Below are 55,700 nucleotides of genomic sequence, written 5' to 3'. Positions count from 1 at the left end.
TGGTCGGTGACCCGAAGCCCTCGCCCATGTCGGGCGCCGACGCACGGGCCGTGTCCCGGAGCTTGACCTGCTTGAGGAAGAGCGCCACGACGAAGCCGATCGCCGCGACCGGCACGGTCCAGAGGAAGACCGTGTGCAGGGTGTCCGCGTACGCCTGGACGATCGGCGCCGCCACGTCGTCCGGCAGCCCGTGCACCCCGTCCGGGCTCTGTGCGGCCGCCGCGATCGCTGACGGGTCCGTCGTCGGCCCGGCGATGGCCGCCGCCTCCTCCACCCCCCGGGCCAGGTTGGGTTTCAGGGAGTTGGCGTAGATCGTGCCGAAGACCGCCGTGCCGAACGAGCTGCCGAGCGTACGGAAGAAGGTGACGCCCGAGGTCGCGGTACCGAGGTCGGCGTACTCCACCGTGTTCTGCACGGCGATGGTCAGCACCTGCATGCACAGACCGATGCCGACGCCGAGCACGAACATGTACAGCGACTCCAGCCAGGCGCTCGTCCCCGTGTCCATCAGCGACAGGAGGAAGAGGCCGACGCCCATCACCAGACAGCCCACGATGGGGAAGATCCGGTACCTGCCGGTCTTGCTCACCACGTTGCCGCTGTAGATCGAGGCGATCAGCAGACCGAGGACCATCGGCAGCGTCCGGATGCCGGAGACGGTGGCCGAGTCCCCGTCGACGTACTGCAGATAGGACGGCAGGAAGGTCAGCGAACCGAGCATGGCGAAGCCGACGATGAAGCTCAGCACGGAGCAGACGGTGAACACCGGGTTGGCGAAGAGCCGCATGGGCAGCATCGGTTCGGCGGCCCGGGTCTCCACCCAGCAGAACAGGGCGAGCGCGATCAGACCGCCGGCGAAGAGTCCGATGATGACGCCGGAGCCCCAGGCGTACTCGTTCCCGCCCCAACTGGTCGCCAGGATCAGGGCGCTGGAGCCGGCCGCGACCAGCGCGATGCCCGCGTAGTCGATGATCGGCTTGCTCGCCGAGCGTACGGAGGGGATCGTGCGGGCTGCGGCGATCACGACCAGGATCGCGATCGGAACGTTGACGTAGAACGCCCAGCGCCAGGTCAGATGATCGGTGAAGAGCCCGCCGAGCAGCGGGCCGATCACGGTGGAGACACCGAACACGGCGCCGATCGCGCCCTGGTACTTCCCCCGGTCGCGCAGCGGGATCACATCGGCGATGAGCGCCATGGAGGTGACCATCAGACCGCCGGCGCCGATGCCCTGCAGTCCCCGCCAGACGATCAGCAGGGTCATGTTGGTGGCGAGGCCGCAGAGGAACGAACCGGTGATGAAGACGATCGCCGAGATCTGGAAGATCACCTTGCGGCCGAACAGGTCGCCGAACTTGCCGACCAGGACGGTGGCGACCGTCTCGGCCAGCAGATAGGACGTGACCACCCAGGACATGTGGGCGGCGCCCCCGAGGTCCGACACGATGGTCGGCAGGGCGGTGCCGACGATGGTCTGGTCCAGCGCGGCCAGCAGGACGCCGAGCATGATCGTGCCGAAGACGATGTTGCGGCGGCGGCTGTCGAGCACGGGCGGCTCGGCGGCCGGGGGCGCGGGTGCGGCTTCGCTGGTGATCGTCACCCTCGCAGCCTCACACCGGGTGGCGCGCCCCGCATGCGGGGAACGTCCGAACCGGTGCGGCACCGGGGCCGCGCCCCGAACGGACCAGCGCGCGCCCCGAACGGACGAGCGCGGGCGGGGGCGCGCGCCCCGAAAGGGCCGACGGACTACCGCGGGCGGACCGGGAGCAGCGGGTGGTGCTTGGCCAGGATCTTGTTCGCGCGCGCCAGCACGGACAGCGCGTGCTCGCGGTCCGCCCTGTCCTCCGCGCAGAGCGGACCCCGGAAGCGCAGTACCTCGCGCGCCGCGCAGTCGGCGTCGATCTCCGCCTGCAGGACGTGCAGCGGCAGACACGACCCGATCATGGCGGCCACACGGTCGGGGATCGGGACGGGTACGAGGGGCGAGGGCGAGGTGATCACGGGCCAGTCCTTGTGGGTACGGATGTCGGAGGCGGGGTCTCCCTCTCCATACGTACAGGATGGGCTTCCGGGTTCGTCGACGGGGATGTCTCCGCGAGGCAACGGCCCGCCCTCCCTTCGGCGGGGTGTACGGACGGTCGGGGCACGCCCTCGATCCTCGCCGCACGACGTCGCGCGGTGTTCCCGCAGGTGCGCGCCACGGGGGCCGATCTTCCTTCTGAAACGACCTTCCGTATCGCTCGCCCGTTCGCCGAACGTGGGCTCGTGACCCCGCGTGTGAGTGTGAAGCATCTCACTCCCGGCGGTGTCGCCCGTTCGGTGTGCGTCTCGTGTGGGGCGATCGTGTGCGGACCGTTGAAATCTGGTTACGGTCAAGTAAGTTGACTTGTCGGTAAGTCCGGAGGTCCCGCACACTTCCCGCCCGCTCGCCGCGAACAGGAGCCACCGTCATGGGCGTACGCAAGGACTTGAGGCAGGCAAGGAAGCGCCCCGATCTGCGCGACCGGTTCCCCGTCGAGCTCGTACGGGAGGGCGGTGTCGTACGCGAGGCGCGCACGCCTCTCCCCGCGGGGCCACCGCCCTCCGGAACCCCCGCGGACATCCCCTTCGCCCACGCGGCAGTGGACCCCGGTGCGATCGTCATGCGCCGTCAGGAGCACGGGAACTGGCGGCCCGTCACCGCCGCCGAGTTCGCCGGAGACGTCCTGGCCGTGGCGAAGGGGCTGATCGCCGCCGGAGTCGAGCCGGGCGGTCGCGTCGGGCTGATGGCGCGCACGAGCTACGCCTGGGCCGTGCTCGACTTCGCCATCTGGTCGGCCGGCGCGCAGACCGTCCCCGTCTATCCCACCTCCTCCGCCGACCAGATCACCTGGATCCTGGAGGACTCCGGCGCCCGTCACGTCGTCACCGAGAGCGCCGAGCACACCGCCACCGTCCGCGAAGCCGCCGCCGCGCTGCCCGCACCGCACGAGCCGGTCCGCACCTGGCAGACCGACTCCGGCGGCCTCGCCGAACTCGCCGCCCTCGGCGCCGTGATCGCGGACGAGGAGCCGGCCAAGCGCCGCGCCGGGCTCACGGCGGACACCGTCGCGACCCTCTGCTACACCTCCGGCACGACAGGCCGCCCCAAGGGCTGTGCCCTCACCCACGGCAACCTCCACGCCGAGGCCCGTGCCACCGTCGAGCTGCTGCACCCGGTGTTCAAGGCGGTCACCGGCGAGGCGGCCTCCACCCTCCTCTTCCTGCCGCTCGCCCACATCCTCGGACGTGTCATCCAGCTCGCCTGCCTGATGGCGCGCATCGAACTCGGCCACTTCTCCAGCATCAAGCCGGACGAACTCCGTCCCGAACTGCGCCGGTTCCGGCCGACCTTCGTCGTCGGCGTGCCCTATCTCTTCGAGAAGATCCACGACACCGGCCGTGCCACCGCCGAGAAGCTCGGCCGCGGCACCTCCTTCGACCGCGCCGACTCCATCGCCGTCCGCTACGGCGGGACGGCCCTGCGCCGTGCCCTCGGCGAGGGTCCCCGCCCCGGCCCCGGACTGACCGCCGCCTGGGCGCTCTACGACCTCCTCGTCTACCGGCGCATCCGCAAGGAGCTGGGCGGGAACCTGCGGTACGCCATCAGCGGCGGCTCCCCGCTCGACGCGCGCCTCAGCCAGTTCTTCTACGCCGCCGGCGTGCTCATATACGAGGGATACGGACTCACCGAGACGAGCGCGGCCGCCACCGTCACCCCACCCCTGCGTCCGCGCCCCGGCACCGTCGGCCGTCCCGTGCCCGGCATCGCCGTGCGGATCGCCGACGACGGCGAGGTGCTCATCAAGGGCCCCATCGTCTTCACCGCGTACTGGAACAACCCCGAGGCCACCGAGGAGGTGCTGCGGGACGGCTGGCTGGCCACCGGCGATCTCGGCGCACTCGACGACGACGGCTATCTCGTCATCACCGGCCGCAAGAAGGACATCCTGGTCACCTCCGGCGGCAAGAACGTCTCCCCTGCCGTCCTGGAGGACCGGCTGCGCAGCCGCCCGCCGGTCGGCCAGTGTCTCGTCGTCGGCGACAACCGTCCGTACATCGCGGCGCTGGTGACCCTCGACCCCGAGGCGATGCAGCACTGGCTGGCGGTACGCAAACGTCCGGCGGACACCCCCACGGGTGTACTCCGCGACGATCCCGAGCTGCTCGCCGACATCCAGAAGGCCGTCGACCACGCCAACCGGGCCGTCTCCCGGGCCGAGTCGATCCGCCGATTCCGGGTCGTGGAGGGGGAGTTCAGCGAGGAGAACGGGATGCTCACCCCGTCCCTCAAGGTGAAGCGGCACGCGGTCACGGCCGCGTACGCGGCGGAGATCGAGGCGCTGTACCGCTGACGGCTAGGCCAGCACCTCGGAGAGGTCGTACGAGACAGGCTCCTCCAGTTGCGCGTACCCGCAGGACTCCGGCGTGCGGTCCGGCCGCCACCGCTTGAACTGGGCCGTGTGCCGGAACCGGTCGCCCTCCATGTGGTCGTACCCCACCTCGCACACCCGCTCCGGGCGCAGGGCCACCCAGGAGAGGTCCTTCTTGCCCGACCAGCGGCTCGGCGCGCCCGGCAGCCGCGCCCCGGCGTGCGCGGCCTCCTCCGCCCAGGCCGCCCACGGGTGTCCGTCCGGCGGGTCCATCCGCAGCGGCTCCAGCTCGGTGATCAGCTCCTCGCGGCGCTTGGCGGTGAAGGCCGCGCAGACCCCGACGTGCTGGAGGGTGCCGCCGTCGTCGTACAGGCCGAGCAGCAGCGAGCCGACCACCGGCCCGCTCTTGTGGAAGCGGTAGCCGGCCACGACCACGTCGGCCGTGCGTTCGTGCTTGACCTTGTACATCAGCCGGGCGTCCGGCCGGTACGGCAGATCCAGCGGCTTGGCGATCACCCCGTCCAGGCCCGCCCCCTCGTACTGCTCGAACCAGCGCGCCGCGAGCTCCGGGTCCGTCGTCGCGGGCGCCAGATGGACCGGGGCGTCGACCGCGCGCAGCGACTCCTCCAGGGCCGCTCGCCGGTCGGTGAGGGGCGTGTCGAGCAGGGAGTCGTCGCCGAGGGCGAGCAGGTCGAAGGCGATGAACCGGGCGGGGGTCTTCTCCGCCAGCATCCGCACACGGGAGTCGGCGGGGTGGATGCGCTCGGTGAGCCGGTCGAAGTCGAGCCGCCCGTCGTGCTCGATCACGATCTCGCCGTCGACCACGCACCGCTGCGGGAGCCGGGGGAGGAGCGCCTCGACGAGCTCGGGGAAGTAGCGGGTCAGCGGCTTGCCCGTGCGGCTGCCGATGACCAGCTCCGGGCCGTCGCGGTGCACGATGGCGCGGAAGCCGTCCCACTTGGCCTCGTACTGCATGCCCGGCGGAATCTTCTTCACGGCCTTGGCGAGCATCGGCTTCACGGGCGGCATCACCGGCAGATCCATGGACCGATTGTCCGGTATGCGGGGAATGTCGGCGAGCTCTACGCTGACTCGCATGGCGACCAAGGCGGCAGCGGTGGAGCTGGAAGTCGGAGAGCGGACGGTACGCGTCTCCAATCCGGACAAGGTGTACTTCCCGGAACGCGGCTACACCAAGCTCGACATGGTCAGCTACTACCTGGCCGTCGGCGACGGCATCACCCGCGCGCTGCGGGACCGGCCCACCACCCTGGAGCGCTACCCCGACGGGGTGACCGGCGAGTCCTTCTTCCAGAAGCGCGCCCCCAAGTACCTCCCGGAGTGGATCCCCACCGCGCACATCACCTTCCCCAGCGGCAGGTCCGCCGACGAGATGTGCCCGACCGAACCCGCGGCCGTGCTCTGGGCCGCCAACCTCGGCGCCGTGACCTTCCACCCGTGGCCGGTACGGCGTGAGGACACCGACCACCCCGACGAGCTCCGCCTCGACCTCGACCCCCAGCCCGGGACCGACTACACCGACGCCGTACGCGCCGCCCACGAGCTGCGCGCCGTCCTGGACGAGCACGGGCTGCGCGGCTGGCCCAAGACCTCGGGCGGTCGCGGCCTGCACGTCTTCGTACCGATCGAGCCCCGCTGGACCTTCACCCAGGTCCGCCGCGCGGCCATCGCCTGCGGCCGTGAGCTGGAGCGCCGGATGCCGGAGCGGGTGACGATCAAATGGTGGAAGGAGGAGCGGGGCGAGAGGATCTTCGTCGACTACAACCAGACCGCCCGCGACCGTACGATCGCCTCCGCCTACTCCGTGCGCCCCCGCCCGCACGCCCCGGTCTCCGCGCCGCTGAGCTGGGACGAGATCGACGACGCGTCGCCGCTGGACTTCGACATCAAGTCGATGCCGGTCCGGTACGCGGAGGTGGGCGACGTCCACGCCGACATGGACGACCACCGGTTCAGCCTGGAGAGCCTCCTCGAACTGGCCCGCCGGGACGAGGCGGAGCACGGGCTCGGTGATCTGCCGTACCCGCCGGAGTACCCGAAGATGCCGGGCGAACCGAAGCGGGTCCAGCCCAGCCGGGCGAAGAAGGCCGACTGAGAAACCGGGCCGGGAGCGGCCGGGAAAGGCCGCCGGACGGCCCCCGGCGGGGGCGCGGGCTCGCGCGCGTGGGTGATCACGGGTGGGGGCCCGACCCTCGCGTCACCTCCCCGCCGGCGGCCGTACACAGCCGCGAGGACCGTCCGTGAAACACCCTCTGACCTGGGCTTCCTGGGTGAATCCCACTACCGTTCAGGTATCGGGAAAGGGGTGCCGGATGGACCGGAACATACGTGACGTCGACGATGTGCTGAAGCTTCTCGACGGGCTCTTCGCACCGGAGGCCGACCGCTGGACCGCCGACGCGGCCGGCTGGTGGAACGGCTTCTACGGCGACCGCACGAAGGCGGTGCCGTTCTTCGTCGCGAAGCCGGACGAGAGCCTCGTCTCCTACGTCGACCGTGGCTGGATCGCACCCGGCCGGGCCCTCGATCTGGGCTGCGGCCCGGGGCGCAACGCCCTGTATCTGGACTCCCTGGGGTTCGAGGTGGACGCCGTGGACCTCTCCGACGAGGCGGTCGCCTGGGCCGAACAGCGCGCCCAGGAGGCCGGTGCGCACGTGCGGTTCCACCGCGGGGACGCCTTCGCACTCGCCGGGAGCGTGCTCACCGGCCCGTACGACCTGATCTGCGACTCGGGGTGCTTCCACCATCTGCCGCCGCACCGCCGCGTCAGCTATCTCGCCCTCGTCGAGCGGCTGCTCGCGCCCGGCGGGCAGCTCGCCCTGACCTGTTTCGCGTCCGGAGCGATGGGCTCGGAGCTGCCGGACGCGGACTTCTACCGCGAGCCCGGCCTCCACGGCGGGCTCGCCTACACACCGGAGTCCCTGCGCTGGATCTTCTCCGATCTGACGGAGGTCGAACTGCGCCGCATGCGGGACGAGCCCCCCGAGTCTCCGTACTTCGGCGAGGACTTCCTGTGGACGGCCCTGTTCCGCCGGGGAGACGCGCCGAGCCCGCTCACCTGACCGCGCGGCGGCCTCCTGTCCGGGGCAGACTCGGAGACGTAACCCCACTGTCTGGGAGCTCCGAAGGAGCAGCGCCATGCTCACCTCGCGCTATGTCACCGGATCACCGAACTGGATCGACCTCGGTACTCCGGACATCGATCGGGCGGCCGCCTTCTACCAGGGCGTCTTCGGCTGGGACTTCGTCTCCGCCGGCCCCGAGGCAGGCGGGTACGGGATGTTCCGCTCCGACGGCAGCACGGTCGCCGCCGCCATGCAGGTCGAGCCCGGACAGGGCGGCCCGCCCTCCTGGACCGTGTACTTCCAGTCGGCGGACGCGGAAGCCACCGCCAAGGCGGTCCAGGCGGGCGGCGGCACGGTCCTGTTCGAGCCGATGGACGTCTTCGAACTCGGCCGCATGGCCGTCTTCACCGACCCCGCCGGCGCGGGCTTCGCCACCTGGCAGCCCGGTACGTACAAGGGCCTCGACCTCGTCGACGGGCCGAACTCCCTGACCTGGGCCGAGCTCCACACCCCGGACGTGCCCGCGGCCGTCGCGTTCTACCGCTCCGTCTTCGGCATGGACAGCGCCGCCATGCCGATGCCGGACGACGCCGGCTCGTACATCACGCTGTTTCCGGCGGGCCAGGGCGAGGAGGCGATGTTCGGTGGCGTCGTCCCGCTCGGCCTCGACCCCGTCGAGGCCGAGGGCGGTCCCTCCTGGCTGGCCTACTTCGAGGTCCCGGACACCGACGCGGCGGTGGCGGCGGCCGAGCGCCTCGGCGGTATGGTGCGGCTCGCCCCGATGGAGACGGACGGCGTCGGCCGCGTGGCGAAGCTCGCCGATCCGTTCGGCGCGCGCTTCGCGGTGATCGCGAGCGCCCCCCTCGAAGAGGCCGCGTGACACGGCGCGCGACGACGCCCGGCGCGCCGCATTGATCGAACGTTGATGGACCGTTTAAGGCCGAACGGCAGCGTATCGGCCATGCAGACCGACACCATCGTGATGACCGCCCCGGCCGCCCCCGACATGTCCTGGCAGGAGAACGCGCTGTGCGCCCAGGCCGGGCCCGAGTTCTTCTTCCCCGCGCCCGGCTCCTCGACCCGTGAGGCGAAGCAGCTGTGCGGGGCGTGCGAGGGCCGGGTGGCGTGCCTCCAGTACGCGCTGGAGCACGACGAACGGTTCGGCGTGTGGGGCGGTCTCTCGGAGAAGGAGCGGGGGCAGCTGAAGCGCGCGGAAGGCGCCCGCCGTCACCTGCGTCCGTGAACGGGACGCGGGCACCGGCGAGCGCCTCGGGTGCGGGGGCGGGTGGTCAGCCCGCCGCGCGGGCCGCCATGCGGGCCTTGCGGGCCGCCAGCTTCTCGTCGAACTTCGAGGCCTCGCTGTCCAGGCCGTTCATGTAGAGCCCCAGCTCCTCCTGGGCCTTCAGGCCCTCCGGGCCGAGACCGTCGATCTGGAGCACCTTGAGGAACCGCAGGACCGGCTGCAGCACGTCGTCGTGGTGGATGCGCATGTTGTAGATCTCGCCGATCGCCATCTGCGCCGCCGCCCGCTCGAACCCCGGCATGCCGTGTCCCGGCATCCGGAAGTTCACGACGACGTCCCGCACGGCCTGCATCGTCAGGTCCGGGGCGAGCTCGAAGGCCGCGCCCAGCAGGTTGCGGTAGAAGACCATGTGCAGGTTCTCGTCGGTGGCGATGCGCGCCAGCATCCGGTCGCAGACCGGGTCGCCCGACTGGTGGCCGGTGTTCCGGTGCGAGATACGGGTGGCGAGCTCCTGGAAGGCGACGTACGCGACGGAGTGCAGCATCGAGTGCCGGTTGTCGGACTCGAAGCCCTCGCTCATGTGCGCCATCCGGAACTGCTCCAGCTTGTCCGGGTCCACGGCGCGCGAGGCCAGCAGGTAGTCGCGCATCACGATGCCGTGACGGCCCTCCTCGGCGGTCCAGCGGTGCACCCAGGTGCCCCAGGCGCCGTCGCGGCCGAAGAGGGTGGCGATCTCGTGGTGGTAGCTGGGCAGGTTGTCCTCGGTGAGCAGGTTCACCACGAGGGCGATCTTGCCGACCTCGGTGACCTTGGACTGGGACGGGTCCCAGGCCTCGCCGTCCTCGAAGAAGCCCGGGAAGTTCCGGCCGTCGGACCACGGGACGTACTCGTGCGGCATCCAGTCCTTGGTGACCTTGAGGTGCCGGTCGAGCTCCTTCTCCACCACCTCTTCCAGCGCGTAGAGCAGCCGCGCATCGGTCCACCCTGTCGAGCTGCCGAGGTGGGGAGAGGTGAGCGTCACGGGAAACTCCTGGGGACGGAGAGAGGGCATACGGGATTACCTACGGATTCGTAGGTTACGAGACCGTAGGTTAAGGCTCCGTAAGGCCTCGGCCAAGCCCGCCCGGGCGATGTCCGATTACGTTCCGTTATGTGCGCTGCTGATGGCGGTGTGGGGAGAGGCAGGTCACGGCCCCGGGCGCGCCGGAGGTGGCGTGATCATGGCTACGCAGAGCAGAGGGCCGACCGCCCCACCCCGGAGTGCCGCGACCGCCGCAGCCGGATCCTGTGGCTGCGGCGGTCGCGGAGGTCGCGGAGGTCGACGGTCACCGCACCGCCGAACCGACCTCCTCCGGGCTCGTCGGCCGCAGCTCACCGTCGAGCAGCAGCCAGCGGGTGATGCCCAGCGACTCCAGGAACGGCACGTCATGGCTCGCCACGATCAGCGCCCCCTCGTACGCCTCCAGCGCCGCCGTCAGCTTCCGCACGGACGCCATGTCCAGGTTGTTGGTCGGCTCGTCCAGCAGCAGCAACTGCGGTGCCGGCTCGGCGAGCAGCAGCGCCGCCAGCGTCGCCCGGAACCGCTCACCGCCCGACAGCGTCCCCGTCGGCTGATCCGCCCGCGCGCCCCTGAACAGGAACCGCGCGAGCCGCGCCCTGATGGTGTTCGCCGTCGCCTCGGGCGCGAACCGGGCCACGTTCGCCACCACGCTCAGCTCGTCGTCGAGGACGTCGAGCCGCTGCGGCAGGAACCGGAGCGGCAGGTGGGTCTCCACCGTGCCGGACACCGGTTCGAGCTCTCCGGCGATCGTCCGCAGCAGGGTCGTCTTGCCGGCCCCGTTCCGGCCGACGAGCGCGACCCGCTCCGGCCCGCGCAGCTCGAACTCGCCGTCGACCCGGGCGCCGTACCGCAGTTCCAGCTCGCGCAGTCGCAGCACCTCACGGCCGGGATGGACCGTGGTCCGCGGCAGTTCGATCCTGATCTCGTCGTCGTCCCGGACCGCCTCCTCCGCCAGATCGAGCCGCTCCCGCGCCTCGGCCAGCCGCTCGGAGTGCAGGGCGCGGTGCTTGCCCGCCGACACCTGGGCCGCGGCCTTGCGGTTGTTGGCGACGATCTTCGGTACGACCTTGTTCTCGAAGCTCTTCTGGCCGTACCGCTTGCGCCGCGCCAACTTCATCTGCGCGTCGGAGAGTTCGCGCTTCTGTCGCTGTACGTCGGCTTCGGCGACGCGCACCATCCTTTCCGCCGCCTCCTGTTCGGCCGCGAGCGCCTCCTCGTAGGCGGAGTAGGTGCCGCCGTACCAGGTGACCTCGCCGTCGCGCAGATCGGCGATCTGGTCGACCCTTTCCAGGAGTTGACGGTCGTGACTCACCACGACGAGGACGCCCGACCAGGCGTCCACCGCCTCGTAGAGCCGGGCGCGGGCGTTCAGATCGAGATTGTTGGTCGGCTCGTCGAGCAGCAGGATGTCCGGCCGGGCGAGCAGCAGCGCGGCGAGCCGCAGCAGGACCGACTCGCCGCCGGACACCTCGCCGATGGTCCGGTCGAGACCGATGTGTCCGAGCCCCAGCTGGTCGAGTGTGGCGCGGGCCCGTTCTTCCACGTCCCAGTCGTCGCCCACCGCCGCGAAGTGCTCCTCGGAGGGGTCGCCCGCCTCGATGGCGTGCAGCGCGGCGCGGGTCGCCGCGATCCCGAGAGCCTCGTCGACCCGCAGCGCGGTGTCGAGGACAAGGTTCTGCGGGAGGTAGCCGACCTCGCCGACCGTTCGGATCGAGCCTTCGGCGGGCGTCAGTTCACCCGCGAAGAGCTTGAGGAGCGTCGACTTCCCGGAGCCGTTGAGGCCGATCAGACCGGTGCGGCCGGGGCCGACGGCGAGCCGGAAGTCGTCCAGGACTTCGGTGCCGTCCGGCCAGGAGAAGGAGACGGAGGAGCAGGTGATGAAGGTGGGATGGGTCGCCATGGGGGCCTCCCTGTTGCAGGAGCGTGGGCTGGGGCAACGGGTGAGACACCGGGGCGCGGGCAGGCGGAAATGCTCGTACGCCGAGGGCGAAGACGGCACACGCGGCGCTGCGTGAAGCAGCTCAGGGGCACGCGCGGCACGGTGTCTCGCATCCTCAGACGAGCAACGGCCTTCTCCGATCGGGCGACAACAGGGCCAGGTCAGGACGGTACGCCTGGGGCCGAGCGGAGACAAACGATTTAACGGACCAGAGCGGGCGGCGACCCGCGACGGCGGGCGGCGACCCGCGACGGCGGGCGGCGACCCGCGAGGGAGGGCGGCGGCCCGGGAGGCGGGCGGTCAGTCGTCCAGGAGCTGCGCCAGATCCTGGTCCCAGTCCAGGTACTGGTGCTCGCGCCCGGCGGGGACCAGGTGCTGCGAACGCTTCAGGAAGTGTCGCAGCTCGGACGTGCGGACATGCACCACGGCCACGCCCTCGGGCGCGTGGAACTCGACGACGGTGCGGTCGTAGCCGTACGGACGCACCCGGACGTCCCCGAGCCCGGCCGGCCCGTCCACGCCCTCGGCGAGCAGCTCGCGGGCGAAGGCCCACGACACCTCGACGCCCTCCAGTGTGGCGGGCGGCGGGAACGCCATGCTCACCGCGAAGGGATCCTCGCGGTCGTACCGCAGCGTGGCGGGGACGGTTTCCATCCGGGGAGCGGATGCGACCAGACGGGCCTGAACGGCCTGCTCGATGACGGTGGACAAGGCCAGCTCCTGTCGCGCGGCTTCGGTTCCTGACGTCTCCCTGACACAAGGGAAGACGAACGACGGGGCCGGAACGTGCACTGGAGGGTCACGTGACCTGTGTCACCGCCGCGGACGGCACGAGGCGCTCTGGACGGGGCCCACGGGGTGGGCTAGCTTCCGGCGCCATGACGTCCAAGGGGAAGACGAGACGAATGATGTCGGCGGGGCTGAGCGGTGCGGCCCTCGCGCTGGCCCTGACGGCACCCGCGCACGGCGCGCCGCGGCCCGCACCCGACGCGGCGGCGCCCTTCGCGTCGCACGGCGCCGGCTGGCAGCTGACGGAGACGGGAACCGACGCCCGCTTCCGGGGGCTCGCCGCCGTCGACCGCAGGACCGCCTGGGCCGCGGGCTCGAAGGGCACGGTGCTGCGGACCACGGACGGCGGCCGGAGCTGGCGGAACGTCTCGCCACCGGGCGCCGGGGAGCTGGAACTCCGCGACGTGGAGGCCTTCGACGCCCGGCGCGCCGTGGTCCTCGCGATCGGGGAGGGCGAGGCGTCCCGGGTTCTGCGTACGGACGACGGCGGAGCGACCTGGACGGAGTCCTTCCGCAACACCGACCCGCGCGCGTTCTACGACTGCATCACCTTCTTCGACCACCGGCACGGACTCGCCATGAGCGACCCGGTGGACGGCAGGTACCGGATCCTCTCCACACGGGACGGCGGCCGGTCCTGGGCGGTGCTGCCGGACGCGGGGATGCCGGCGGCGCTGCCCGGTGAGGCCGGGTTCGCGGCGAGCGGGCAGTGCCTGGTCTCCTCCGGGCCGAGGGACGTCTGGCTCGCGACCGGCGGCGGTGCCACCGCGCGCGTGCTGCACTCCCGCGACCGGGGGCTGAACTGGACCGTCACCGAGACGACGATCCCGGCGGGCGACCCGGCGCGGGGCGTCTTCGGGCTCGCCTTCCGTGACCGTACGCACGGCATCGCGGTCGGCGGCGACTACCGCAAGGACCAGCCCTCGCCGCGGGCGGCCGCGGTCACCGGAGACGGCGGACGCCGGTGGAGCGCCGCCTCGGCCCCGCCGCCCGCGTACCGCTCGGGCGTGGCCTGGCTCCCGCACTCCTCCTCGGCCGCTCTCGCGGTCGGCCCGACCGGCACGGACCTGACGACCGACGGCGGCCGCACCTGGCGGACCGTCGACACCGGCTCGTACGACACGGTCGACTGCACGCGGGACGGCGCGTGCTGGGCCTCCGGGGAGCAGGGCCGGATCGCCCGCCTCGGCAGGCGCTAGCGGATGGTCAGGAGGGCAGCTGCTCCCGGCAGGGGGCGAGCGCGTCGGCCGTCTTGGTCGCGTAGAACTCCGTGATCCGGTAGGCGCACACACCCTCGACGGTGAACGGGTCGGCCGCCACGATCTTCTCGATCGTCGCGCGGTCGGCCCCGGCGGCGAGGATGATGCCGCCGTCGCGCGGGTTCTTCCGCCCGGAGGCGATGAACACGCCGGTGGCGTACTGCGCGTCGAGCCACTCGATGTGCGCGTCGAGCAGCGCGTCCGCCCGCTCGACAGGGGCGGTATAGGTCAATTCCAGTACGAACATGATCGCCAGGCTACCCGGGCGCCGGTGACGCGCGGGAGTCCGTTCGCCTGCCGGACGGCGGCCGCCGTCCGCCCGGTGCCGGGGTCGTAGGGTGGCCGTCATCATGATGATCACCGACCTTCCCGAGGGCTGGCCCACCGACGAGACCGCGGCCCGCGCCGTGCAGGGAGAGCTGCGGGCGCGGCTCGTACTCGACGAGCCGGGGCCGGCCCCCGGCACGGGGCACGTCACCGGGCTCGACGTCGCCTACGACGACGAGCGCGACCTCGTCGCCGCCGCGGCCGTCGTGCTCGACGCCCGGACGCTCGACGTCGTGGAGGAGGCGACGGCGGTCGGCCGGGTGTCGTTCCCCTACGTCCCCGGTCTGCTCGCCTTCCGCGAGATCCCGACGGTGCTCGCCGCACTCGCCTCGCTGAGCTCCGACCCGGGGTTGCTCGTCTGCGACGGATACGGCCTCGCCCACCCACGCCGCTTCGGCCTCGCAAGCCACCTCGGTGTGCTGACCGGCCGACCGTCGATCGGCGTCGCGAAGAACCCCTTCACCTTCGCCTACGACCAACCCGGCCCGGACCGCGGCGACTTCAGCCCGCTCATGGCCGGAGAGGAGGAGGTCGGACGCGCCCTGCGCACCCAGGCAGGGGTCAAGCCCGTGTTCGTCTCCGTCGGCCACCGGGTCTCCCTCGGCAACGCCTGCGCCCACACACTGCTGCTCGCCCCGCGCTACCGCATCCCGGAGAGCACCCGCCACGCGGACTCCCTCTGCCGCCGCGCCCTGCGGGACGCTCTGGGAGCTGAGTAGACGGCTGAGTACGCGTACGGATGGCGGGGCGCGATCATGGGCGGCAGGCTGGGGTCCATGACAACCCCCGTACCCGCCCCACCGCACTCCGCGGACCGCGGCATGACCGCGATGCTCGCCACCGCCGGGATCGTCGCCCTGGCGTGGCTCTGCGCCATGCTCTACGTCGTCGCCGTGTGGGTGACGGAGTGATCGGCACGCTCCAGTGTGTCGTCCTGGACTGTACCGATGTCATGGAACTGGCCCGGTTCTACCAGCAGTTGCTCGGCGGTGAGATCAACCGGGCGGACCCCCAGTGGGCCGTCGACGACGCCTGGGCCACTCTGCACGACGCCGCCGGTGCTCCGGTGCTCGCCTTCCAGGCCGTGGCGGACCACCGGCCGCCCGTCTGGGGCGCGGCCGAGCAGCAGTTCCACCTGGACATCCGGGTGGCCGATCTGGAGGCCGCCCATGAGGCGGTCGTCGAGCTCGGGGCGTGGCTGCTCGACGACGGGGGCGGCGACCGGGCCTGGCGGATCTACGGTGACCCGGCCGGCCACCCCTTCTGTCTCGTACGCCACTGAGGCCGACGCCCGGGGGGCACGGGGCCCCGGGCGTCAGCCCTGGTGCGCCACCCGGAAGCGGATGCCGGCCTCGCGGAGCCGGCCGAGCAGGGCGTCGCCCATCGCCACGGCCGTCGTGACCTGCCCCGAGGTCTTCGGCAGGTCGTCCAGGGCGAGACAGAGCGCCGACTCGGCGAGGATCTTCGCCGTCTCGCCGTACCCCGGGTCGCCGCCCGAGACCTCCGTGAAGACCCGCCGCCCGCCGCCCTCGCCGACGAAGCGCACGGAGAACCAGCTGCGGGCGCGACGCTCCGCGCTCGGGCCCTGCCCCGGCTCATAACGGTCCATCAGCCACCGTCGTACGGGCGCGAGTTGGGCCGCCGCCACCCCCGCGCCGACCACCGCGGTGCCACCGAGCGCCATCGGGAGGGTCTTGACCGAGGCGTAGTGGCGGTAGCGGAAGTCGGGGCCGTAGGCCTCGAGCGCCCGCGCCGAACGCTCCACCACCTGGGCGTCGATGGTCGGCAGCGGAAGGGCCCAGGTGCCGGTCTCCCGGCTGAAGCGCGGCCCGCCGAGCGGCGCCCGAGCCCGGCGTCCCACCAACCGCGGCTCGTGCAGGCGCCGTTCGCGCGCGGCACGCAGGATCTCCCGGCCGCGCCCCATCGCCGTCAGGGCCGACGCGAACGTACCGCCCGAGAAGATCGCGCCTGCGCGGACGAATCCGTCGATGCGCAGGGGCACGTCCTTGGGCAGCTGCTGGACGGTGTAGTACACGCCCAGGTCGTGCGGTACGGAGTCGAAGCCGCACGCGTGCACGATCCGCGCCCCCGTCTCCCGGGCGCGCGCGTCGTACCGTACGTACATCTCGTCGACGAACTCGGTCTCGCCGGTGAGGTCCACATAGTCCGTGCCGGTCTCCGCGCACGCCGCCACCAGGCCCTCGCCGTACCAGACGTACGGACCCACCGTGGTGGCCACCACCCGCGTGGACGCGGCGAGTTCACGCACCGCGTCCTCGTCGGCGGAGTCCGCGACCACCAGCGGCAGCTCGGCGCACCGGGGCCATCGCGCCGACAGCCGCTCACGCAGAGCGGTCAGCTTGGCGCGACTGCGTCCGGCGAGCGCCCACCGGCACCCGGCCGGCGCGTGCTCGGCCAGATACTCCGCGGTGAGCTCACCCACGAACCCCGTCGCCCCGAAGAGGACGACGTCGTACGTCCGCTCCCTCAGGTCCCGCCCCGTGCCGTTCCCGGTCTCCATCCAGCGCCCCTCGCCTTCACCTACGGCTTCCCCTGCGTCGGCGGAGCCTAGCGGTAGCTCCCGTGTGGTCCTCCGGCGGTGGTCGTCGGGCGTCTTCCCACGGACCGAATTTCCAAGCGCTTGCTCGGCCGGGGGGCTTGTGCGGAGTGGAACGTGTTCCTAGCATCACTGGTGTTACATCATTGGTGTCACATAGCTGGGGGCTTGATGGCGGCGACGACGGAACCGACCCGGACCGCCCGGAACGGGCCGCTCTCCGGAGTGCGTGTGGTGGAGCTGGCGGGGATCGGGCCCGGCCCCTTCGCGGCCATGCTCCTCGCCGACCTCGGCGCCGATGTCGTACGGATCGACCGGCCCGGCGGGTCGGGGCTCGGCATCGACCCGGCGTACGACCTCACCAATCGCAACAAGCGCTCCGTCCTCGTCGACCTCAAGGCCGACGGAGGCCCCGCGACCGTGCTCGACCTGGTCGAACGGGCCGACATCCTGATCGAGGGCTACCGGCCCGGCGTCGCCGAGCGCCTCGGTGTCGGCCCCGAGGCCTGCCTCGCCCGCAACCCGAAGCTCGTCTACGGACGCATGACCGGCTGGGGCCAGGACGGGCCGCTCGCCACGACCGCCGGACACGACATCGCGTACATCGCGATCACCGGCACCCTCGGCATGATCGGCCCCGACCCGGAGGGCCCGCCCGCCATCCCGGCGAACCTCGTCGGCGACTACGCGGGCGGCTCGCTCTATCTCGTCGTCGGCGTCCTCGCCGCGCTCCAGCACGCCCGCGCGCACGGTGAGGGACAGGTCGTCGACGCGGCCATCGTCGACGGCACCGCCCACCTCGCGACCATGATCCACGGCATGCTGGCCTCCGGCGGATGGCAGGACCGGCGCGGGGTCAACCTGCTGGACGGCGGGTGCCCCTTCTACGGCACCTACGAGACCTCCGACGGGCAGTACATGGCCGTCGGAGCGCTGGAGCAGCAGTTCTACGACGAGTTCGTACGCCTCCTGGGCATCGAGGACCTCGCCCCCGCCCGCAGGGACTTCGGGCGCTGGTCCGACCTGCGCACCGCCGTCGCGGAACGCTTCCGCACCCGTACGAGAGACGAGTGGACGGCCGTCTTCGACGGGACCGACGCCTGTGTGGCGCCCGTCCTCTCGCTCCGCGAGGCCCCCGCCCACCCGCACCTGGCCTCCCGCGCCACCTTCGTCGAGCACGCCGGCCTCACCCAGCCCGCGCCCGCGCCGCGCTTCTCCGCCACCCCCGGCACCGTGCGCACCGGCCCCGCTCTGCCCGGCGCCGACACCGACGAGGTCGCGCGCGACTGGGCCGTGCCCTCCCTCACCTCCAAGGAGCCGCAGGCATGAAGCGCCAGCTCTACACCGCCGACCACGAGGCGTTCCGCGAGACCGTCCGCACCTTCCTCGCCAAGGAGGTGCTGCCCCACTACGAGCAGTGGGAGAAGGACGGCATCGTCGCGCGCGAGGCCTGGCGCGCCGCGGGACGGCAGGGGCTGCTCGGTCTCGCCGTCGACGAGGAGTACGGAGGCGGCGGCAACCCCGACTTCCGCTACAGCGCCGTCCTCGCCGAGGAATTCACCCGGGCCGGCGCGCCCGGCATGGCCCTGGGCCTGCACAACGACATCATCGGCCCGTACCTCACCTCGCTCGCCACCGAGGAGCAGAAGCGCCGCTGGCTGCCGGGCTTCTGCACGGGCGAGCTGATCACCGCCATAGCGATGACCGAGCCGGGCGCCGGCTCCGACCTCCAGGGAATCAGGACCAGCGCCGAGGACCGCGGCGACCACTGGGTGCTCAACGGGTCCAAGACCTTCATCTCCAACGGCATCCTCGCCGACCTCGTGATCGTCGTCGCGAAGACGACCCCCGAAGGCGGCGCGCACGGCCTCTCGCTGCTGGTCGTCGAGCGGGGCATGGAGGGGTTCGAGCGCGGCCGGAACCTCGACAAGATCGGCCAGAAGTCGCAGGACACCGCCGAACTGTTCTTCCACGACGTCCGCGTCCCCAAGGAGAACCTCCTCGGCGAGCTCAACGGCGCCTTCGTCCACCTCATGACCAATCTCGCCCAGGAGCGGATGGCCATCGCCGTGGCCGGCATCGCCGCCGCCGAACACCTCCTGGAGATCACCACGCGCTACGTGAAGGAGCGCGAGGCCTTCGGACGCCCGCTGGCCAAGCTCCAGCACATCCGCTTCGAGATCGCGGAGATGGCGACCGAGTGCGCCGTCACCCGTACGTTCCTCGACCGGTGCATCGTGGATCACTCGAACGGGGAGCTCGACGCCGTCCACGCCTCCATGGCCAAGTGGTGGGCCACCGAGCTGCAGAAGCGGGTCGCGGACCGCTGTCTGCAACTGCACGGGGGATACGGCTACATGGCCGAATTCCCCGTCGCCCGTGCGTTCACCGACGGCCGCATCCAGACCATCTACGGCGGGACGACCGAGATCATGAAGGAGATCATCGGACGTTCCCTGCTGGGCTGACCCCTCTCTCCTCACCCTCATCGCTGAATCGTTGAAAGGCTTCTCGTGAGCACCGAAGCGTACGTGTACGACGCGATCCGCACCCCGCGCGGCCGCGGCAAGGCCAACGGCGCCCTGCACGGCACCAAGCCCATCGACCTGGTCGTCGGACTCATCCACGAGATCCGCGCCCGCTTCCCCGGACTCGACCCGGCCGCCGTCGACGACATCGTCCTCGGCGTCGTCGGCCCGGTCGGCGACCAGGGCTCCGACATCGCCCGAATCGCCGCCATCGCCGCCGGCCTGCCCGACACCGTCGCCGGCGTCCAGGAGAACCGCTTCTGTGCCTCCGGTCTCGAAGCCGTCAACATGGCCGCGATGAAGGTCCGGTCGGGCTGGGAGGACCTCGTCCTCGCCGGCGGCGTCGAGTCCATGTCGCGCGTCCCCATGGCCTCCGACGGCGGCGCCTGGTTCGCCGACCCGATGACCAACCACGAGACCGGGTTCGTGCCCCAGGGCATCGGCGCCGACCTCATCGCCACCATCGAGGGCTTCTCCCGCCGCGACGTCGACGAGTACGCCGCGCTCTCCCAGGAGCGCGCCGCGGCCGCCTGGAAGGACGGCCGCTTCGACCGCTCCGTCGTCCCCGTCAAGGACCGTCACAGCGGACTGCTCGTCCTCGACCACGACGAGCACATGCGCCCCGGCACCACCGCCGACTCGCTCGCCGCCCTCAAGCCCTCCTTCGCCGGCATCGGCGACATGGGCGGCTTCGACGCGGTCGCGCTGCAGAAGTACCACTGGGTGGAGAAGATCGACCACGTCCACCACGCGGGCAACTCCTCCGGCATCGTCGACGGCGCATCGCTCGTCGCCATCGGCTCCAAGGAGGTCGGCGAGCGGTACGGAATGACCCCGCGCGCCCGGATCGTCGCCGCCGCCGTCTCGGGCTCGGAGCCGACCATCATGCTCACCGGCCCCGCGCCCGCCACCCGCAAGGCGCTCGCCAAGGCCGGCCTGACGATGGACGACATCGACCTGGTCGAGATCAACGAGGCCTTCGCGGGCGTCGTGCTCCGCTTCGTCAAGGACATGGGCATCAGCCTCGACAAGGTCAACGTCAACGGCGGCGCCATCGCGCTCGGCCACCCCCTCGGCGCGACCGGCGCGATGATCCTCGGCACCCTGATCGACGAGCTGGAGCGCCAGGACAAGCGCTACGGCCTGGCCACGCTGTGCGTCGGCGGCGGCATGGGCATCGCCACGATCGTCGAGCGCGTCTGACCGTCCCTCCCTCCCACCAGCCTTCACCCGCCTTACGGAGAAGCAGCAATGAGCCAGAGCACCACCATCCGCTGGGAGCAGGACGAGACCGGCGTCGTCACCCTCGTCCTCGACGACCCCAACCAGTCCGCGAACACCATGAACCAGGCGTTCAAGGACTCCATCGCGGCGATCGCCGACCGCGCCGAGGCCGAGAAGGACTCCATCCGCGGCATCATCTACACCTCTGCGAAGAAGACCTTCTTCGCGGGCGGCGACCTCAAGGACATGATCCGGCTGCGCCCGGAGGACGCGCAGATCGCCTTCGACACCGGCACCGAGATCAAGCGCTCGCTGCGCCGGATCGAGACGCTCGGCAAGCCGGTCGTCGCCGCCATCAACGGGGCCGCGCTGGGCGGCGGTTACGAGATCGCCCTCGCCTCGCACCACCGTGTCGCGCTCGACGCACCCGGCTCCAAGATCGGCCTGCCCGAGGTCACGCTCGGTCTCCTCCCGGCGGGCGGCGGCGTCACCCGTACCGTACGCCTCATGGGCATCGCCGACGCCCTGCTGAAGGTCCTGCTCCAGGGCACCCAGTACTCCCCGCAGCGGGCCCTGGAGAACGGCCTGATCCACCAGGTGGCCGCCACGCCCGAGGAGATGCTCGCCAAGGCGCGCGCCTTCATCGACACGCACCCCGAGTCGCAGCAGCCCTGGGACGTCAAGGGGTACAAGATCCCCGGCGGAACGCCGTCGAACCCGCGGTTCGCCGCCAACCTGCCGGCCTTCCCGGCCAACCTGAAGAAGCAGCTGAACGGCGCGCCCTACCCGGCCCCGCGCAACATCCTCGCCTGCGCCGTCGAGGGCTCGCAGGTCGACTTCGAGACCGCGCTGACCATCGAGGCCCGCTACTTCACCGAGCTGGTCACCGGCCAGACGGCGAAGAACATGATCCAGGCCTTCTTCTTCGACCTCCAGGCCGTCAACTCCGGCGCCAACCGCCCCCAGGGCATCGAGCCGCGCCACGTCCGCAAGGTCGCCGTCCTCGGCGCGGGCATGATGGGCGCCGGCATCGCGTACTCCTGCGCCCGCGCGGGTATCGAGGTCGTCCTCAAGGACGTCACGGCGGAGTCCGCGGCGAAGGGCAAGGGCTACTCCGAGAAGCTCTGCGCCAAGGCCGTCTCCCGCGGTCGCACCACCCAGCAGAAGGCGGACGAGCTGCTGGCCCGGATCACTCCGACCGCCGACCCGGCCGACCTGGCCGGCTGCGACGCCGTGATCGAGGCCGTCTTCGAGGACACCGCGCTCAAGCACAAGGTCTTCGAGGAGATCCAGGACATCGTCGAGCCGGACGCGCTGCTCTGCTCCAACACCTCGACGCTGCCCATCACCGTGCTCGCCGAGGGCGTCTCCCGCCCGGTCGACTTCATCGGACTGCACTTCTTCTCGCCGGTCGACAAGATGCCGCTGGTGGAGATCATCAAGGGCGAGCGCACCGGCGGTGAGGCGCTGGCCCGCGCCTTCGACCTGGTACGGCAGATCAACAAGACCCCGATCGTCGTCAACGACTCGCGCGGCTTCTTCACCTCCCGGGTGATCGGCCAGTTCATCAACGAGGGCGTGGCGATGATCGGCGAGGGCGCCGACCCCGCCTCGGTCGAGCAGGCGGCCGCGCAGGCCGGCTACCCGGCCAAGGTGCTCTCCCTGATGGACGAGCTGACCCTGACCCTGCCCCGCAAGATCCGGAACGAGACGCGGCGCGCGATCGAGGAGGCCGGCGGTACCTGGGCCGGACACCCGGCGGACGCGGTGATCGACCGGATGGTCGACGAGTTCGGGCGCCCGGGACGCAGCGGCGGCGCGGGCTTCTACGCGTACGACGAGACCGGCAAGCGGGTCGGCCTCTGGCCGGGACTCCGTGAGCACTTCACCCGGACCGACGTGCACATCCCCTTCGAGGACATGAAGGAGCGGATGCTCTTCTCCGAGGCGCTGGACTCGGTCCGCTGCCTGGAGGAGAACGTCCTCACGTCGGTCGCCGACGCGAACATCGGCTCCATCATGGGCATCGGCTTCCCGGCCTGGACCGGTGGTGTGCTCCAGTACATCAACGGTTATGAGGGTGGGCTGCCCGGCTTCGTGGCACGCGCGCGTGAGCTGGCGGAGAAGTACGGCGAGCGCTTCACGCCGCCGGCGCTGCTGGTGGAGAAGGCGGAGCGGGGCGAGGTCTTCACGGACGCCTGACGCCTCCGATCCGCCGAACGGCCCCGTCGCACCACTCTTCGATCATCCGATCGAGCGGTGCGGCGGGGCCGCGTCGCGTGGGGCCGGGGGCCGTGCCCGGGGTCCCTCTACGCTCGCAGACGATCAAGGAGGTCGGATGCGGGACAAGACCATTCGCTGGATCCGTGTCGTCATGCTTGCCGTGGTGAGCGCGTCGTGCGCCGCCCTGCTCGCCGGATGCGGCCCCGACGAGGACGACCCGGCGGACGATCCGTCGCCGTCGGTCGTGTCCGAGGACCCGTCCGAGGATCCGTCCGAGGACGCGTCGGAGGATCCGAACGACACTCCGAACCCTCGGCCCACGGGCGCCGACCAGCAGTCGATCGCCCCGCCACCGCTTCCGCCGACGGCCACCGGCACGGACGACGATGACGGCCCGACCTCCGCGCCGACCCTTACCCAGCCGCCGGAGAAGCCCTCGCCCAAGGCCCCGGTCCCGCCGCAGCCTCCGGCACCGCCCGAGCTGCCCGATCCCGACGGCACGTGAGCGAGCCCGACGAGCACCCGCCGCACCAGCACGCGGCTGCCCCGCCCACCCGCGGGAGCGCGCCGACCAGCCCCACCGCGCTCCTCAAGATCGTGATCGCGCAAGGGACGTTCATCGCGGCGCTCATGTTCTACCTGGGGGCGATGTACACCAGCACCTTCTACGCGTACTTCCACATCTCCCTCAACGCGCTCGACCTGGGCTTCGGCGAGCAGGTCACCCAGAGCCTCCACATGCTGAAGCTGGAGGTTCTGGTGGCGGCCGGGGTGGTCCTGCTCATCGTGGCCGTGCCCTGGCTCACGGCACGGTCCTGGCCGAGCGCCGTCACGGCGCCCCGCGCGCCCTCGCGGGCCGAGGTCCTGGCCGGCCGGATGCAGCTGCCGGTCGTGGCCGTGGGCGTGGTGCTGCTCGCCCTGTGGAGCGAGATCCAGCCGTACGGCTGGACCGCCCCGCTGATCATCGCGGCCGGTCTGCTGATGGGTCAGTTCCGTGACGCGACGGGGCGACGCCCGACGGGCTTCCGATACCAGGCGCTACCGATCTTCGCGGCGGGGGTCTTCCTCTTCTGGGCGCTCACCCAGATCACCGTGCAGACCGCCGAACGGGACGCCGCCGCCCGCGCCCGCGACGTCACCGAATGGACCGGGGTGCTCGTCCTCAGCACTCACCCGCTCGCCCTGCCCACCGGCACGATCACGAAGGAGGTCCTGCCGAGCGGAGTACGGCATCGCTACCGCTACACCGGGCTGCGCCTGCTTCTGGAACGCGACGGGCGGTACTACGTCGTCCCGCTGGGCTGGAACGTGAAGCGCGACGCGATGTACATCGTCCGGGAGAGCGACGCCGTGTGGATCGGCCTGACCCCGGGAACCCAGCCGAAGCTGCTCGGCTAGTCGTCCGCGTCGGACTTCGTACCGGACTCCGGCCCGGACCCCGTGCCGAACGCCGCCCGCAGCTCCTCCCGTAGCGACCGCTGGAAGGCTGTGACGAGGGCCTGGATCACCATCGGCTGCATGTGCGCGGAGAGCGACTTCATCGCGGCGAGGTGATCCGGGTCCTCGGCCTTCTCCCGGTACGGGTTCCAGACCTCCTCGCGGAAGATACGGGACAGCTCCTGGGCCGCCACGCGCGCGTGCTCCAGCAGGACGGTGCGGGAGGCGAGGATCGTCTCGTGGGCGATGGGCACGTCGAGCAGCTCGACACCGAGCCGCAGCAGCGAGGCGTCGAGGCGGAAGACGTCCGGGTCGGCTCCCTTGTCCAGGACACCCATGGCCGCGAGACGGTCCACGTCCTCGTCGGTGAGCGCCCGCCCGGCGCGCCGTTCCAGCTCGTGGCGGGTGATCTCCTCGGCGGACTCGGGCGCCCAGGCGGCGATCAGGGCCCGGTGGACGGCGAGGTCCCGCTCGCTGAGGTCGGGGGGCAGCTGGTGCAGATAGCGTTCGATGGCGGCGAGCGTCATCCCCTGGCGCTGGAGCTCCTCGATCAGAGCCAGACGGGAGAGGTGCCCTGGCCCGTAGTGACCGACGCGGCGCGGGCCGATCGCGGGAGGCGGCAGCAGTCCCTTGGTGCTGTAGAAGCGGACGGTCCGTACGGTGACCCCCGCCCGGGCGGCCAGCTCGTCGACGGTGAACGTCGGCGCCTGCTCGGGCTGCTCGGGCTGCGCCTCGGTCTCGGTGGCCATCTGAGGTGCCTCTCTGTCCGGTGCCGTGACTGCCGTGCCGTCCCTCGGTGCAACAGTATTGCTGTCTCACCGGCGATGTAAAAGCGTGCGGCCGATGTCAGTGGTGACCCCTACCGTGAACACATGTCGGAGATCACGTACGTACGGGGGGACGCCAGCGCGCCGCAGGGCAAGGGCGTCAAGATCATCGCGCATGTCTGCAACGACCTGGGCGGCTGGGGCAAGGGGTTCGTCCTGGCGCTGTCGCGCCGCTGGCCGGAGCCCGAGGCGGCCTATCGACGCTGGCACCGGGAGCGCGCGCGGAACGACTTCGCGCTGGGCGCCGCTCAGTTCGTGCGGGTCGGGCCGTACGTGTGGGTGGCCAACCTGGTCGGCCAGCGCGGGACGCGGACAGGGCGGAGCACGGGGGTGCCCGTGCGGTACGAGGCGATCGACGCGGCGCTCGGGCTGCTCGCCGGCAAGGCGGAGGAGCTGGGGGCCTCTGTGCACATGCCCCGGATCGGCTGCGGGCTGGCCGGTGGGACGTGGTCGCGGGTCGAGCCGCTGATCGCCGAGCGGCTCGTCGCGCGGGGGATACCGGTCACCGTGTACGACTTCGAGGCGTAAGCGGGCGTACGGGTACACCGCCCGGCCCCTGCGAGATCTGGCGTGTACCTGCCGCTAGAGTCACGTGCTTGTTCGAATTCGGGGATCGGTGACTGGGGAGGGTCATGTACGCGGAACTCAGGGAGACGGCCACGGAGTTGGCCGGCGTCCTGTGGCGGGAACACACCGTGTACCGGGAGCGGGGTGGGGGAGTCGTGATCCGGGGCGAGCACGTCGAGCGCTGGATCAGCCTGGCCCCGACCGGCGGCAGGAACCAGGCCCGGCTGCGCGCCGGCCGCCTTTTGGACGGCGGCACCACGGCGCCGGCCCGATCGGAGATCGTGGTCGACCTCTCCGTCGGGACGGCCGAACTGGCCGCGGTCTGCCGTCGCCTGCTCGCCGACGTCGCCGCCGCGGACGCGGCGGGCCCCTCCCGGGCCCGCACCGAACGCCCGGCCCGGGCCAAGCGCGCGCCCAAGCCCGCCCGCCCCGCCAGGAGACGCCACACGAGCGTCGGCTCCTGGGTGGTCGTGCTCTGCGTGGCCGGGATCGTCGGGCTCTGGGTCTACACCCAGTTCGGCGTGTACGGGTACTAGGCCGCCCCCGGCCCGCCGGGCGCGAGGCGCGGCGGGCCGGGGTGATCAGGTCGGAGCGTTTCTGCTCAGAACGCGGTGACCGGGTAGTGGTCGCTCAGGTTCGTGTACGTGTAGCGCGTGCCCCAGCTGGAGACCGTCCAGGGCGCGCTCTGCTCCAGGACCACGTTGTTCGTCCAGTTCGCCGGGCGCGCGTTGCTCGAGCGGTACAGGACGTAGTCGAGGTCCTCGCGCGGGTCGTCCGGGTAGCGCTCGGAGGCGATCGAGTTCAGGTCGGTGTCGAAGGAGTACGGGTGGCCCGTGCGGGCGTCCGCCCCGGCCAGGCCCGCGTCGCTGAGCATCGTGCCGTACTCGGGCGTCCGGGAGTCGACGTTCATGTCGCCGGCCACGATGACCTGCTCGTTCGCCGGGATGTTCTTGCCGTCGAGGAAGGCGTCCATCGCCTTGAACTGGCGGCTGCGCATCTGCGCCGCCTCGCCCGCCGAGCAGCCCGGGTCGGTGGACTGGGCATGGGTGCCGACGACGTGGACCTTGGTGCCGTTCACGTCGAGGACGGTGTAGACGAAGCCCTTGTTCGAGTACCAGTCCGCGCCGCAGGCGTCCTTGTAGACGTACTGCTCCTTGCGGACGATCGGCCACTTGCTGAGGACGGTCACGCCGCCGTCCTCCGGCGTGGTGGCCGAGTAGGCGCCGCTGGTGGCGTCCCAGCCGGTCTTGCTGCGGCCCATGACCGGGGTCTGGTACGGGTACTGGGCGGCCGAATTCGCCTTCAGCGCGTCCGAGGAGGAGTTGTCGAAGGCCTCCTGGATCACGACGACGTCGTGGCCCTGGTAGAAGGAGGCGGCGGGTATCGCCTTGGCCCGGTGGTCCTGGCCCCAGTTGGGGTAGAGCGTCTTGCTGAACAGGAAGGTGTTGTAGCTGAGCACCTTCAGGCGCGGGGCCTCGGCGGCCGAGGCCGAGGGCGCTGCCGTGGCCAGGGTCGCGGCGGCGAGCGCCAGGGACAGGGCGGCGCCGGAGGCACGACGGCGGTGTGCGGCGAGCGGCACAGAAACTCCCGTGTGTAGGTGGGGGGTTGGAGCGGCGCCGCACATCAAATCAGCCGTAGTTACCTTGCGGTAGCCATTGGGTGCCGGGAATATTGCGCGGTCATGTCAGCACGAACGGCCGTCGAAGGGGCCGCCTGGGTCGCCCACCGGGGAACGGGCCCCATTTCCGAGCAGGTATCATGCGCGCATGACCCTCGCGCAGAATTCGACGATCTTCGACATGGACCTTGGTCCGCTCAACCCGGTGACGGCTGAGCTCATCCTCGGCGTGGTCCTGTTCGCCCTCACCTTCCTGATCCTGGCGAAGGGCATCCTGCCGAAGATCAACCGCACCCTCGCCCAGCGCGAGGACGCCATCGCCGGCGGCACCGAGCGCGCCGACGACCTGCGCGCCGAGGCCACGCAGATCCGCGAGCAGTACGAGGCCGAGCTGGCCGAGGCCCGCCACGAGGCGGCCCGCATCCGCTCCCAGGCGACCGAGGAGGGCGCGGCCGCCATCGCCGCCGCCCGTGCCGAGGGCCTCCGTGAGCGCGAGGCGATCCTCGCCGCCGGTGCCGAGCGCATCGCCACCGAGCGTGCCGCCGCCGAGCGCGAGCTCTCCGCCGACGTCGACGCCTGGGCCCGCGCCCTGGCCGGCCGCATCGTCGGCGAGCCGGTCGGCGCCGACCGCGGCTGACCCGCCGGCACCACGCACCACCAGATCGGGGCCGTGCCCCGGGCTCCGGCCCGGCGCACGGCCCCGACGTCTGTGCGGCCTTTGCCGGAAAGGCCTGGCCGAGGCAGGCTGAGAACGTGAGGAGAGTGCCCGCATGACCGGACCGACGAGGCGCACGGACCGCTCGGCGCGGAAGGCGGAAGCGCGGCGGACCCGGCCCACGGGGACCGCCCCGCCCTCGCAGCCCACCGGTACCACCCCGCCCACACAGCCCACCGGGACCACCCCGCCCGCCGTGACCACCCCGCCCACCGGAACCATCCCGCCCTCGCAGCCCACAGGGACCACCCCGCCCGCCCGGCGCGCCACGGAGGACAGGGCGACGCGGGACGCGCCCCAGCCGCCGCCCGTCGGCGGTGTGCTCTGGAGCGTCGCCGGGGACATCCGGGGGCTCCTCATGCTGCCCTCCGCACTCGCCCTCCAGGTCGCCCACCCCGCCGTCGGCGCCGGCGTCGACCAGTACTCCGTCTTCCGCACCGACCCCTGGGGCCGAGGCGAACGCTCCCTGCGCTCGGCCCTGCTCTGGGTGTACGGAGGCGAGGCCGCGGCCGAGGAAGGGCGCCGGCTCCGCGCGCTCCACCGGACCATCCAGGGCACCGACGCCCACGGCCGCCGCTACCACGCGCTCACCCCGGCGAACTACGCCTGGGTGCACGCCACCGGCTTCCCCGTCTACCAGCACGCCCTGCGCCTGCTCCACCGCCCGCTCACCGACGCCCAGGAGCGGCGGCTCTACGCGGAGTGGCTCCAGGTCGGCCGCATCCTCGGCATCCACGACCGGGACATGCCCCAGACCGTCGAGGCGTTCTGGCCCTACTACCGCACGATGCTCGGCGAGATCGAGGCCACTGTCGTCCTGCGCGAGCTCGTCGCCACCGACCAGCCGGTACCGCCGCCGGACCGCGGCCCCCTGCCGCTGCGGCTGCTGCTCCGAGCGCTGTGGCCGGTGATCCTGCCCAGGCTCGCCCGCTTCCGCTCCTTCATCACCGTCGGACTGATGCCACCGGACGCCCGCGAGGCCCTCGGCCTGGAGTGGAGCGACGCGCAGGAGCGGCGGCTGCGCCGCTTCGCCCGGGTCGTACGGGCCGTGGTGCCCGTACTCCCCGAACGGCTGCGCTACCTCCCCCTGGCGAGGAAGGCGCGACGGGAGGCCCGGCTCCAGGCCCGGCTCAGCGCGCCAGCCCCCCGCGCCTGATCACCTCCGCGTACCAGCGCGCGCTGTCCTTCGGCGTACGGCGCTGGCTCGCGAAGTCCACGTGGACCATCCCGAACCGCTTGCCGTAGCCGTACGCCCACTCGAAGTTGTCGAGCAGCGACCAGAGGAAGTACCCGCGCACGTCCACGCCGTCGGCGATCGCGCGGTGCGCGGCCGCGAGATGGGCGTCGAGGTACGCCACCCGCTCCGGGTCGTGGACCTCACCCTCGGGGTCGGCGTAGTCGTCGTACGCGGCGCCGTTCTCGGTGATCAGGAGCGGCACCTCCGGCAGCTCGTCACGCAGCCGGACGAGCAGCTCGTACAGGCCGTCCGCGTCCACCGGCCAGTCCATCGCCGTACGCGGTCCGGGCGCGGGAACGAAACGCACCCGCTCCGGCGCTCCCGGCCAGGGCGAGGGGGACTCCGAGACGCCGGCGCCGACGACGGACGGGGAGTAGTAGTTGATCCCGAGCGAGTCGATCGGTGCGGAGATCACCTCCAGATCGCCGCCCCGGACGAAGGACCAGTCCGTGATGTGCGCGGTGTCCTCGACCAGATCGGCGGGGAGACGGCCGTGGAAGACCGGGTCGAGGAAGATCCGGTTGCCGACGGCGTCGATGCGCCGTGCCGCGTCCCGGTCCTCGGGCGCGTCGGACAGCGCCCGGATCGCGTGGAGGTTGAGGGTCAGCGAGATCTCCGCCGAGGCGGGGACGGCCTCGCGCAGGGCGCGGGCGGCCAGGCCGTGCGCCAGGTTGAGATGGTGGGCGGCGCGCAGAGCGGCCGCGTCGTCGGCGCGGCCCGGCGCGTGGACACCGGAGCCGTAGCCGAGGAAGGCCGAGCACCAGGGTTCGTTGAGCGTGGTCCAGGTGGTGACCCGGTCACCCAGAGCCTCGGCGGCGAGCCCCGCGTACTCGGCGAACCGCTCCGCCGTCGCCCGCTCCGGCCAGCCACCGGCATCCTCGAGTTCCTGGGGCAGATCCCAGTGGTAGAGCGTGGCGACCGGCCGGATTCCGGCGTCGAGCAGCTCGTCGGCGAGACCGCGGTAGAAGTCGAGGCCCTTCTGCACGGCCGGACCGCGCCCGGTCGGCTGGACCCGGGACCAGGAGAGGGAGAAACGGTAGTCGGTGAGGCCCAGCTCCTTCATCAGGGCCACGTCCTCGCGCATCCGGTGGTAGTGGTCGGCGGCGATGTCACCGGTGTCACCGTTGCGCACCTTGCCCGGAATACGGCTGAAGGTGTCCCAGATGGACGGGGTGCGGCCGTCCTCGGCGGCGGCGCCCTCGATCTGGTAGGCGGCGGTCGCCGCGCCCCAGCGGAAGCCGTCGGGGAAGAGAGCGTTCATGGACGGAGACCTCCTGTGAGAGGGAGAGGAGTGGGGGCGGCCCGAGTCGGCGGAGCCCCCGGTGGGCGGAGGCCGAGCGGGCGAGCCCGAGCGGAGAGAGCGCTTCAGCCCTTGACGGCGCCCTGCATGATGCCGCCGACGATCTGCCGGCCCAGCAGGCCGAAGACCAGCAGCACCGGCAGCGTGCCGAGCAGGGTGCCCGCCATGATCACGGACTGGTCGTGGACGTATCCGCCGCCGAGCTGGCGGAGTGCGACCTGCACGGTCGGCTCCTGCGACGAGAGCGCGATGATCGGCCAGAAGAAGTCGTTCCACGCGGCCATGAAGGTGAGCAGTCCGAGCACCGCCATGCCGGGCCGGGCCACGGGCACCACGATCGACCAGAAGATCCGGGCCGAGGAGGCCCCGTCGACCCGGGCGGCCTCGATCAGCTCGTCCGGGAGGGCCTGCACCAGGAACTGGCGCATGAAGAACACCCCGAAGGCCGAGACGAGACCCGGCAGGATGACCGACTGCAGCTGGTTCACCCACCCCAGCTCGGCGATCAGCATGAAGAGCGGGATCACCCCCAGCTGCGGCGGGATCATCATCGTGCCGACGGTGATCGCGAGCAGCGCGCCCCGGCCGCGGAAACGCAGCTTGGCGAAGGCGAACCCGGCCAGCGTGCAGCAGAGCACCGTGCCGACGGTGATGGAGCCGGAGACGACAAGGGAGTTGAAGAGGGCCTTGCCGATGTCCGCCTCCTCCATCACCGCCTCGAAGTTGCGGAACAGGTTCGGGCCGGGCAGCAGCGTCGGCGGCACCTGCGCGAGATCGGCGTTCGAGCGGCTGGCGGCGACGATCGTCCAGTAGAACGGGAAGGCGGAGACGAGGACGGCGAGGATCAGGATCGCGTACGTGATCCGGCCCCCGCGGCCCGTACGGCCGGCGACGCGCGTGGTCATGCCCGGCCCTCCTTCCGTGAACGGCGGCGCACGATCAGGGTGTTGACCCCGACCAGGACGAGGATCAGCAGGAACATAAGCCAGGCGATGGCGGCGGCGCGGCCCAGATGGAAGAACCCCCAGCCCTGTTCGTACAGATAGAGACCGAGCGTCTGGTACTGGTGGGAGATGCCGCCCGAGATGGACCCCTCGAAGAGCAGCGGCTCACCGAAGAGCTGGGTGGCGCCGATCGTGGAGACGACCGTGGTGAACACGATCGTGGGACGCAGCCCGGGCAGGGTGACGTGGAAGAACTGCCGCCAGCGGGACGCCCCGTCGACCTCCGCCGCCTCGTACAGCTCGGAGGGAATGGACTGCATGCCCGCCAGATAGATCAGCGCGTTGTAGCCCGTCCAGCGCCAGACGACGATCGAGGAGACGGCGATCTGCGAGGCGAGCGTGCCGTTCTGCCAGTCGACCGGGCCGAAACCGACCAGTGAGAGGGCGTAGTTGACGAGCCCGTAGTCGTGTCCGAAGAGCTGGGCGAAGACGAGGGTGGCGGCGGCGACGGAGGTCGCGTACGGCAGCAGCATCGCCGTACGGAAGAACGTCCGCCCCCGCAGCTTGTAGTTGAGCAGATGGGCCAGGCCGAGCGCCATCGCGAGCTGCGGCACGGTGGACAGCACGCCGATCGTGAAGGTGTTGCGCAGCGCGGTCCAGAAGAACTCGTCGGTCAGCAGCGCCGCGTAGTTGCCGAAGCCGCGCCACTCCATGTCGCCGGGGGTCTGCAGCTCGACGCGGTAGAGCGAGACGAAGGCGGTGTAGAGCAGCGGGAAGAGGCCGAACGCCGCGAACAGGGTGAAGAACGGGGCGAGATAGGCGTACGGAACGAGCGCGGACCGTCTGCGGCGGCGGGCCGGTCCGGAGGACCGGGCCGACGACGGCGGGACGGGCGCCCTCGTCGGCCCGGAGGCGGTCAGGGTCACGGTGCGGCCCTTCGAGTCGGATGAACGGGTGCTGTTGTTCGCCGCGGGTCGGGCGGCTTCTCGGGCGAGGGGAGGGCGAGCGGAGGGAGCGGAGGCGAGCGGAAGGCCGACCCGACGGGGGACGGGGGAGTGCCCGCGGTCGTGTGAGCTGCGGGAGACGGCCGGCTCAGCGGGTGGGGGCCCGGGACTCGCCCGGGCCCCCACCCGCCCGCATCAGCCGACGGCGTTCTCGACGCCCTTCTGCGCGTTCGACCACGCCTTCTCCGGCGAGGTGCCCTTGCGCTCCACCTCGCTCAGCGCGTTGGTGATCTGGTCGGCGACGTTCTTGTCGTGGATCCCGAGCACCTGCACCGGGGCGGCCTTGGCCGCGTCGCCGAAGATCTGGCCGATCGGCGCGCCCGAGAAGTACGGGTCCGTCGCCGTGGCGACCTTGGCGATCGCGCCGGTCGACGAGGGGAAGTTCCCCTGCTTGGTGAAGAGCGTGGCCTGCTGCTCCGGGGCGGTGAGCCACTTGATCAGCTCGTACGCCTCCTTCTTGTGCTTGGCCGCCCGCGGCACGGAGAGGTACGAGCCGCCCCAGTTCCCGGCGCCGCCGGGCAGCTTGGCGATGTCCCACTTGCCCTTGCCGGCGTCACCGGCCTGGCCCTTGATGTAGCCGAGCATCCACGCCGGGCAGGGGAGCGTCGCGAAGGAGCCGGTCGAGAACGCCTGGTTCCACTGCGGCGACCACTGGTCGAGCTTGGCGCTCAGGCCCTCCTGGGCGGCCTTCGTCGAGGCGTCCCACGCGGCTTTCACGGCCGGACTGTCGGCGTAGACGAGCTTCCCGGACGCGTCGTAGTACCGCTCCTTCTCCTGGCCGATCATGACCGCGTACAGGCTGCCGACGCTGTCCACCCAGGCGCTCTTGGCCGGGGCCTTGGCCTTGTACTGCCGGCCGAGCTCAAGATAGCCGTCCCAGGTGGACCACTTCTGCGCCAGCTCGGCCCGGTCCGTCGGGAGTCCGGCCTGCTTGAACAGGTCGGAGCGGTAGCACATGGCCTCGGGGCCGACGTCCGTGCCGAGCCCCAGGACCTTGCCGTCCTTGGTGGTCGCGGCGGACCACTTGGCGTCGGCGAACTCGCCCTTGAGCGAGTCCGCGCCGTACTTGGTCAGGTCCTCGAACTTGTCCGACTGCTGCTGGGTGACGGAGGCGATCCGGCCGACCTCGATGCCCTGGACGTCCGCGAGCCCGCCCCCGCCGGCCAGCCGGGTCTGGAGCGACTTCCAGTAGTCCTGCTCGTCCTCGGTGTCGGTCTGCTTGATGGTCACGTTCGGGTGCAGCTTCTCGTACGCGGCGTAGAGCCCGGCCTCCTTGTAGCCGAACGAGCCGAAGAGGTCGACGGTGATCGTGACCTTTCCGCCCGCGCTGTCGGAGGAGCCGTCGGATCCCGCGGATCCGCAGGCGGCGAGCAGGGCCCCGGTGAGGACGACCGCGCCGATCCTTACGGCGGTGGTCGTTCTGGCGGCTCGGGCAGTGGGCATGGGAAGCCTCCGTCTTGAGAGCGCTCTCAGGAATGCGTCTGGAGCGTGCCTCCCGGCCCGGGCTCCCGTCAAGAGTCGAACGCGTAACAGCTCGGCGTACGCCGGAACTTGTCCGTCCTCTTCAGGAGCCGTAGGCGGCGGAATCCCGGTCGGGGAGGGTCATGCGGAGGCCCGGCGGACCAGCTCCGTCTCGGTGATCACGGGCTCCGCGACACCTGCGCCGTCGAGGGTGCGCATCAGCAGCCGTACCATCAACCGGCCCATTCCCTCGATGTCCTGACGGACCGTCGTCAGGGGCGGGTCGGTCGCCTCGGCCACCGGGAGCACATCGTCGAAGCCGACGAGCGCCACGTCCTCCGGGACCCGCAGGCCGTGCTCGCGCAGCACGCGCAGCGCACCCGACGCCATCAGGTCGTTGGCGGCGAAGACGGCGTCCAGATCAGGTCGGCGCCGCAGCAGTTCGGCCATCGCGCGCGCCCCGCTCTCCTCCGTGAACGCGCCCTCGGCCACCAGGTCCGGCCCGGCGTCCGGCAGTTCGTCCCGGTATCCGTCGAGCCGGTCGAGCGCCGAGGTCTGGTCGCGTGGCCCCGTGATGTGCGCGATGTTCCGGCAGCCGAGCGACCGCAGATGACGCACGGCGGTGCGGGCGCCCCCGCGGTTGTCGCAGTCGACGTACGGGACGGGCGGCTCACCCACGGGCCCCGTCCAGCCGGGCCGCCCGCCGAAGACCGTGGGCACCTGCGCCCGCCGGACGATCTCCGGAAGCTGGTCGTCGTTGTGGAGCGAGAAGGCGAGCGCCCCGTCGACATGGCCGCCGCCGAGGTAGCGCGCGATCCGTTCGTGATCGCCGGGTCCCTCCACCCAGAGCAGGACCAACTGGGCGTCGTGCGCGGTGAGCTCGCGGCTGATGCCACGCACCTGCTGCTCGAAGAACGGGTCGGAGAAGATCCGGAACTCGGGCTCCGCGATGATCACGGCGACGGCGCCGTTGCGCCGGGTGACCAGAGTCCGCGCGGCGTGGTTGGGGACATACCCGAGCTCCTCGACGGCCTCGCGCACCTTCTCCGCGAGCGCGTCCCGCACCCCTGCCCCGCCGTTGACGACTCGGGACACCGTCGCCCGGGACACCCCGGCGCGCGCGGCGACGGCTTCCAGGGTCGGACGCGTCCCGGACGTCGTTTCGCTCAAGGCTGGCTCCCCACGGGCACGGTGGTGCGACAGTGCTGACAGCGTCGAGGGTAACTCCTGGTCGGCGTCCTGTTAGGTGTCCCGCGAGGCCTCCTGTGAAGCGCTCTCCTCAGCCGCGCGGACGCTGAGGGGGAAACCCCTCGGCGTCCGTTCAGCGCGCGGGTCGCAGGACGTCCACGGTCGGCAGGCCGCGGTGGCGGTGATGGGCCGCCGCCACGCCCGCGAGCGCGGGGCGGCCCAGCTCGCGGTAGGCCACGGCCAGCAGCTCGCCCGCGTACGCCTCGTGCTCCGCCCTGCCGTACGACGCCCGGTGCAGGTCCCGCCCGAGCACCAGCGCCTCGGCCGGATCGCCGGCCGCCGCCCTCCGGAGGGCTTCGTCGACGGCTGCCCGTACGGCCTCGGCGTCGTCGAAGAGCTCCTCCATGGACGTGCCGAAGCGGTACTCGTCGGCCGCGCCCAGTGGCGGACGGTCCAGCGCCGTCGCGCCGGAGACCAGTGCCCCGGCGCCGTCCATGGTCGTGATCCGGGCGGTGTCGACCGGCCTCCGGTACAGGTGGGCGTCGGCGTACGCCTGGCCCGTCTCCGTGCGCTCCCCGGTCTCGAAGCCGGTCAGGGCCGTCCGCAGGTGCCCGAGATCGTCCAGGCGCGCGAGCTCGTCCTCGTCCCCGTCGGCCGCGTAGTCGGCGAGATCACGCTGCGCCGCCTCGATCCGTGCCCGCACGGCCTCCAGCGGGGTGCGGTGGCACCGCTGGATCCCCTCGCCGTCGTCGTTGTAGTACGAGGCGACGCCGTCGCACGTACGCCCGTCGTCGGACCAGAGCCCGAAGTGCAGTCCGCCGGATCCGCCGTGCAGGAAGGTGAGGAACTCCGGTGGATCGCGGTAGTAGCGGCCGTGCACCCGGATGTCGAGGCCCTCCCGGGGGCGCGCCTCCGGGTCGGCGAACAGGTCCGTCACTCCGTACGGCGAGAGCTCCAGGTCCGCGAGCGCCCGCCGCTCGACAGGACCGAGTGCTTCGAGGAAGTCCGCGAACCGGAAGAAGGAGCCGGGCAGTTCGAGCCCCCACTCCGCCTCGACCCGCAGCGCGACGGCCTCCCGCACCGCCGGATCGCCGTACCGCTCCGTCTCCACCGCCACCGTCCGCTCCCGCCTGCCGCATCCGTACAGCCTGGGAGCCTATCCACGGCGGACGGACGCGCCCCACCCCGCCCCTCGGGGCAGGCGTGGGGCGCGTCCGCGCACTCAGTGGTCGTGGATCGTGTTCGTCTCCGCGATCTTCTTCCAGGACTTCGGCTGCACCGGCTTCGCCGAGGACACGGGAGCCTGCGATTCCGTCGCCCCGGCCGATCGCGCCACCCGCGCCGACGCCCCCGGCTCGCCCGCCGTCGACGTGGCCGGCTTCACCGGCTGGTACAGCCAGGTGTCGAAGAGCGCGGCCAGCGGCTTGCCCGAGATCCGCTCCGCGTACGACACGAAGTCCGCGACCTTGGCGTTGCCGTACCGGAACTCCGTCGGCCAGCCCTTCAGGACGGTGAAGAAGTCCTCGTCGCCGATCTCGTTCCGCAGCGCCTGGATCGCCAGCGCGCCCCTGTCGTACACGGCGATGTGGAACTGGTTGTCCGGCCCCGGGTCGCCCGGCTTGACGGTCCAGAACGGGTCCTCGGCCGTGCGCGTCCCGTAGACGTAGTCCGCGAGCTCCTGGGCCGTGCCCTCGCCCTCCTTCTCCGACCACAGCCACTGGCTGTAGCGGGCGAAGCCCTCGTTGACCCAGATGTCCTTCCAGTGGTCGACCGACACGCTGTCGCCGTACCACTGGTGCGCCTGCTCGTGGACGACCACCGACACGTTCGCCCCGTTGGCGAACTGCCGGGGGCTGTAGAACGGCCGGGTCTGCGTCTCCAGGGCGTATCCGCTGGTCACGTTGGGGACATAGCCGCCGATCGCGTTGAAGGGGTACGGCCCGAAGATCTCCTCGAGCCACTCCGTGACCTCGGCCGTGCGCTCGATCGACGCGCGCGCCGCGCCCGCGTTGTCGCCGAGGTCCTTGCTGTACGCGTTGAGGACCGGGAGCCCGTTGGCCGTCGTGTCGGTGGTGATGTCGAACTTCCCCACCGCCAGCGTGGCCAGATAGGTCGCCTGCGGCTTGTTGGAGCGCCAGTTGTAGCGCGTCCAGCCCAGCCGTGAGGACTGCGACTGCAGCACGCCGTTGCTGATCGCCTGCGTGCCGTCCGGAACCGAGACCGACACGTCGAAGGTCGCCTTGTCCAGGGGGTGGTCGTTGGACGGGAACCACCAGGCGGCCGAATCCGGCTCCTGCGCGGCGACCCCGCCGTCGGGCGTACGGTGCCAGGCGGTCCAGCCGCCGATCTTCACCTCGGAGGGCTTGCCCGCGTACCGCACGACGACCGAGACCGTACGGTTCTTCTCCAGCGGGGTCGCCGGAGTGACCACCAGCTCCTGCTCGCCGCTCCTGGTGAACCGCGCCTTCTTGCCGTTCACCCGTACCTCGCTGACCTTGAGCCCGAGGTCCAGGTTGAAGCGGGAGAGGTTCTGCTTCGTCGTGGCGACGATCGTCGCCGTGCCCTCCAGGAGGTCGGTCGCGGGCTGGTACGTCAGCCGCAGGTCGTAGTGGGAGACGTCGTATCCGCCGTTGCCACTGGCCGGGTAGTAGGGATCGCCGATGCCCGATGCGCCCGGAACGTAGTCGGCGGCCGATGCCGGGATCGCCAGCAGGAGAGAGGCCGCGAGCGCGCTCGGAACGACAAGTCTGCGGTGCACGAGAGCTCCAAGTCGGTAAGGAGAATGAGTAAGGCGTCCGAAGGTGTTCGGTCCTTAGCGACGCTATTCAGCCCCCGACGCCCCGTCACGTCCAGAGGACCTCCTTTCACACGATCGCCATTCGGCCGAAATGAACCCTCGCGCCGCCGTCGGCCTCTTCCGGCCCCCGACGGCCCTCTTTTGCACCGGAGTTGACAGGGGTACGTTCCGCCCCATGCCGATACGTGTGCGGAGAACCCGCGGAGCCCGTCTGTCGTGCAGAACCCTGGCCGTGGCCGCCACGGCCGCCCTGATGTCCGCCCTCGTCTCCCCGGCCGGCGCCACCGACCGGGAAGCCGCCTCAGGAGTACGGGAGTCCCGGCCGGTGTACTCCTACGGCGACGCCGTCCGGGAGTCCGTCTGGGTCGACACGGGACTCGACGGTGACGGCGACGGCCGCACCGACCGGGTCGCCGCCGACATCGTCCGCCCCCGCGAGACCGCGGCGAACGGCCGGAAGATCCCGGTCATCATGGACGCGAGCCCGTACTACGCCTGCTGCGGCCGGGGCAACGAGAGCCAGAGGAAGACCTACGACTCCGCCGGGAACCCCGTACAGTTCCCGCTCTTCTACGACAACTACTTCGTGCCCCGCGGCTATGCCTTCGTCGCGGTCGACCTCGCCGGCACCAACCGCTCCGACGGCTGCGACGACGTGGGCGGCCGCTCCGACGTCCTGTCCGCGAAGGCGGTCGTGGACTGGCTGAACGGCCGCGCCCGCGGCTACACGACCCGTACCGGCTCCGAACGGGCCCGCGCCACGACCTGGTCCACGGGCAAGGTCGGCATGATCGGCAAGAGCTGGGACGGCACCATCGCCAACGGCGTCGCCGCCACGGGCGTGGAGGGCCTGGAGACGATCGTCCCGATCGGCGCGATCTCCTCCTGGTACGACTACTTCCACTCCCAGGGCGCCCCGCTCTACAACGCCAACCCCAGCTGGCTCTCCGAGTACGTCAACAGCCCCGAGGCGAACGCCCGTTGCGGCGCGGTCCAGGACCGCATCACCGCCGCCACCCCGTACAGCGGCGACTGGACCCGCGCCTGGAGCGAGCGCGACCACGTCCCGGACGCCGGGAAGGTACGGGCGAGCGTCTTCGTCGTCCACGGCCGGCAGGACCTCAACGTCCGCGCCAACCAGTTCGGTCAGTGGTGGGACGCCCTCGCCGCCCGCGGTGTCGAGCGCAAGATCTGGCTCTCCCAGACCGGCCATGTCGACCCCTTCGACTTCCGGCGCACCGAATGGGTCCGCACGCTGCACCGCTGGTTCGACCACTACCTCCTCGGCCACGACAACGGCATCGACCGCGAGCCGATGGCCGACATCGAGCGGGCGCCGGACCGCTGGACCACCGATCGCGTCTGGCCGCCCCGCGCCACCGAGACCACCACCCTGCGCCCCGGCACCGGAGCGACGCCCGGCGTCGGCACCCTCGGACGTACACCCGCCGCCCCCGGCGCCACGGAGACCTTCACCGACGACCCGGCCCTGGGCGAGACCGACTGGGCCGCGCGGATCGACGACTCCACCCCCGCCAAGGCCGGGTTCACCACCTGGCCGCTCACTCACGACCTGAGGCTCTCCGGCTCCTCCACGGTGACCGTCACGGCCACCCCGACGACCGGCACCGCGCATCTGACCGCCGTACTCGTCGACCTCGGCCCCGACACCATCAGGGACTACGCGGCTCCGGGCGAGGGCATCACCACCCTCACCCGGCGGACCTGCTGGGGTGAGAGTACGAGCGGCGACAGCGCCTGCTTCAAGGAGACCGAGGCCCGTACCGCGGACGTGGACTTCACCGTCGTCAGCCGCGGCTGGGCCGACCTGGGCACCTGGGCAGATCCGCGGAAAGGCCGGCCGCTGACCCCCGGCACGGCGTACCCGATCACGCTGAAGCTGGCGGCCACCGACCACGTCGTACCTGCCGGGCACCGACTCGCCCTGATCGTCGGCGGCACGGACAGGGACCTCCTCGACCCTCCGTCCGCCCCACCGACCCTCACCCTCGACCTCACCCGTACGTGGGCGAAACTGCCCTTCGTCGGCGGCGCCTCGGCCTTCGCCCGGGCCACGGCCGGTACGGTCGGCGCACGCCCGGCGCAGGCCGGGCAGCCGCTCACCGGTGTCGGGCCCGCGCGGTCGGACATCCCTGTCCCGGGTGAGGCCCGATGACCCGCGCACCGAGCCGCCGCTCCCGCCGCACGCTCGTCCTCGTGGCGGGTGCCGCCGCCCTCGGCCTCCCGCTCGTCGCCGTGCCCGCCGAGGCGGCCGGCGGCGCCGCCCCCGCCCCGCCCCCACGCACCGGCTTCGAGCTGAGCCAGGGAGCGCGGTGGACGACGGAACGCCAGGAGACCGACTTCCTGGCCGCCGTCGACCGGGGAAGCGACCGTGTCGCCGTGCGGACCATCGGCACGACGAAACAGGGGCGTCCGATCCGGCTCGCCACGGTCGGCACACGCGGTGGCGCGGCCCGCACCACCGTGCTGCTCGTCTGCTCGCAGCACGGTGACGAACCGTCGGGCCGGGAGGCCTGTCTGACCACCCTGCGCGACCTGGCGTACGCGCGGGACGGCGAGACCCGTCGCTTCCTCTCGCGTACCACCGTCCTCGTCGTCCCCACCGCCAACCCGGACGGGCGCGAGGCGGACACACGGGGCAACGCCGACGGGGTCGACGTCAACCGCGACCACATCGCCCTGGAGACCGCCGAGGGCCGCGCCCTCGCCGCCCTGATCCGGGACCGGCGCCCCGAGCTGATCTACGACCTGCACGAGTACGACGGCACCTCGCCGTACTACGACAAGGACCTGCTCGCCCTCTGGCCGCGCAACCTCAACGCCGACATCCATGTGCACGACGAGTCCCGCACCCTGTCGGAGTCCTACGTCCGGCCGGCGGCCGGGTCCGCCGGCTTCAGCAGCGGGATCTACGGCATCTGGACCGACCCCCTGACCGGGCAGCCGGTCAAACAGGTGGCGGGCGACGGCCAGGAGCGCATCCTGCGCAACACGGCCGGTGTCAAGCACTCCGTCGGCCTGCTCGTCGAGACCCGGATCGAGGCCCTCACCGAGGCCGAGAAGGCGGACGACGCCCGCAACCAGCGCCGCCGGGTCCGCACCCAACTATCCGCGCTGAAGGGCGCCTTCGGCTACGTCGAGGAGCGGCGCGACCGGCTCGGCGCGGCCACGGCCGTGGCCCGGCACACCGGGTTCGCCGACCGGGGCCCCGTGCTGCTCGGCGGAGCCGACAACGACCCGGCCGAGCCCGCCGAGATCATCCAGGACCCGCCCTGTGGCTACCGCCTGGACGCCGCGCAGTACGCCGAGTTCGGCGACGAACTGGCGCTGCACGGAGTCACGGTCCGGCAGGAGGGCGGAGGGGTGTTCGTACCCCTGCGCCAGTCGCAGCGCGCGCTCGTCCTCCTGCTGCTGGACGGCCGGGCGGCCTACCGGCTCACCACCGGAGTGCCGGTGGAGGTCTGTTGATCGGCTGAGTTGGTCCCGGAAGTGGCGCGTCACGTGTGGTACTGCCTTACGGAGCGAGTTGAGTTTGTCCCGTAATGCCGTGAAAGGTGCCACCTGTGTCGCAGGAAGATCAGAGAGCGGGCGAACCCCGGGGCGGCGGAGGCCGGGGTGGAGACAGGGGCGGGGGCCGGCTGCCGGTGACGGCGGCCCTCCCGGGCCGCCCCGGTCACGACCGCAAGGCCCGGACCGACAGGATCGTGTTCGGTGTCACCGCCGTCCTCACCGTCGCCTTCGTGGTCTGGGGCGCCGCGGCCACGGACAGTCTGGAGAGCGTCTCCAGCAAGCTCCTCGACGGTCTGATCCGCAACGGGGGATGGGCGTTCATGCTCGCCGCCTCCGGCTTCGTGGTCTTCGCGCTGTGGCTCGCCATCAGCCGGTACGGGCGGATCACCCTCGGCCACGAGACCGAGGGACCGGAGTTCCGGACCGTGTCGTGGATCGCGATGATGTTCAGCGCGGGCATGGGCATCGGCCTGATGTTCTACGGCGTGAGCGAGCCGCTCGCCCACTACGGCACCCCGCCGCCCGGTACGAGCCCCGCCGACTCGGCGGAGCGGATGCAGGTCGCGATGGCGACCACCCTCTTCCACTGGACGCTCCACCCCTGGGCGATCTACGCCGTCGTGGGGCTCGCGATCGCGTACTCCACGTTCCGGCGCCGTCGGCGGCAGACCATCAGCGCCGTGTTCGTGCCGCTGATCGGGAAGAAGGCGGCCTACGGCGGTCCGGGCCGGGTCATCGACATCCTGGCGATCTTCGCCACCCTCTTCGGCTCGGCCGCCTCGCTGGGTCTCGGCGCGCTCCAGATCGGCAGCGGGGTCGAGGAGTTGGGATGGCTGAAGACGACCGGCACCGGGCTGCTCGTCGGCATCATCGCCGTCCTGACCGTGGCGTTCGTGCTGTCCGCCGTCTCGGGTGTCGAGAAGGGCATCCAGTGGCTCTCCAACACCAACATGGTGCTCGCCCTGATCCTCGCCGTGTTCGTCTTCGTGGCCGGCCCGACCATCGTCGTGCTCGACCTGCTGCCCACCTCCATCGCCGCCTACATCGGTGACCTGCCGCAGCTGATCGGCCGCACCGAGGTGACCGCGGGGGAGAACGTCCACGACTGGCTGGGGAGCTGGACCGTCTTCTACTGGGCCTGGTGGATCTCCTGGACGCCCTTCGTCGGCATGTTCATCGCCCGCATCAGCAAGGGCCGGACGATCCGCCAGTTCGTCGGCGGAGTCATTCTCGTACCGAGCACGGTGAGCCTCGTCTGGTTCGCCGTCTTCGGCGGCACCGCGATGAAGCTGAGCGAACGCGGCGAGCTGTCGGAGGAGACGACCCCGGAGGGGCAACTCTTCGGTCTCCTCAAGGAGTTCCCCCTCACCGGGACCATGAGTCTGCTCGTGATGATCCTCGTGGGCATCTTCTTCGTCTCGGGCGCGGACGCCGCGTCGATCGTCATGGGCACGCTCTCGCAGCGCGGCTCCTTCGATCCGACCCGCCCCGTGGTCGTGTTCTGGGGCGTGGTGACCGGCGCCGTCGCCGCCATCATGCTCCTCATCGGCGACGGTCAGGGTGACGCGCTCGCGGGCCTCCAGAACCTCACGATCCTGGTGGCGGCGCCGTTCGTCCTCGTGATGATCGGCATGTGCGTGGCGCTCATGCGGGATCTGCGGCACGACCCGCTCATCGTCCGGGGCGAGGTGGGCGAGGAGGTCATCGAACTCGCCGTCATCGCGGGCCACGAGAAGTACGACGGAGACTTCGAGCTGCGCATCGGGCCGGGCACGGGGACGACGGGTGACGGGTCCTGACCGGGCGGGCCGAGGCACCGGCCGGGCGCGCCGAGACTCCGGCCGGGCGGCGGGCCGAGTCGGTGCCTCGGCCGGCCCGTCGTCAGCCAGCGGCCAGGTCCGCAGCCTGCCGGGCGCAGCCCCAGGCGACGGTCACCCCGGCGCCGCCGTGGCCGTAGTTGTGGATCAGACGGCCGCCGCCCGGCAGCGGCTCCGCCGCGATCCGTACCCCGCCCGACCGCACCGGCCGCAGCCCCACCCGGTGCCCGAGCACCCGGGCGCCGGCGATCTCGGGCCGCACCCGCGCGCACCGCGCCACGATCGCGGCCGCCGTCGCCGGATCAGGGTCCGGCCGCTCGTCGCCCTCCCGCGCCGTCCCGCCCAGGATCAGCCGCCCCGGCTGCGGGAAGAAGTACGTCGTCTCGCTCGACGCCGAGTCGGCCGCCGTGAACCACTCCTCGATCCCCGGATTCTCCACCAGCACCAACTGCCCCCGCACGGGCCGCATGCGGGCATCCGGTACGAGTTCCCTGGCACCCAGACCCGTGCAATTCACCACCACCCGCGCCGCCCGGGCCGCCTCGGCGAAGCCGGTCACCGTGCGCCGCTCCAGCACCACGCCCGCCGCCTCCGACCGGTCGCGCAGCCACGCCAGGTGGACCGGCATGTCGATCAGCGGCAGCCGCGCCGCGAGACCCGTTCCGTACGGCCCCGGCACCTCCTCCGCCGCCAACTGCCGCAGCCCCGAGACCTCCCGCGTCCAGTCGCCCAGGTCGCCGAGGACCGTGTCCGCGTGGACTCCGGCCACGATCCGTACGCCCGTCGCCTCCGCGTCGCCCGCGAGCTTCTCGTACACCCGCAGCGACTCCAGGGACCAGCGGGCGACCTCGGCCGCCGGCTCGATCCGGTACGGCCACCACAGCGCCCCCGCCACCGCGGAGGTCGTCCCCGTCACCGCGTCCCTCGACCACACCCGTACGCGATGTCCCCGCTCCGCCAGCGTCACGGCCGTCGTCAGACCGATGACCCCGCCACCCACCACGATCACGTCGTCGCTCATGAGCGGACGGTACCCAGCCCCAGGTCCCGCGCACCATGGGCGCTCGCCGCGTGACGGGCACCGGCGGATCCCGCTCGACGCCCGGCCGGGAAAGGGAGAGGCTCCTGGTGGCCGGCACCCCCGGGGCCGAGCCGGTCGCACCGGTCCTCCCCTGAGGGGTGGCATACGATTCATCTCCTGATGACTGCCACTCTCGTCGCCAAGGACCTCGCCGCCGGCCACGGCGAACGCTCCCTCTTCGCCGGCCTCGACCTCGTCGTCGCCCCCGGCGACGTCATCGGCCTCGTCGGTGTCAACGGCGCCGGCAAGTCGACCCTGCTGCGGCTGCTCGCCGGGCTCGACACCCCTGAGGACGGCGAGCTGAAGCTCTCCCCGCCCACCGCCACCGTCGGCCACCTCCCGCAGGAGCCGGAGCGGCGCGAGGGCGAGACGGTACGGGACTTCCTGGCCCGCCGTACGGGAGTGGCGGCCGCGCAGACCGCCATGGACGAGGCCACCCAGGGCCTTGTCGACGGGACGCCCGGCGCCGACGACGCGTACGCCGTCAGCCTGGAGCGCTGGCTCGGCCTCGGCGGCGCGGACCTCGACGAGCGGGCCGAGGAGGTCGCCGACTCCCTCGGCCTGACCGTCGGCCTCGACCAGCCGATGACCTCGCTCTCCGGCGGCCAGGCAGCCCGCGCCGGTCTCGCCTCCCTCCTCCTCTCCCGGTACGACGTCTTCCTGCTCGACGAGCCCACCAACGACCTCGACCTCGACGGTCTGGAGCGGCTCGAAGCCTTCGTGCAGGGGCTGCGCGCCGGCACGGTCGTCATCAGCCACGACCGCGAGTTCCTCACCCGTACCGTCACCAAGGTCCTGGAACTCGACCTCGCCCAGCAGCAGATCACGCTCTACGGCGGTGGCTACGAGGCCTACCTGGAGGAGCGGGACACCGCCAGGCGGCACGCCCGCGAGGGCTACGAGGAGTACGCGGGCAGGAAGGCCGCCCTTGAGGCACGCGGCCACATGCAGCGGTCCTGGATGGACAAGGGCGTCAAGAACGCCCGCCGCAAGGCCACCGACAGCGACAAGCTCGGCCGCAACGCCCGCAGCGAGGCCAGCGAGAAGCAGGCCGCGAAGGCCCGCCAGACGCAGCGGATGATCGAGCGGCTCGACGTCGTCGAGGAGCCCCGCAAGGAGTGGGAGCTGCGGATGGAGATCGCTGCCGCCCCGCGCTCCGGCTCGGTCGTGGCGACCCTGCGCGAGGCCGAGGTCCGGCGCGGAGACTTCCGCTTCGGTCCCGCCACCCTCCAGATCGACTGGGCCGACCGGGTCGCGATCACCGGCGCGAACGGCGCCGGCAAGTCGACGCTGCTCGCCGCGCTCCTCGGCCGGCTGCCGCTCGACGCGGGTGACGCGGTGCTCGGCTCGGGCGTCGTGGTCGGCGAGGTCGACCAGGCCCGCAAGCTCTTCCACGGCTCCGAGTCGCTGCTCGACGCGTTCTGCGCGGCCGTCCCCGAGACCGAGCCCGCGGAGGTACGGACCCTGCTGGCGAAGTTCGGCCTCAAGGCCGAGCATGTCCTGCGGCCCGCCACCACGCTCTCTCCGGGGGAGCGGACCCGGGCCGCGCTCGCCCTCCTCCAGGGACGGGGCGTCAACCTGCTCGTCCTCGACGAGCCGACGAACCACCTGGACCTGGCGGCCATCGAGCAGCTGGAGTCCGCGCTGGACTCCTACACCGGCACGCTCCTTCTGGTGACCCACGACCGGCGCATGCTGGACGCGGTCCGCACGACCCGACGTGTCGAGGTCGCGGCCGGCAAGGTGACGGAACTCTGATGGGTGTGACCTTCGGATGGGGCCCGACGGAGGCCGCCGTCCTCGCCCGCGACGCCGCGTGCCTGGTGGTCGTCGACGTCCTCTCGTTCACGACGTCGGTGGGCGTGGCGGTGGAGTCCGGTACCGCCGTCTTCCCGTACCGCTGGAGGGACGAGACGGCCGTGACGTACGCGGCCGGGCTCGACGCGGCGCTGGCCGTCGGCCGGAAGGAGGCGTCGCCGGAGACGCCGTGGACCCTTTCCCCGGCAGCCCTGCGGGCGGCCCCGCCGACCCCGCGCCTGGTCCTGCCGTCCCCGAACGGCTCCACGATCTCCGCCGAGGCCGGCGACGCCACCGTGGTCGCCGCCTCGTTCCGCAACCGCACCGCCGTCGCCCGCTGGCTCGCCCGGCACGGCTACGGCTCCGAGTCCCGTCCCCTCGCCGTCGTCGCCTCGGGCGAACGGTGGCCCGACGGCTCCCTGCGCCCGGCCCTGGAGGACCTCCTCGGCGCGGGCGGAGTGCTGTCGGCACTGTGCGCGCTCGGCTCGTACGCCCTCACGCCCGAGGCGCGTGCGGCGGTGACGCTGTGGGAGGCGACGGAGGATCCCGTGGCGGAGCTGCACCGCTGCGATTCGGGGCGTGAACTGTACGAGTACGGCTATCCGCAGGACGTCGCGGTGGCCGCCGAGGCCGACACCTCGGAGACGGTCCCCGTCCTGAGGGACGGCGCATTCCAGGAGACACCATGACCGACCTGCTGACCCGGCTCACCGAGATGCTGGACGACCTCGACTCCGACATCGACGAGACGATTGACCTCGCGGACGAGATCGCGGCCTCGGGCGACGCGGCGCTGCTTCCGCGCCTCCAGGCCGAGCTGGACCGGGCCCTCGTCGAGCGCAACGCGTACGCCCGAGAGCTCCTCGGCGGCGTCCTCGCCGCGATCGGCGGCCCGGACGCGCTCCCGGCGCTCCTGCGGGCCTCCTCCGTCGACCTGGGCGACGACCAGGACGCCCTGGCGGGCGAGATCGTCGACCTGGTCCAGGCCGACCCGAACCGCTCCCGCGCCCTGCTCCAGCCCCTGACGGAGGACGACGATCTCACGGTGGCCAACCGCGCCGAATGGGCGCTCCGCTATCTCCCGGACGCCTAGAGGATCATCGCGGCCGCGATGCCGGCCCGCACGACGGACATCGACATGTCGACGAGCCCCCGGCTCCACAACGGGGACGCGAGGCGCCCGGCACAACGGGGACGTGAGGGGCTCGGCACAACGGGGACGTGAGGGGCTCGGCACCACGGAAACGCGAGGGGCCCGGCACCACGGAAACGCGAGGGGCCCGGCCGTGACGGCCGGGCCCCTCGTGTGCGTCAGCGGCCGCGCCGCTTCCCGCCGCCGCTTCCGCCCTCGTTCAGCAGGCCCGCCTTGCGCAGGGCGTCCGCCATCGCGCTGTTCGCGGGCGCCGGGGCCGAGGTCTGGGCCTGGGGCTGGGGCTGGCCGCGGCGCTGCTGCGGCGGGCGGCCACCACGCTCACCGCGTCCGCCCCGCTCACCCCGCTCCCGCTTCGGCGCACCGCCGCCGCCCGTGTCCGCCGCCGCCTCGTCGTCCAGCCGCAGCGTGAGCGAGATCCGCTTGCGCGGGATGTCCACGTCCAGGACCTTCACCCGGACCACGTCACCCGGCTTCACCACGTCCCGCGGGTCCTTGACGAACGTCTTCGACATCGCCGACACATGCACGAGCCCGTCCTGATGCACGCCGATGTCCACGAACGCGCCGAACGCCGCCACGTTCGTGACCACGCCCTCCAGGACCATCCCCGACGCCAGGTCGCCGATCTTCTCGACGCCCTCCTTGAAGGTCGCCGTCTTGAACGCCGGCCGCGGGTCCCGCCCCGGCTTCTCCAGCTCGCGCAGGATGTCGGAGACCGTCGGCAGACCGAAGGTCTCGTCGACGAAGTCGTCCGCCCGCAGAGACCGCAGCACGCCCGTGTTGCCGATCAGGGACGCGACCTCGCCGCCCGTCGTCTTCACCATCCGCCGCACCACCGGGTACGCCTCCGGGTGCACCGAGGACGCGTCCAGCGGGTCGTCCCCGCCCCGGATCCGCAGGAAGCCCGCACACTGCTCGTACGCCTTCGGCCCGAGCCGCGCCACGTCCTTCAGCGCCTTCCGCGACCGGAAGGGCCCGTTGGCGTCGCGGTGCGCCACGATGTTCTCGGCGAGGCCGGCGCCGATGCCCGACACCCGCGAAAGCAGCGGCGCGGACGCGGTGTTGACGTCGACGCCGACGCCGTTCACACAGTCCTCGACCACCGCGTCCAGCGAGCGCGAGAGCTTCACCTCGGACAGGTCGTGCTGGTACTGCCCGACCCCGATCGACTTCGGGTCGATCTTCACCAGCTCGGCCAGCGGGTCCTGGAGCCGCCGCGCGATCGAGACCGCACCGCGCAACGAGACGTCCAGCTCCGGCAGTTCCTGCGAGGCGAAGGCCGACGCGGAGTACACCGAGGCGCCCGCCTCGGAGACCATGACCTTCGTGAGTGTCAACTCCGGGTGCTTGGCGATGAGTTCAGCGGCCAGCTTGTCCGTCTCGCGGGAGGCCGTGCCGTTGCCGATGGCGACCAGCTCGACGGCGTGCTCCTTCGCGAGCCGCGCCAGCTTCGCCAGCGACTCGTCCCACCTGTTCGCCGGGACGTGCGGATAGATCGTGTCCGTGGCCACGACTTTGCCCGTCGCGTCCACGACGGCCACCTTCACACCCGTACGGAAACCGGGGTCGAGGCCCAGCGTCGCCCGCGTTCCGGCCGGGGCGGCGAGCAGCAGGTCGCGCAGGTTCGCCGCGAAGACGCGCACCGCCTCGTCCTCCGCCGCCGTCCGCAGGCGCAGGCGCAGGTCGATCCCGAGGTGGACCAGGATCCGGGTCCGCCAGGCCCAACGGACGGTGTCGAGCAGCCACTTGTCGCCCGGACGCCCCCGCTCGGCCACCCCGAAGCGCGAGGCGACCATGGACTCGTACGAGGACGGGCCGGGGGTCTCGGAGGGCTCCTCCGGCTCCAGCTCCAGGCTGAGGACGTCCTCCTTCTCGCCGCGAAGCATCGCGAGGATCCGGTGCGAGGGCAGCGCGGTGAACGGCTCGGCGAAGTCGAAGTAGTCGGCGAACTTCGCCCCCGCCTCCTCCTTGCCCTCCCGGACCTTGGCGGCGAGCCGGCCCCGGCCCCACATCCGCTCACGCAGCTCGCCGATCAGGTCGGCATCCTCGGAGAACTTCTCCGTCAGGATGGCGCGGGCACCCTCCAGCGCCGCGGCGGGGTCGGCGACACCCTTGTCGGCGTCCACGAAGGCCGCCGCCGCGGCGGCGGGGTCCACGGACGGGTCCGTGAGGAGCCCCTCCGCCAGCGGTTCGAGCCCGGCCTCCCGGGCGATCTGCGCCTTGGTGCGGCGCTTGGGCTTGAAGGGCAGATAGATGTCCTCCAGCCTGGCCTTGGTGTCGGCGGCCCGGAGCTGGGCCTCCACCTCGGCCGTCAGCTTGCCCTGCTCCCGCACGGAGTCGAGGATGGCGGTCCGCCGCTCCTCCAGTTCCCGCAGATAACGCAGCCGCTCTTCGAGCGTGCGCAGCTGGGCGTCGTCGAGCATCTCGGTCGCTTCCTTGCGGTAGCGCGCGATGAACGGCACGGTCGAGCCGCCGTCGAGCAGCTCGACGGCTGCCCTCACCTGTCGCTCACGTACGCCGAGTTCCTCGGCGATCCTGCCTTCGATGGACGTCGTCACGGTGTCCCGACTCGCCTTCTCGTGCCTCAAGCTTGCGAGTGCATTCTGCCGCGTCCCTTCCCGGAACCCCGCACGCGCCCCGAACCGGCCGTGTCAGCCCTTGTCGGCGAGGTCCGCCGGGAAGGCCCCGGCGAGGAGCGCCGCGTTGCGGAAGGCCTTGCCCAGCTCCGTCAGCCGCTCCACCCCCGCCGCGCCCAGGTGCTCGTACGGGGCCGCGTCCAGGCGGTCCGTGTGCTCCTCGACCGCGTCGCGCAGGGCCGTGCCCTCCAGGGTGAGCTCCCCGTCCGCGTCCAGCAGCCCGCGCTCCTGCAGCCGCCCCGCCGCCGCGTCCCAGTCGGTACGCCGCCAGCCACGGGCGCCCAGGGCCCAGCGCGGATTCATGCCGGTGCCGGTCGCGGTGTGGCTGACCATCGCCTCCAGCGGGTCCAGACCGGCGCTCAGGAGGGCCGCCAGGTGGCCGTCGCCCCGGTGCTCGCGCAGGAGCGTCGCGGCGTGCCAGTAGCGCAGGTGCGGCTGGTCCGGGACGGGGAGGTCGGCGTGGGCCGAGTAGAGCGGCCGGGAGTGCCGGGTGCAGGCCTCGGTGGCGCGCAGGGCCAGCTCGGCGGCCTCCGCCATCTCGGCCGACGCGAGGGCGTCCTCGCCGAGGAGACGGCGCATCGTGGCGTCCACGGCGCGCAGCCGCGCGGCCACCACCTCCGAGGGCGAGGCGATGTCCCAGACGGCCGGAAGGTGCTGGGCCAGCATCTCGACGTTGTAGTTGGAGAACGCCGCGGCGACGGTTCCCGCTCCTACGGCCCCCATCGCGGCGCTGCGCGAGGCGAGTCGCATGGCCGTCACGTCGTCGAACCCGATCGCCCGGAACTCGGTGTCCAGATCGGGTGAGAAGTACACCGTGGAGTGCATCGGGTTGAGCATGTGGTGGCAGCGGCGGCCCGCGCGGGGCGGCAGAGAGGTCATGGAACGGAACGTTACCGACTGGTCGGTACGACCGGAAGGCCGGGCTCCACCACACGGGCATCAATGGCAGGAAAGGTGGGGTCCTCGTCATTGCAGACATCCGGCGCTCCGCCAAGGATGGACCACATGACGAAGCGACCCGTGCTCGTCGTCCTCTTCGACGACGTTCAGAGCCTGGATGTCACCGGACCGGTGGAGGTGTTCGCCGGCTCCGCCCGCGCCGCCGGCGGTGACTGCGCCTACCCGATCGTGACCGCCTCGCTCGACGGCGGACCGGTCCGCACCCAGAGCGGTCTACGGCTGCTCCCTGACACGACGCTCGCCGCCGCGGAGCGCCCGCACACCCTGCTCGTCCCCGGAGGCGAGGGCACCCGGCACCCGGACCCCCGGCTGATCGACTGGCTGCACGCCAACGCCCCGGGCGCCGAGCGCCTGGTCTCCGTCTGCACCGGCGCGCTGCTGCTCGCCGAGGCCGGGCTCCTCGACGGCCGACGGGCCACCACCCACTGGGCCGCCTGCGACCACCTCGCCCGCTGCTACCCCGAGGTCGAGGTGGAGGCGGACCCCATCTTCGTCCGCGACGGCAGGCTCGCCACCTCCGCCGGCGTGACCGCGGGCATCGACCTCGCACTCGCGCTCGTGGAGGAGGACCTGGGCCGCGACACCGCGCTGACCGTCGCCCGCCATCTGGTCGTCTTCCTGCGCCGCCCGGGCAACCAGGCGCAGTTCAGCGCCCAGCTCGCCGCCCAGACCGCCCAGCGCGCACCCCTGCGGGACCTCCAGCAGTGGATCACCGAGCATCCCGAAGGGGACCTCTCCGTCGAGGCCCTCGCCGCCCGCGCCCGGCTGTCGCCGCGCCACTTCGCCCGCGCGTTCCAGGCGGAGACCGGCACGACCCCGGGCCGGTACGTCGATCAGGTCCGGCTCGAACACGCGCGCAGACTCCTCGAGGAGACGGCCGACGGCGTCCTCGAGGTCTCCCGCGCCGCCGGCTACGGCACCCCCGAGGCCATGCGCCGGGCCTTCGTCAAAGCCATGGGCACCGCCCCGGCGGACTACCGCCGCCGCTTCCACGCGCCCGTGCCGAACGCACCCGAACCGAACGCACCCGTACCGAACGCATCCGTACCGAACGTTCCGCGGACCACCCGCTGAAAGGGAACCCTCCATGCAGATCGCCGTGCTGCTCTACGACCGCTTCACGACCCTCGACGCCGTCGGCCCCTACGAGCTCCTGGCCCGTATCCCCGGAGCCGAGACCGTGTTCGTCGCCAAGGAGGCGGGCCCGGTCCGCAACGACCAGGGCAGCCTCGCCCTCGTCGCCGACAAGACCCTCGCGGACGTACCGCATCCGGACATCGTCCTGGTCCCCGGCGGCCCGGACTCCCGTCAGGCGATGAACGACCCGGAGATCCTCGACTGGCTCCGTACCGCCGACGCCACCAGCACCTGGACCACCTCGGTGTGCACCGGTTCGCTGATCCTGGGCGCCGCGGGCCTGCTCGACGGCCGCCGGGCCACCACCCACTGGCTCGCCTTCGACGAGCTGCGGGCGGTCGGCGTCGAGCCCACCGGCGAGCGGGTCGTCTTCGACGGCAAGTACGTCACCGCCGCCGGGGTCTCGTCCGGCATCGACATGGCACTGCACCTCATCGGCCGGATCGCGGGAGACGAGGCGGCGCAGACCATCCAGCTGCTGACCGAGTACGACCCGCAGCCGCCCTACGACGCGGGCTCCCCGGAGAAGGCCCCGGCCGAGATCGTCGCCCGCTGGCGCGGCACGGCCACCGAGGACCTCCCCCAGGGCTGAGCCGGCGGCGGCTGCCGGCCCGTGCGGCGAAGCCTCAGACCTCGTACGTGAAGCGGGGCGCGCGGCGCTCCAGGAAGGCGGCGACCCCCTCCGCGGTGTCGCCGCTGCCGCGTGCCTGCTCCGCCCAGTGGGCGTCCCGGTCCGTGCGTCCGTCCGCGAACTCCTTCGCCGCCGCCTGCGTCAGCAGGGAGCGTCCGACCAGGATTCGGGTGAACTCGCCCACGCGCTTGTCCAGTTCGCCGGACGGGAGCACCTCGTCCACCAGGCCGGTGCGCAGCGCCCGTTCCGTGCCGATCAACTCGCCGGAGAAGAGAAGGTACTTGGCGGCCGACGGCCCCACCAGCGCGGTCAGCCGCCGGGTCGAGGGGGAGGGATAGACGATTCCGAGCTTCGACGGGGTGACTCCGAATCGTGAGCCCTCCTCCGCGAACCTCAGATCGCAGGCCGCGGCCAGCTGGCTGCCGCCGCCGATGCAGAAGCCGCGGACGGCGGCGAGCGTCGGCTTGGGGAAGGCGGCGAGCGCCTCCTCGGCACGCACCGCGAGGGACTGCTGCTCGTCGCCCGGCTCCCGCAGCGCGGAGATGTCCGCGCCGGCGCAGAAGGTCTCGCCGTCACCCGTGAGGACCAGCGCGCGGACCGAGGGGTCGGTGGCGAGCGGCGCGAGCAGCTCCGGCAGGGACCGCCACATCGCGGCCGTCATGGCGTTGCGCTTGGCCGGGTTCGAGATGACGACGGTGGCGACCTCGTCGTCGACGACGACCTTCAGCCGCGGTTCGGTGGGCTCCATGCGGCGGATGCTATCCGGGCACCCCGACCGTACGATCAAGAAGGGGGTCCGAGAAGGAGACGCCCATGGCCCGGGATTCCCAGGACGGTTCCTACGACGCGGCGCGCGAGGGCAAGAAGCTGAGCCGTAGTTTCGGCTGGCTCGTCTTCCTCGGAGTCCTGCTCGTCGCCGCCGGAGTCGTCGGTCTGATCTACACCGGTCTCGCCACCCTCACCTCGATGCTGCTCTTCGGCTGGCTGCTGCTCATCGGCGGTGCCGTGGGCCTCCTGCACGCCATCGAGTCGCGCGGCACCAGCTACTTCTGGCTGGCCGTGGTGGTGGCCGCGCTGAACATCGCGGCCGGTGTCGTCGTCATCCGGCACCCGGAGGGGACCGCCGAGGCGCTGACCATGTTCGCCGCCCTGCTCTTCCTGACCGGCGGGGTCTTCCGCCTGGTGGGAAGCGTGGTGGTGCGCGGGCCGCAGTTCGGCTGGACCCTCATCCAGGGGGCTTTCGGTCTCCTCCTCGGTCTGCTGGTCCTCTTCGACTGGCCGGACAGCAGCCGCTACGTCCTCGGGGTCTTCTTCTCCCTGGCCCTGCTCTTCGACGGCCTCGGTCTGATCGCCATCGGTGTCGGGGGCCGGCGGATCGTCGGTATGGTCGCACCACCGGACACCGGCACCGCGCCGGACGCTCCGCGGGCCACACCGCCGGACGGACCGCAGGACAACCCTCCGAAGAGGTCAGAAGAAGGTCAGGAGCAGTCGAACAACTGACGTTGGCATACTCACCCGATCGGAATGCGGTCGATAAGTGTCGACTTCTGGTCAGTAGCCCGGTCCGGACCTGCGCATTACCAAGACTCGACTCGTGGCGACAATCGAGCACGAGGGTGGGAGCCGGACTATGGAGAGCCGCGGGAGCGTCCCCGCACGGCCACCGTCCTACGAAGGGGTCTGGCGCTTCACCGCTCCCGCGGTCGACGTCTCCGTTCCGCAGGCCCGGCACGCCGTACGCGACCTGCTGATCCGTCAGGGTGTACCGGCCCACGAGGACACGGTCCAGGGCCTGCTCCTGATCGTCTCGGAGCTGGTCACCAACGCCGTCAAGCACGCGGCGCTGCTCTCCCCGGAAGTGGCGGTGGAGGTGGCGATCGGCGCGGAGTGGATCCGGGTGTCCGTCGAGGACAACCATCCGTACCGCCCGAAGGCGCTGGAGGCGGACGACCGGCAGACCGGCGGCCGAGGGCTGCTCCTGGTGCGGGAGACCGCCCTGGAGGCCGGCGGTGCCTGCGACGTGGAGCACACGGCGAGCGGCGGAAAGATCATCTGGGCGGCACTGCCCCTGATCCCGCGGCTTCCGGCGCCGGGGTCGGCGCCGGAATCGCTGCCCGCGACCGCGCCCGGGATCACCAGCCCCCGGCCGGACCCGTCAACTCCTTGATCGCCGGACGCGCCGCGTCCAGGACGGTCATGAACCAGGCGGAGAACGGTGCGGCCGCGTGCCGCTCCGTAAGCTCCTCTGCCGTCACGAAGGCGGTGTCCTCGATCTCCTCCGGGTCGGGCCGCAGCTCGGCCTGGACCATGCCGACGAAGAGGTGGTTGTACTCCTGCTCCACCAGGCCCGACGCCGGGTCCGGGTGGTTGTAGCGGACGGTGCCCGCCTCGGCGAGCAGCGAGGGCGAGATCCCCAGCTCCTCGTACGTGCGACGGGCCGCGGCCGCGAACGGCGCCTCGCCCGGGTACGGGTGGCCGCAGCAGGTGTTCGACCAGACACCGGGGGAGTGGTACTTGCCGAGCGCGCGCCGCTGCAGGAGCAGTCGGCCCGACTCGTCGAAGAGGAACACGGAGAACGCCCGGTGCAGCTGGCCCGGCGCCTGGTGGGCGGCGAGCTTCTCCGCCGTACCGATGGTGATGCCGTTCTCGTCGACCAGTTCGAGCATGATCGACGCCTGGGCTGCGGTCGGCTGGACGCCGTTCGACGAGCTGTGAGCCACGCTGGCTGATGTGGTCGGCATAACCGTCCTTCGCTTCGGTCTCGGCCCGGTGGGGCTCCCTCAGTCTGCCGCACAAGAACCACTTGTCCGTACTTGGGCGGCCGGACATGGCCCGCTCCCACCGCACCGGAGTACATCCGGCGCGGCGGGAGCGGGCGGCGTGTCAGACGCCGAAGGCCGCCGGATAGCGGAGCGTGCCCGGCGGGACAGGGCCGGAACCGGCCAGGACGAGCGCCATCATGGCCTCGTCCGGGGCCGCGAAGGACGGCTTGATTCCGTACGCGGACGCCCGTTCGAACCCGAACCTGGGGTAGTACTCCGGGTGCCCGAGCACGAGCACGAGCGACTCCCCGCGCAGCCGCGCCGCGTCGAGGACGGCCCGGACGACGGCCTGCCCGGCCCCTTGCCGCTGGTACGCAGGTGCGACGGAGACCGGAGCGAGCGCCGCCGCCGGAACACCGTCGACATGACACCGGGTGATCAGCGCGTGCGCCGCGACCGAGCCGTCCGGGG

Annotated in this window: 52 protein-coding genes (2 of these 52 only partly in view); 29 read left to right on the top strand and 23 right to left on the bottom strand. The window is 71.8% G+C overall.

Annotated elements, in window-relative coordinates:
• On the bottom strand, window positions 1-1,600 hold the 5' portion of the coding sequence (locus tag ACFY8U_RS03895) for an MDR family MFS transporter (RefSeq protein WP_389565222.1). It extends 488 nt beyond the left edge of the window; the window shows 1,600 of its 2,088 coding nt (coding positions 1-1,600); its start codon is at window positions 1,598-1,600; its stop codon lies beyond the left edge, outside the window.
• 146 nt (window positions 1,601-1,746) lie between these two features.
• Entirely contained in the window at window positions 1,747-1,944 is a 198-nt protein-coding gene (locus tag ACFY8U_RS03890; RefSeq protein ID WP_389566149.1) for a hypothetical protein, read from the bottom strand.
• Window positions 1,945-2,450: 506 nt separating this feature from the next.
• Here ACFY8U_RS03890 and ACFY8U_RS03885 point away from each other — a divergent pair.
• Window positions 2,451-4,373: an AMP-dependent synthetase/ligase gene (locus ACFY8U_RS03885; protein ID WP_389565219.1), complete on the top strand. Its 1,923-nt coding sequence runs from the start codon at window positions 2,451-2,453 to the stop codon at window positions 4,371-4,373.
• Between the two features lie 3 nt (window positions 4,374-4,376).
• Here ACFY8U_RS03885 and ACFY8U_RS03880 read toward each other — a convergent pair whose 3' ends face one another.
• A complete protein-coding gene (locus ACFY8U_RS03880) occupies window positions 4,377-5,435 on the bottom strand; it encodes an ATP-dependent DNA ligase (RefSeq protein ID WP_389565216.1) in 1,059 nt (352 codons plus the stop codon).
• Window positions 5,436-5,487: 52 nt separating this feature from the next.
• Here ACFY8U_RS03880 and ligD point away from each other — a divergent pair, with 52 nt between their 5' ends.
• The 4 genes from ligD to ACFY8U_RS03860 all read left to right on the top strand — a co-directional run bounded on the left by ligD (window position 5,488) and on the right by ACFY8U_RS03860 (window position 8,720).
• A complete protein-coding gene (gene ligD / locus ACFY8U_RS03875) occupies window positions 5,488-6,507 on the top strand; it encodes a non-homologous end-joining DNA ligase (protein WP_389565213.1) in 1,020 nt (339 codons plus the stop codon).
• Between the two features lie 217 nt (window positions 6,508-6,724).
• The gene (locus ACFY8U_RS03870; RefSeq protein WP_389565209.1) at window positions 6,725-7,474 is read left to right on the top strand and encodes a class I SAM-dependent methyltransferase; all 750 of its coding nucleotides are present in this window, start codon (window positions 6,725-6,727) and stop codon (window positions 7,472-7,474) included.
• A 76-nt stretch (window positions 7,475-7,550) separates the two neighbouring features.
• Window positions 7,551-8,357, top strand: a complete 807-nt coding sequence (locus ACFY8U_RS03865) for a VOC family protein (RefSeq protein WP_389565206.1) — start codon at window positions 7,551-7,553, stop codon at window positions 8,355-8,357.
• An 81-nt stretch (window positions 8,358-8,438) separates the two neighbouring features.
• A complete protein-coding gene (locus ACFY8U_RS03860; RefSeq protein ID WP_389565203.1) occupies window positions 8,439-8,720 on the top strand; it encodes a WhiB family transcriptional regulator in 282 nt (93 codons plus the stop codon).
• Between the two features lie 46 nt (window positions 8,721-8,766).
• On the opposite strand, the gene ACFY8U_RS03855 is transcribed toward ACFY8U_RS03860, so the two are convergent.
• The 3 genes from ACFY8U_RS03855 to ACFY8U_RS03845 form a co-directional block, all read right to left on the bottom strand.
• The gene (locus ACFY8U_RS03855; protein WP_361440417.1) at window positions 8,767-9,741 is read right to left on the bottom strand and encodes an acyl-ACP desaturase; all 975 of its coding nucleotides are present in this window, start codon (window positions 9,739-9,741) and stop codon (window positions 8,767-8,769) included.
• 304 nt (window positions 9,742-10,045) lie between these two features.
• Window positions 10,046-11,680 (bottom strand): ABC-F family ATP-binding cassette domain-containing protein, encoded by a 1,635-nt coding sequence (locus ACFY8U_RS03850; RefSeq protein ID WP_389565199.1) that lies wholly within the window; start codon window positions 11,678-11,680, stop codon window positions 10,046-10,048.
• 339 nt (window positions 11,681-12,019) lie between these two features.
• Window positions 12,020-12,430 (bottom strand): SsgA family sporulation/cell division regulator, encoded by a 411-nt coding sequence (locus tag ACFY8U_RS03845; protein WP_361666873.1) that lies wholly within the window; start codon window positions 12,428-12,430, stop codon window positions 12,020-12,022.
• A gap of 167 nt (window positions 12,431-12,597) precedes the next feature.
• On the opposite strand from ACFY8U_RS03845, the gene ACFY8U_RS03840 reads away from it, so the two are divergent.
• Entirely contained in the window at window positions 12,598-13,707 is a 1,110-nt protein-coding gene (locus tag ACFY8U_RS03840) for a WD40/YVTN/BNR-like repeat-containing protein (protein WP_389565196.1), read from the top strand.
• Between the two features lie 7 nt (window positions 13,708-13,714).
• Here the strand turns inward: ACFY8U_RS03840 and ACFY8U_RS03835 are convergent, their stop codons facing one another.
• Window positions 13,715-14,014: a YciI family protein gene (locus ACFY8U_RS03835; protein WP_389565193.1), complete on the bottom strand. Its 300-nt coding sequence runs from the start codon at window positions 14,012-14,014 to the stop codon at window positions 13,715-13,717.
• Window positions 14,015-14,117: 103 nt separating this feature from the next.
• Between ACFY8U_RS03835 and ACFY8U_RS03830 the strand changes: the two genes are divergently transcribed.
• Genes ACFY8U_RS03830 through ACFY8U_RS03820 form a run of 3 tightly spaced genes read left to right on the top strand, consistent with a single transcriptional unit; the run spans window position 14,118 to window position 15,376 of the window.
• Entirely contained in the window at window positions 14,118-14,813 is a 696-nt protein-coding gene (locus tag ACFY8U_RS03830; protein ID WP_361594787.1) for an endonuclease V, read from the top strand.
• Between the two features lie 57 nt (window positions 14,814-14,870).
• Window positions 14,871-15,005: a morphogenic membrane protein MmpA gene (gene mmpA / locus ACFY8U_RS03825; protein ID WP_389565190.1), complete on the top strand. Its 135-nt coding sequence runs from the start codon at window positions 14,871-14,873 to the stop codon at window positions 15,003-15,005.
• A complete protein-coding gene (locus tag ACFY8U_RS03820; protein ID WP_389566146.1) occupies window positions 15,002-15,376 on the top strand; it encodes a VOC family protein in 375 nt (124 codons plus the stop codon). Before mmpA ends, ACFY8U_RS03820 begins: the two co-directional genes overlap by 4 nt.
• Before the next feature lie 33 nt (window positions 15,377-15,409).
• Here ACFY8U_RS03820 and ACFY8U_RS03815 read toward each other — a convergent pair whose 3' ends face one another.
• Complete coding sequence (locus ACFY8U_RS03815) at window positions 15,410-16,615, bottom strand: saccharopine dehydrogenase family protein (RefSeq protein ID WP_389565187.1); 1,206 nt, start codon at window positions 16,613-16,615, stop codon at window positions 15,410-15,412.
• Between the two features lie 207 nt (window positions 16,616-16,822).
• On the opposite strand from ACFY8U_RS03815, the gene ACFY8U_RS03810 reads away from it, so the two are divergent.
• The 6 genes from ACFY8U_RS03810 to ACFY8U_RS03785 all read left to right on the top strand — a co-directional run bounded on the left by ACFY8U_RS03810 (window position 16,823) and on the right by ACFY8U_RS03785 (window position 24,024).
• Window positions 16,823-17,980 carry a CaiB/BaiF CoA transferase family protein gene (locus ACFY8U_RS03810; RefSeq protein WP_389565184.1) on the top strand — a complete coding sequence of 386 codons (1,158 nt, stop codon included), beginning with the start codon at window positions 16,823-16,825 and terminating at the stop codon, window positions 17,978-17,980.
• Entirely contained in the window at window positions 17,977-19,119 is a 1,143-nt protein-coding gene (locus tag ACFY8U_RS03805; RefSeq protein ID WP_361440393.1) for an acyl-CoA dehydrogenase family protein, read from the top strand. The genes ACFY8U_RS03810 and ACFY8U_RS03805 overlap by 4 nt, the downstream gene beginning before the upstream one ends.
• Before the next feature lie 45 nt (window positions 19,120-19,164).
• Entirely contained in the window at window positions 19,165-20,382 is a 1,218-nt protein-coding gene (locus tag ACFY8U_RS03800) for an acetyl-CoA C-acetyltransferase (RefSeq protein ID WP_361594797.1), read from the top strand.
• 48 nt (window positions 20,383-20,430) lie between these two features.
• On the top strand, window positions 20,431-22,605 hold the full coding sequence (locus tag ACFY8U_RS03795; protein ID WP_389565180.1) for a 3-hydroxyacyl-CoA dehydrogenase NAD-binding domain-containing protein: 2,175 nt from the start codon (window positions 20,431-20,433) through the stop codon (window positions 22,603-22,605).
• Window positions 22,606-22,741: 136 nt separating this feature from the next.
• Window positions 22,742-23,131, top strand: a complete 390-nt coding sequence (locus tag ACFY8U_RS03790; protein WP_389565177.1) for a hypothetical protein — start codon at window positions 22,742-22,744, stop codon at window positions 23,129-23,131.
• Window positions 23,128-24,024 carry a hypothetical protein gene (locus tag ACFY8U_RS03785; protein ID WP_389565174.1) on the top strand — a complete coding sequence of 299 codons (897 nt, stop codon included), beginning with the start codon at window positions 23,128-23,130 and terminating at the stop codon, window positions 24,022-24,024. The genes ACFY8U_RS03790 and ACFY8U_RS03785 overlap by 4 nt, the downstream gene beginning before the upstream one ends.
• Here ACFY8U_RS03785 and ACFY8U_RS03780 read toward each other — a convergent pair.
• Window positions 24,021-24,812, bottom strand: a complete 792-nt coding sequence (locus ACFY8U_RS03780) for a MerR family transcriptional regulator (RefSeq protein ID WP_389565171.1) — start codon at window positions 24,810-24,812, stop codon at window positions 24,021-24,023. The two genes, ACFY8U_RS03785 and ACFY8U_RS03780, sit on opposite strands and share 4 nt — an antisense overlap.
• Before the next feature lie 123 nt (window positions 24,813-24,935).
• Between ACFY8U_RS03780 and ACFY8U_RS03775 the strand changes: the two genes are divergently transcribed.
• Together ACFY8U_RS03775 and ACFY8U_RS03770 are read left to right on the top strand one after the other, a co-directional pair.
• A complete protein-coding gene (locus ACFY8U_RS03775) occupies window positions 24,936-25,418 on the top strand; it encodes a macro domain-containing protein (protein ID WP_361440375.1) in 483 nt (160 codons plus the stop codon).
• A 104-nt stretch (window positions 25,419-25,522) separates the two neighbouring features.
• Complete coding sequence (locus tag ACFY8U_RS03770; RefSeq protein ID WP_389565168.1) at window positions 25,523-25,993, top strand: hypothetical protein; 471 nt, start codon at window positions 25,523-25,525, stop codon at window positions 25,991-25,993.
• A 65-nt stretch (window positions 25,994-26,058) separates the two neighbouring features.
• Here ACFY8U_RS03770 and sph read toward each other — a convergent pair whose 3' ends face one another.
• Entirely contained in the window at window positions 26,059-27,036 is a 978-nt protein-coding gene (sph, locus tag ACFY8U_RS03765; protein WP_389565165.1) for a sphingomyelin phosphodiesterase, read from the bottom strand.
• 187 nt (window positions 27,037-27,223) lie between these two features.
• On the opposite strand from sph, the gene ACFY8U_RS03760 reads away from it, so the two are divergent.
• Both ACFY8U_RS03760 and ACFY8U_RS03755 read left to right on the top strand, forming a co-directional pair.
• Window positions 27,224-27,712 (top strand): hypothetical protein, encoded by a 489-nt coding sequence (locus ACFY8U_RS03760; RefSeq protein ID WP_361594815.1) that lies wholly within the window; start codon window positions 27,224-27,226, stop codon window positions 27,710-27,712.
• Window positions 27,713-28,109: 397 nt separating this feature from the next.
• The gene (locus ACFY8U_RS03755) at window positions 28,110-28,946 is read left to right on the top strand and encodes an oxygenase MpaB family protein (protein WP_389566144.1); all 837 of its coding nucleotides are present in this window, start codon (window positions 28,110-28,112) and stop codon (window positions 28,944-28,946) included.
• Here ACFY8U_RS03755 and ACFY8U_RS03750 read toward each other — a convergent pair.
• The 7 genes from ACFY8U_RS03750 to ACFY8U_RS03720 form a co-directional block, all read right to left on the bottom strand.
• Window positions 28,921-30,288 carry a GH1 family beta-glucosidase gene (locus ACFY8U_RS03750; protein WP_389565161.1) on the bottom strand — a complete coding sequence of 456 codons (1,368 nt, stop codon included), beginning with the start codon at window positions 30,286-30,288 and terminating at the stop codon, window positions 28,921-28,923. The two genes, ACFY8U_RS03755 and ACFY8U_RS03750, sit on opposite strands and share 26 nt — an antisense overlap.
• Window positions 30,289-30,392: 104 nt before the next feature.
• Complete coding sequence (locus ACFY8U_RS03745; protein WP_352186210.1) at window positions 30,393-31,232, bottom strand: carbohydrate ABC transporter permease; 840 nt, start codon at window positions 31,230-31,232, stop codon at window positions 30,393-30,395.
• A complete protein-coding gene (locus ACFY8U_RS03740) occupies window positions 31,229-32,197 on the bottom strand; it encodes a carbohydrate ABC transporter permease (RefSeq protein WP_389565158.1) in 969 nt (322 codons plus the stop codon). Before ACFY8U_RS03740 ends, ACFY8U_RS03745 begins: the two co-directional genes overlap by 4 nt.
• A 213-nt stretch (window positions 32,198-32,410) precedes the next feature.
• Complete coding sequence (locus ACFY8U_RS03735) at window positions 32,411-33,718, bottom strand: ABC transporter substrate-binding protein (protein ID WP_389565153.1); 1,308 nt, start codon at window positions 33,716-33,718, stop codon at window positions 32,411-32,413.
• Window positions 33,719-33,877: 159 nt separating this feature from the next.
• Window positions 33,878-34,906 (bottom strand): LacI family DNA-binding transcriptional regulator, encoded by a 1,029-nt coding sequence (locus ACFY8U_RS03730; protein WP_361594825.1) that lies wholly within the window; start codon window positions 34,904-34,906, stop codon window positions 33,878-33,880.
• A gap of 151 nt (window positions 34,907-35,057) precedes the next feature.
• A complete protein-coding gene (locus ACFY8U_RS03725; protein ID WP_389565149.1) occupies window positions 35,058-36,041 on the bottom strand; it encodes a hypothetical protein in 984 nt (327 codons plus the stop codon).
• Between the two features lie 105 nt (window positions 36,042-36,146).
• Window positions 36,147-37,682, bottom strand: a complete 1,536-nt coding sequence (locus ACFY8U_RS03720; protein ID WP_389565146.1) for a M1 family metallopeptidase — start codon at window positions 37,680-37,682, stop codon at window positions 36,147-36,149.
• A gap of 214 nt (window positions 37,683-37,896) precedes the next feature.
• On the opposite strand from ACFY8U_RS03720, the gene ACFY8U_RS03715 reads away from it, so the two are divergent.
• The 3 genes from ACFY8U_RS03715 (at window position 37,897) to ACFY8U_RS03705 (ending at window position 43,051) form a co-directional block, all read left to right on the top strand.
• Window positions 37,897-39,897, top strand: coding sequence for a Xaa-Pro dipeptidyl-peptidase (locus tag ACFY8U_RS03715; protein WP_389565143.1), 2,001 nt, complete (start codon window positions 37,897-37,899; stop codon window positions 39,895-39,897).
• The gene (locus ACFY8U_RS03710) at window positions 39,894-41,210 is read left to right on the top strand and encodes a M14 family metallocarboxypeptidase (RefSeq protein WP_389565140.1); all 1,317 of its coding nucleotides are present in this window, start codon (window positions 39,894-39,896) and stop codon (window positions 41,208-41,210) included. The genes ACFY8U_RS03715 and ACFY8U_RS03710 overlap by 4 nt, the downstream gene beginning before the upstream one ends.
• A gap of 95 nt (window positions 41,211-41,305) precedes the next feature.
• Window positions 41,306-43,051, top strand: a complete 1,746-nt coding sequence (locus ACFY8U_RS03705; RefSeq protein ID WP_389565138.1) for a BCCT family transporter — start codon at window positions 41,306-41,308, stop codon at window positions 43,049-43,051.
• 82 nt (window positions 43,052-43,133) lie between these two features.
• Here ACFY8U_RS03705 and ACFY8U_RS03700 read toward each other — a convergent pair whose 3' ends face one another.
• Window positions 43,134-44,090 (bottom strand): FAD-dependent oxidoreductase, encoded by a 957-nt coding sequence (locus ACFY8U_RS03700; protein WP_389565135.1) that lies wholly within the window; start codon window positions 44,088-44,090, stop codon window positions 43,134-43,136.
• Window positions 44,091-44,270: 180 nt separating this feature from the next.
• On the opposite strand from ACFY8U_RS03700, the gene ACFY8U_RS03695 reads away from it, so the two are divergent.
• Genes ACFY8U_RS03695 through ACFY8U_RS03685 form a run of 3 tightly spaced genes read left to right on the top strand, consistent with a single transcriptional unit; the run spans window position 44,271 to window position 47,040 of the window.
• Window positions 44,271-45,908, top strand: a complete 1,638-nt coding sequence (locus ACFY8U_RS03695) for an ABC-F family ATP-binding cassette domain-containing protein (RefSeq protein ID WP_389565133.1) — start codon at window positions 44,271-44,273, stop codon at window positions 45,906-45,908.
• A complete protein-coding gene (locus ACFY8U_RS03690) occupies window positions 45,908-46,636 on the top strand; it encodes a 2-phosphosulfolactate phosphatase (protein WP_389565130.1) in 729 nt (242 codons plus the stop codon). The genes ACFY8U_RS03695 and ACFY8U_RS03690 overlap by 1 nt, the downstream gene beginning before the upstream one ends.
• Entirely contained in the window at window positions 46,633-47,040 is a 408-nt protein-coding gene (locus tag ACFY8U_RS03685) for a hypothetical protein (protein ID WP_361594843.1), read from the top strand. The genes ACFY8U_RS03690 and ACFY8U_RS03685 overlap by 4 nt, the downstream gene beginning before the upstream one ends.
• Before the next feature lie 218 nt (window positions 47,041-47,258).
• Here ACFY8U_RS03685 and ACFY8U_RS03680 read toward each other — a convergent pair whose 3' ends face one another.
• Together ACFY8U_RS03680 and ACFY8U_RS03675 are read right to left on the bottom strand one after the other, a co-directional pair.
• Window positions 47,259-49,658 (bottom strand): Tex family protein, encoded by a 2,400-nt coding sequence (locus ACFY8U_RS03680; RefSeq protein WP_389565127.1) that lies wholly within the window; start codon window positions 49,656-49,658, stop codon window positions 47,259-47,261.
• A gap of 93 nt (window positions 49,659-49,751) precedes the next feature.
• A complete protein-coding gene (locus ACFY8U_RS03675; RefSeq protein ID WP_389565124.1) occupies window positions 49,752-50,615 on the bottom strand; it encodes a hypothetical protein in 864 nt (287 codons plus the stop codon).
• Between the two features lie 126 nt (window positions 50,616-50,741).
• Between ACFY8U_RS03675 and ACFY8U_RS03670 the strand changes: the two genes are divergently transcribed.
• Together ACFY8U_RS03670 and ACFY8U_RS03665 are read left to right on the top strand one after the other, a co-directional pair.
• The gene (locus tag ACFY8U_RS03670) at window positions 50,742-51,770 is read left to right on the top strand and encodes a GlxA family transcriptional regulator (protein ID WP_389565121.1); all 1,029 of its coding nucleotides are present in this window, start codon (window positions 50,742-50,744) and stop codon (window positions 51,768-51,770) included.
• A 13-nt stretch (window positions 51,771-51,783) separates the two neighbouring features.
• Window positions 51,784-52,425, top strand: coding sequence for a DJ-1/PfpI family protein (locus ACFY8U_RS03665; RefSeq protein ID WP_389565118.1), 642 nt, complete (start codon window positions 51,784-51,786; stop codon window positions 52,423-52,425).
• Window positions 52,426-52,459: 34 nt separating this feature from the next.
• Here the strand turns inward: ACFY8U_RS03665 and ACFY8U_RS03660 are convergent, their stop codons facing one another.
• Window positions 52,460-53,212 (bottom strand): enoyl-CoA hydratase/isomerase family protein, encoded by a 753-nt coding sequence (locus tag ACFY8U_RS03660; RefSeq protein WP_389565115.1) that lies wholly within the window; start codon window positions 53,210-53,212, stop codon window positions 52,460-52,462.
• A gap of 65 nt (window positions 53,213-53,277) precedes the next feature.
• Here ACFY8U_RS03660 and ACFY8U_RS03655 point away from each other — a divergent pair, with 65 nt between their 5' ends.
• The gene (locus ACFY8U_RS03655) at window positions 53,278-53,967 is read left to right on the top strand and encodes an HdeD family acid-resistance protein (protein ID WP_389565112.1); all 690 of its coding nucleotides are present in this window, start codon (window positions 53,278-53,280) and stop codon (window positions 53,965-53,967) included.
• A gap of 130 nt (window positions 53,968-54,097) precedes the next feature.
• Window positions 54,098-54,634, top strand: a complete 537-nt coding sequence (locus ACFY8U_RS03650; RefSeq protein WP_389565110.1) for an ATP-binding protein — start codon at window positions 54,098-54,100, stop codon at window positions 54,632-54,634.
• On the opposite strand, the gene idi is transcribed toward ACFY8U_RS03650, so the two are convergent.
• Together idi and ACFY8U_RS03640 are read right to left on the bottom strand one after the other, a co-directional pair.
• The gene (idi, locus tag ACFY8U_RS03645) at window positions 54,600-55,208 is read right to left on the bottom strand and encodes an isopentenyl-diphosphate Delta-isomerase (protein WP_361594859.1); all 609 of its coding nucleotides are present in this window, start codon (window positions 55,206-55,208) and stop codon (window positions 54,600-54,602) included. The genes ACFY8U_RS03650 and idi overlap by 35 nt on opposite strands.
• A gap of 142 nt (window positions 55,209-55,350) precedes the next feature.
• Window positions 55,351-55,700: the final stretch of a GNAT family N-acetyltransferase gene (locus ACFY8U_RS03640; RefSeq protein ID WP_389565107.1), read on the bottom strand. 898 nt of this gene lie beyond the right edge of the window; only the last 350 of its 1,248 coding nucleotides appear in the window; the start codon falls outside the window, past its right edge — the gene reads right to left on this strand; it ends in the stop codon at window positions 55,351-55,353.

The sequence above is a fragment of the Streptomyces sp. NPDC012508 genome (genome assembly GCF_042902595.1).
Classification (GTDB): Bacteria; Actinomycetota; Actinomycetes; order Streptomycetales; family Streptomycetaceae; genus Streptomyces.
This window is presented reverse-complemented; position numbering and strand designations above follow the sequence as displayed.

What these genes read in the sequence shown, in the direction of transcription:
- ACFY8U_RS03750 (WP_389565161.1), bottom strand. Translation starts at nt 30,288, where the DNA reads ATGAACGCTCTCTTCCCCGACGGCTTCCGCTGGGGCGCGGCGACCGCC.
- ACFY8U_RS03885 (WP_389565219.1), top strand. Translation starts at nt 2,451, where the DNA reads ATGGGCGTACGCAAGGACTTGAGGCAGGCAAGGAAGCGCCCCGATCTG.
- ACFY8U_RS03840 (WP_389565196.1), top strand. Translation starts at nt 12,598, where the DNA reads ATGACGTCCAAGGGGAAGACGAGACGAATGATGTCGGCGGGGCTGAGC.
- ACFY8U_RS03870 (WP_389565209.1), top strand. Translation starts at nt 6,725, where the DNA reads ATGGACCGGAACATACGTGACGTCGACGATGTGCTGAAGCTTCTCGAC.
- ACFY8U_RS03650 (WP_389565110.1), top strand. Translation starts at nt 54,098, where the DNA reads ATGGAGAGCCGCGGGAGCGTCCCCGCACGGCCACCGTCCTACGAAGGG.
- ACFY8U_RS03790 (WP_389565177.1), top strand. Translation starts at nt 22,742, where the DNA reads ATGCGGGACAAGACCATTCGCTGGATCCGTGTCGTCATGCTTGCCGTG.
- ACFY8U_RS03660 (WP_389565115.1), bottom strand. Translation starts at nt 53,212, where the DNA reads ATGGAGCCCACCGAACCGCGGCTGAAGGTCGTCGTCGACGACGAGGTC.
- ACFY8U_RS03685 (WP_361594843.1), top strand. Translation starts at nt 46,633, where the DNA reads ATGACCGACCTGCTGACCCGGCTCACCGAGATGCTGGACGACCTCGAC.
- ACFY8U_RS03745 (WP_352186210.1), bottom strand. Translation starts at nt 31,232, where the DNA reads ATGACCACGCGCGTCGCCGGCCGTACGGGCCGCGGGGGCCGGATCACG.
- ACFY8U_RS03655 (WP_389565112.1), top strand. Translation starts at nt 53,278, where the DNA reads ATGGCCCGGGATTCCCAGGACGGTTCCTACGACGCGGCGCGCGAGGGC.
- ACFY8U_RS03700 (WP_389565135.1), bottom strand. Translation starts at nt 44,090, where the DNA reads ATGAGCGACGACGTGATCGTGGTGGGTGGCGGGGTCATCGGTCTGACG.
- ACFY8U_RS03830 (WP_361594787.1), top strand. Translation starts at nt 14,118, where the DNA reads ATGATGATCACCGACCTTCCCGAGGGCTGGCCCACCGACGAGACCGCG.
- ACFY8U_RS03880 (WP_389565216.1), bottom strand. Translation starts at nt 5,435, where the DNA reads ATGGATCTGCCGGTGATGCCGCCCGTGAAGCCGATGCTCGCCAAGGCC.
- ACFY8U_RS03810 (WP_389565184.1), top strand. Translation starts at nt 16,823, where the DNA reads ATGGCGGCGACGACGGAACCGACCCGGACCGCCCGGAACGGGCCGCTC.
- ACFY8U_RS03805 (WP_361440393.1), top strand. Translation starts at nt 17,977, where the DNA reads ATGAAGCGCCAGCTCTACACCGCCGACCACGAGGCGTTCCGCGAGACC.
- ACFY8U_RS03865 (WP_389565206.1), top strand. Translation starts at nt 7,551, where the DNA reads ATGCTCACCTCGCGCTATGTCACCGGATCACCGAACTGGATCGACCTC.
- ACFY8U_RS03770 (WP_389565168.1), top strand. Translation starts at nt 25,523, where the DNA reads ATGTACGCGGAACTCAGGGAGACGGCCACGGAGTTGGCCGGCGTCCTG.
- idi (WP_361594859.1), bottom strand. Translation starts at nt 55,208, where the DNA reads ATGCCGACCACATCAGCCAGCGTGGCTCACAGCTCGTCGAACGGCGTC.
- ACFY8U_RS03890 (WP_389566149.1), bottom strand. Translation starts at nt 1,944, where the DNA reads ATGATCGGGTCGTGTCTGCCGCTGCACGTCCTGCAGGCGGAGATCGAC.
- ACFY8U_RS03715 (WP_389565143.1), top strand. Translation starts at nt 37,897, where the DNA reads ATGCCGATACGTGTGCGGAGAACCCGCGGAGCCCGTCTGTCGTGCAGA.
- ACFY8U_RS03835 (WP_389565193.1), bottom strand. Translation starts at nt 14,014, where the DNA reads ATGTTCGTACTGGAATTGACCTATACCGCCCCTGTCGAGCGGGCGGAC.
- ACFY8U_RS03690 (WP_389565130.1), top strand. Translation starts at nt 45,908, where the DNA reads ATGGGTGTGACCTTCGGATGGGGCCCGACGGAGGCCGCCGTCCTCGCC.
- ACFY8U_RS03695 (WP_389565133.1), top strand. Translation starts at nt 44,271, where the DNA reads ATGACTGCCACTCTCGTCGCCAAGGACCTCGCCGCCGGCCACGGCGAA.
- mmpA (WP_389565190.1), top strand. Translation starts at nt 14,871, where the DNA reads ATGACAACCCCCGTACCCGCCCCACCGCACTCCGCGGACCGCGGCATG.
- ACFY8U_RS03815 (WP_389565187.1), bottom strand. Translation starts at nt 16,615, where the DNA reads ATGGAGACCGGGAACGGCACGGGGCGGGACCTGAGGGAGCGGACGTAC.
- ACFY8U_RS03665 (WP_389565118.1), top strand. Translation starts at nt 51,784, where the DNA reads ATGCAGATCGCCGTGCTGCTCTACGACCGCTTCACGACCCTCGACGCC.
- ACFY8U_RS03850 (WP_389565199.1), bottom strand. Translation starts at nt 11,680, where the DNA reads ATGGCGACCCATCCCACCTTCATCACCTGCTCCTCCGTCTCCTTCTCC.
- ACFY8U_RS03860 (WP_389565203.1), top strand. Translation starts at nt 8,439, where the DNA reads ATGCAGACCGACACCATCGTGATGACCGCCCCGGCCGCCCCCGACATG.
- ligD (WP_389565213.1), top strand. Translation starts at nt 5,488, where the DNA reads ATGGCGACCAAGGCGGCAGCGGTGGAGCTGGAAGTCGGAGAGCGGACG.
- ACFY8U_RS03710 (WP_389565140.1), top strand. Translation starts at nt 39,894, where the DNA reads ATGACCCGCGCACCGAGCCGCCGCTCCCGCCGCACGCTCGTCCTCGTG.
- ACFY8U_RS03780 (WP_389565171.1), bottom strand. Translation starts at nt 24,812, where the DNA reads ATGGCCACCGAGACCGAGGCGCAGCCCGAGCAGCCCGAGCAGGCGCCG.
- ACFY8U_RS03675 (WP_389565124.1), bottom strand. Translation starts at nt 50,615, where the DNA reads ATGACCTCTCTGCCGCCCCGCGCGGGCCGCCGCTGCCACCACATGCTC.
- ACFY8U_RS03760 (WP_361594815.1), top strand. Translation starts at nt 27,224, where the DNA reads ATGACCCTCGCGCAGAATTCGACGATCTTCGACATGGACCTTGGTCCG.
- ACFY8U_RS03670 (WP_389565121.1), top strand. Translation starts at nt 50,742, where the DNA reads ATGACGAAGCGACCCGTGCTCGTCGTCCTCTTCGACGACGTTCAGAGC.
- ACFY8U_RS03795 (WP_389565180.1), top strand. Translation starts at nt 20,431, where the DNA reads ATGAGCCAGAGCACCACCATCCGCTGGGAGCAGGACGAGACCGGCGTC.
- ACFY8U_RS03735 (WP_389565153.1), bottom strand. Translation starts at nt 33,718, where the DNA reads ATGCCCACTGCCCGAGCCGCCAGAACGACCACCGCCGTAAGGATCGGC.
- ACFY8U_RS03775 (WP_361440375.1), top strand. Translation starts at nt 24,936, where the DNA reads ATGTCGGAGATCACGTACGTACGGGGGGACGCCAGCGCGCCGCAGGGC.